This window comes from Pseudomonas pudica (assembly GCF_015680405.1).
GTDB lineage: Bacteria > Pseudomonadota > Gammaproteobacteria > Pseudomonadales > Pseudomonadaceae > Aquipseudomonas > Aquipseudomonas pudica.
Window position 1 is genome coordinate 1 of record NZ_JADLJS010000038.1, and the last position, 54923, is coordinate 54923.

Genomic DNA, 54923 nt, shown 5'->3' on the forward strand with positions numbered 1-54923 from the left:
TTGTGCGCCAGCTGGTTGCCACGGCGGTTGAGCTCGGCATAGCTCAGGGTCTGCTCGCCAAACACCAGCGCCGGGGCGTCCGGGGTGGCGAGTACCTGGGCTTCGATCAGCTGGTGAATGCTGCGCTCCTTCGGGTATGTCGCCTGGGTTGCGTTCCAGCCTTCGACCATCTGTTGCTGTTCTGGCAGTCCCAGCATTGGCAGCTCGCCAACCACCGCGTCAGCATTCTCCACCAGCGCCTGCAGCAGGTTGGCAAAGTAACCAGCCAGGCGGCCAATGTTCTCGTCACTCCACAACGCACGGTCGTGGCTGTACTGCATCGACAGCGTCGTGCCCAGCTCCACCACCAGGGTCAGTGGGTAGTTGGTCTGCTCCTGCACGGCCACGTCGCCGAAGCGCAGGCCACCGGGCGCGCCCTGTTGCAGCGCATCGGCCACCGGGTAGTTCTCGAACACCAGGATGCTGTCGAACAAGGCGTCACCGCCCTGCCCCGCCCAGCGCTGCACGTCGTACAGCGGGGTGTGCTCGAACTCGCGCACGGCCAGGTTGCCGGCCTGCACCTGGCCGACCCACTCGGCCACGGTCTGCTCGGCGCGCGGGGCGCCAATCACCGGCAAGGTGTTGATGAACAGGCCGATTTGCTCCTCTATGCCCGGCAGGTCTGCCGGGCGGCCGGCGACCGTGGCGCCGAAGCAGACGCTGGCCTGACCGGTGCAGCGCTGCAACAGCAGCAGCCAGGCCGATTGCACCAGGGTGTTGACCGTGACCCGGTTGGCCCGGGCGAAGGCTTCGATGCGCGCGGTCTGCTCAGGGTCGAAGGCCAGGCGGTGGTCGCCATGACCGCTACCGCTCGCGCCTGCGCTGCCGGCGATGGCCTGGGCCAGTCGGGTCGGCTCGTCCAGGGCCGCAAGCTGAGCTTTCCAGAAGGCTTCGGCAACTGCCGCGTCCTGGCCCTGCAGCCAGGCGATGTAGTCGCGGTAGTGCGTGGCCTGTGCCTGCGGCGCCAGGCCGGCATAGCGCTGCAGCACCTCGCCCAACAGGCGCGAGGTGCTCCAGCCGTCCATGAGGATGTGGTGGTTGGTGTAGATCAGGTGATGGCGGGTATCGCCCGTGCGCACCAGTAACAGGCGCAGCAGCGGCGCGGCAGACAGGTCGAAGCCGCGCTGGCGCTCACCCTCGGCCAGGGCTTGCAATGCCTGCTCCAGCGCCGGCTGGCCACGCCAGTCGTACTCGCTGCACGGCAGTTCGACGGCCTTGCGTACCACCTGCACGGCCTGCTCCAGTTCGCCCTGCAGGATGAAACCGCTGCGCAGGATGTCGTGGGCATCGAGCGTGGCCTGCCAAGCCTGCTGGAAACGCTGCACATCCAGCCCATCCACATCCACGCGCAGCTGGTTGATGTAGTTGCCGGCCTGCTGGTCGTAAAGGGTGTGGAACAACATGCCCTGCTGCATGGGTGACAGCGGGTACACATCGGCGATCTGCCTGGGCTCCAGCGGCAAGCTGTCCAGTTGCGCCTGGGTCAGCGCGGCCAGTGGGAAGTCCGACGGCGTCACGCCCTGGTGCCGGGCATCGCAGCAGTGCTCGACCAGCTCTGCCAACGCCTGCCCGTAGGCCTGGGCCAGCTTCTCGATGGTGGCCGGGTGATGAACGTCGGCGCTGTAGGTCCACTCCAGGAACAGCTCGCCGCCGTACACCTGGCCGGTGATGCTCAGCCAGTTGCCCAGTTGTGCGCCGGCACATTGGGTACGGCCTGCGCTTTCCCCGCTCGGGGTGAACAGGGCGCCGGCCTCGGCATCGAAGCTGGCATCGAACTGGCCCAGGTAGTTGAAGGTGACACGGGCCTGGGTGGCACGCTCGAGCTGGTCACGCACTTCAGCATCGCCGAGGTAACGCAACAGGCCGTAGCCGAGGCCTTTGTCCGGCACGCTGTGCAGTTGCTCCTTGATCGCCTTGATCGACTGGCCAAGGTCCTGGCCGGGTGTGAGGCGCACCGGGAACAGGCTGGTGAACCAGCCCACGGTGCGGCTGAGGTCGAGGTCGTCGAACAGGTCTTCGCGGCCATGGCCCTCCAGCAGTACCTGCACGTTATCCCCTGCGCTCCACCGGCACAGGGTACGCGCCAGCGCGGTCAGCAGCAGGTCGTTGATCTGCGTGCGGTAGGCCGCCGGGGCCTGTTTCAGCAGCTTGGCGGTGCGCTCGGCGTCCAGCCGCGTGGCGGCGGTGCGGGCATGGGTGTTGGCCAGGCTGCCCTGCGGGTTGTCACGCGGCAGTTCGCCGTTATCGCCGGCCAGGGCCTGCAGCCAGTAGTCCCGCTGTGCTTGCAGCGCCGGGCTGCCGGCATGGCTGACCAGGCGCTCGGCCCAGGTTTTTACCGAGGTGGTCTTGGCGGGCAGGCTCACGGCCTGGCCGTTCAGCAGTTGCCGGTAGGCCGCTTGCAGGTCTTCGAGCAATACCCGCCACGACACGCCGTCGACCACCAGGTGATGGACCACCAGCAACAGACGCTGCTGGCCATCGGCGAAATCGAACAGTTCGGCACGCAGCAGCGGCCCGTGCTCCAGGTTCAGGCTGGCCTGTACCTGGTTGCCGGCGGCGTCCAGTTCACTCAGTGCGGCCAGGTTGCGCTGGCGCAGCAGTGGTGCATTGTCCAACGGCTGGAAGCGCGCCTGCCACTGGCTTTCGCCACGATTGAAGCGCAGGCGCAGGGCATCGTGCTGTTCGACCACGGCGCGCAGGGCTGCCTCCAGATGTTGCACCTGCACCGGGCTGGCCGGCTTGAGCAGCACCGACTGGTTCCAGTGCGCCGGCTGGGCGATCTCCATCTCGAAGAACCGCGCCTGGGCCGGCAGCAATGCCACCTCACCGCTGGTGGCGGTGTCCACGGCTGCGGCCGCAACCGCTTGCTTGGCCTCGATGCGATTGGCTACCTGGGCCAGCTGGGCGATGGTCTGTTGTTCGAACAACTGCTTGGGGGTAATCCTGATGCCCTGGCGTTTGGCCCGGGCGATGATCTGCAGGCTGAGGATCGAGTCGCCGCCCAGTTCGAAGAAGTTGTCGGTGCTGCCGACCTGCTCCAGCTTGAGCACATCGGCCCACACGGCGGCCAGCTTTTCCTCGATATCACCTTGCGGCGCCACGTAGCCACGGCTGACCGCGCCCGGTGCCGGCAAGGCGCGCTTGTCGAGCTTGCCGTTGGCAGTCAGTGGCAGGCGCTCCAGCAAAAGTATCTGCGCCGGCACCATGTAGTCCGGCAGGCGCGCCTGCAATTGCGCCTGCAGTTGCTGCACGGTCACGCCTGCGTCGGCCACCCCGTAGCCCACCAGCTGCAAGCGCTCGGCGTCACCCTCCAATGGCAAGGCCAGTACCACGGCCTCGCTGACACCGGGCAGACCGGCCAGTACCCGGCCGACTTCACCCGGCTCCACGCGATAGCCACGGATCTTCACCTGATCGTCGGCACGGCCGATGAACTCGACCAGGCCGTCGGCAGTCAGCCTCGCGCGGTCGCCGGTGCGGTACAGGCGTGTACCACCCTCGCTCGGCACGAAGCGTTCGGCGGTCAACGCTGGCTGGCCCAGGTAGCCCTGGGCGACGCCTTGCCCGCCCAGGTAAAGCTCACCGGGCACCTGCGCCGCCATCGGGTTGAGGTAGCCATCCAGCACCTGGGCGCAGGCGTTGCCCAGCGGGCGCCCGACCGGCACCGTGCGGCAACCTGGCAGCGGCTGCCCCGGCTCGAAGGTGAGCACGCCGACTGTGGTTTCCGTCGGGCCGTAGTGGTTGATGACCCGGCAGGTCGGGCGCAGCTCGCGGATTTTTTCCAACAGGCCCCAGCTGCATGCCTCACCCCCCAGGATCAGCGCCTCGGCGGGCAGCACATCGGTGGCGCGGGCCGCTTGCAGCAAGCCTTGCAGGTGGCTCGGCACCAGCTTCAGCACGCCGACCTGGTGCTGCGCCATGTAGCTGGCGAAGCCATCCGGGTCGAATGCCAGTTCCTGTGGCAGCAGGTGCAGCAGGCGGCCCGAGGCCAAGGCACCGAACAGCACGGTGTGGCCCAGGTCGGCTGCGGTGGTGGAGACCATCGCCATGCTGGCCTCGGCCGGCAGTTGCAAGCGTTCCAGCACCGCCTGGGTGTAGCTGGCAAGTGCGCCGTGGCTGACCAGCACGCCTTTCGGCTGGCCGGTCGAGCCCGAGGTGTAGATCAGATAGGCTGGTTGTTCGGCGGCGATGGCTACCTCGACCGGGCTGTCGCTGCAGGTTGCCCAGGCGGTGTGATCGCAGGCAATCAGCTGCACGCCGTCCAGGCCGGCGAAGCGCTGGTCGCCCGGCTCATGCAGAAGTACGGCGGCGCCACTGTCGGCAACCAGTTGTAGCAGGCGCTCCTGCGGCTGCTGGGTGTCAAGCGGCAGGTAGGCGGCGCCGGTCTTGAGCACCGCCAGCAAGGCGCCGACCCACTCGATGGAGCGCGGCAGGCTCAGGGCGACGATGCTGCCGACACCGACGCCGCGCTGGCGCAGGTAGTCGGCCAGGCGGTTGGACGCCGCCTCCAGCCCGGCCTGGGTCATGAACCGGTCACCGGCACGCACACCGCCGTGGGCCTGGCCTTGCGCCATTGCCTGGCGCCACAAAGCGAGGAAGTCGCCGTGCGGGTAGGCCTGCGTGGCTGCTGGCAGCAGCGTCGCCATTTGCGGGCTGTCGACGATCGCCTGCTGCGGGTCGCGGGCCAGCGCATCCAGCACCTGGCGCAGCGAAGCGGCCATGCGTTCGATGGTGGCCTGCTCGAACAGGTCGGTGGCGTAGGTGAAGTAGCCTTCGATGCCGTCGGCCTTGTCGGAGAAGTCGAACGCCAGGTCGAAGCGGGCGTCGCCGCCGTCACGGGCAAAGCCTTCCACCTCCAGCGCGCCCAGGCGCTTGCGCCCTGCATCGCTGGCGGCCACGTGCTGGTTGATCTTGAACTGGAACAGCGGGTTGTGGGCCAGGTTGCGCTCGGGCAGCAAGGCATCGACCAGGTGCTCGAACGGCAGTTCCTGGTGCGACTGGGCGCCGCCTATCACGTCTTTGACCTGCTCCAGCAACGTGGCGAAGGTGGCGCGCTCGTCCACCTGCACACGCAAAACCTGGGTATTGATGAAGAAGCCGATCAGGCCTTCCAGCTCCTTGCGGTTGCGCCCGGCATTCGGGGCACCGATGCGGATATCGGCCTGGCCGCTGTAACGCGACAACACAACCGCCATTGCGGCCAGTACCAGCACGAACAACGTGTGGCCACCCTTGCGCGCCTGGCTGCGCAGGGCCTCGGCCTGCTCGGCGCCTATGTCCACGCGCACCACCGCGCCACGCTGGCTGGGCGTGGCCGGGCGCTCGAAGTCCAGCGGCAGGCTCAGCACCGGCTGCTCGTCGCCCAACTGGGCCTGCCAGTAGGCCAGCTGGCGCTGCGCTTCACCGGCCTCGAGCCAGGCGCGCTGCCAGATGGCGTAATCTGCGTACTGGATCGGCAACGCCGGCAAATCGGCCTGCCGGCCTTCGGCCAGGGCGGTGTAAAGCTGGATGAATTCCTGCACCAGCACATCGCTGGACCAGCCGTCGGAGATGATGTGGTGCATGCTCAGCGCCAGCACGTGGTGATCGGCGGCCACGCTCAGCAGGGTCACCCGCAGCAGCGGGCCGGCCAGCAGGTCGAAGGGCTGCTTGAGGGCGGCGTCCACTGCCATGCTCAGCGCTGCCTCGTCGGCGGCACCGTCGAACATCACCCGTTCCAGCGCCAGCGGGCAGTGCTCGAGGATTTCCTGGTAGAACTCGCCCTCCTCCGAGGCAAAGCGCGTGCGCAGCGATTCGTGGCGTTGCACCAGTGCATCCAGTGCCTGTTGCAGCACCGCCTGGTCCAGCTCGCCCTTCAGGCGTACCGCCATGGGCACGTTGTAGGCCGGGCTGTCGGGCTCCAGCTGCCAGAGAAACAGCAGGCGTTGCTGGGCGTACGACAGCGGAATGCGCGCAAGGCCCTGGCGCGCGGGCACGATGGGCAGCAGGCGGAAGCTCTGCCCGGTGGCCTGCATCTTTTCCAGGATCTGCTGGCGTTGCTCCACGGGGAGGCCAACGAAACGTTGGGCGATGCGTTGTGCGGCAGTAAGTTCCATGTCAGGCCTCTGTGAATGCATTCATCATTTGTTCGATATCGCTCAGGCCATCGTCGGAGAGCGACAGGCCCTGCTCGTCCAGTGCCTGGGCGAACGCGCGTAGTTCCGGGTGGCTGAAGATCAGCCGCAGGGGGATGTCCAGCCCCAGCTCGACGTTGATCCGCGACACGGCCTGGGCTGCCAGCAAGGAGTGGCCGCCCAGCTCGAAGAAGTTGTCGTTCAGGCCGACCCGGGCAACGTTGAGCAACTGCGCCCAGATGCTCGCCAGCTGCTGCTGCCGCTCGCTCTGCGGCGCCTGGTAGTCATGCTGCGGCTGGTTCGGGTCGGGCAGCGGCAGGGCCTTGCGGTCGAGTTTGCCGCTGGGGGTCAGCGGCATGCTCGGCAGGGTCACCAGGTAGGCCGGGATCATGTAGTCCGGCAGGCTGGCCTTGAGGTACTGCTTCAGGGCCTGGCGCAGATCGCCACGGTAGCCTTCGGCCGGCACCGCATAGGCGCACAGCTGCTTGCCACTGGGCAGGTCGATGGCCAGCACTGTGGCTTCGCGAACGTCCGGGTGCGCCCGCAGGTACTGCTCGATCTCGCCCAGCTCGATACGGAAGCCGCGCACCTTCACCTGGTGGTCGACCCGGCCGCGATAGGCCAGCTGGCCGTTTTCGTCGTAGCAGCCGAGGTCGCCAGTGCGGTACAGGCGGCCACCGCCAACCGGGTCGAACGGGTCGGGGATGAAACGCTCGGCGGTGAGTGACGGCCGCTGGTGATAGCCGCGCGCCAGGCACCCTGCCCCGCCGATGAACAGCTCGCCGGGCACGCCCACCGGTGTCGGCGCCAGGCCATCGTCCAGGGCATGCAGGGTACGCCCCGGCAAGGCACGGCCGATCGGTACGCCGCCCTGGCTGACCTGCTCCACGGTCATCTGCGAGCAGTCGTAGGTGGTGGCGACCACGGTGGCTTCGGTCGGGCCGTAGGTATTCAGCAGGCGCACCGCTGGCGGGCCGTCGGCCAGCCAGGCGCGCAGGGCATCTTCCGGTACCGCCTCCCCCCCCACGTGAATCTGCTTCAGCCGGCCATAGGCCTCGGGGGCTCGGCGCTCCAGCGCCAGCAGCCGCCAGTAGGCCGCCGGCAGGTCGGCCACGGTCACGCCGTGGCGGTTGATTTCCTCCAGCAGGGTGGCGGTGTCCCACAGCCGCAGGTCGCGCAGCACCACACAGGCGCCCTTGGCCAGCGGCGGGAAGAACTGCTCGATGAAGCCATCGAAGCTGATGGTGGCGAACTGCAGCACGCGATCGCCCGGGCTGAGGCGCGAATAGTCGCCGGCCACCTGGCAGAACAGCGACAGGGCCTGGTGGTCGATGGCCACGCCCTTGGGCATGCCAGTGGAGCCGGAGGTGTAGATGACGTAGGCGAGGTTGTGCGGTGCCGCCAGGTTGGCCAGCGGTTCGGCGGGCCAGGCGTGCAGCCACTCGGTGCCCGGCTCCAGTACCACGCAGGGCAGTTGCTTGCCCAGTTGCAGGCGCTCACGCGAAGGAGCATCGGCCAGCAGCAGGCCGATATTGCTGTCCTCGACCATGTAGGCCAGACGTTCTTGCGGGTAGTCCGGGTCCAGCGGCACATAGGCGCCACCCGCCTTGTGAATGGCGATCAGCGCCAGGGCCATGCCCAGGCCACGCTCGACAGCCACGCCGACCAGGCAGTCCGGCCCCACGCCCAGCGCCCGCAGGCGTTGGGCCAACCGGTTGCTGCTGCGGTCCAGTTCGGCGTAGGTCATCTGCTGGTCATCGAAGACCAGCGCCAGTGCATCCGGCCGCTCACGCGCCTGGCGCTCCAGCAACTGGTGTGCGCACAAGCCGCTGCCAGCCTGGGATGCCGGGTTCCAGCCGTAGGTCAGCTGCTGGCGTTCGGCACTGCCAAGGAAGTCCAGCTCGGCAATGCAGCGCTGCGGTTCGGCGCAGATGGCGTGCAGCAGTGCCTGCCAATGCCCGGCCATGCGCTCGATACGTGCGGCATCGAACAGGTCGGTGGAATAGTTGAACGAGGCGGTTACGCCATCGGTGCGTTCCAGGGTGTTGAGCGAGATGTCGTACTGCGCGCCCGGCTCCAGCAGGTCCACTTCCTTGACCTGCAGGCCGTGCAGGGCATCGCTGGACACCTGCTCGCCAAGGTCGCGCAGGTGGTTGTACAGCACCTGGAAGAACGGGTTCACACCTTGGGCACGATCGGGGTACAGGGCCTCGGCTACTTCGAGGAACGGCACATCCTTGTTGGCCTGGGCCTGCAAGGTGGTTTCCTTGATCGCCGCCAGCAACTGCGGGAAAGGCTGGCTGCCATCGACACTGATACGGGCCACCACCACGTTGATGAAGAAGCCGATCAGCCCTTCCAGTTCCAGACGGTTGCGGTTGGTGACCGGCACGCCGATGTTGAGCGTGTCCTTGCGGCTGTAGCGTGACAGCACGATCGCATAGGCCGCCAGGAACACATGGAACAGCGTGGCGTTGGATGCCACCGCCAGGGCTCGCAGGCGCTCGGTGAGGGCCTGTGGCAGGCGCACGTCGAAGCGGCTGCCCTGGTAGCTTCTGACCTGCGGGCGAATGCGGTCGGCAGGCAGTTCCAGCACTTCGAAGTCGTCTTCCAGGCGGGCCTTCCAGTAGTCGATCTGCGCCTGCATCTGCCCCTCGGCCAACCACTTGCGCTGCCAGGCGGCGAAGTCGACGTACTGCACCGGCAATGGTTCGATGGTTTGCGTCTGGCCCGTGGCGGCGGCGTTGTAGGCGGCGGCGAACTCGCGCACCAGCAGGCTCATCGACCAGCCATCGGAGACGATATGGTGCAACGTCAGCGACAACAGGTGCTCCTGCTCATGCACCTTGAACAGCCGCGCGCGCAGCAGGGGGCCGTGCTCCAGGTCGAACGGGACGAAGGCTTCTGCTTCCAGCTTGCGCATCTGCGCGGCGTGGCCCTGGCCGCTGAGGTCTTCGAAACCGATCGCTACCGTGGTGGCCGGCAGGATGCGCTGCCAGGGAACGCCGTCGGCCTCGACGAACACCGTGCGCAACGACTCGTGGCGAGTTACCAAGGCATCCAGTGCAGCCTGCACTGCACAGTGGTCGAGGTGGCCCTGCATGCGCACGGCCATCGGCGTGTTGTAGGCCAGGCTTTCGGGGTTGAGCTTCCAGAACAGCCACTGGCGGTTTTGCGAGCGGGACACCGGCAGCGGTTGCTGGCGGTCGAGGATCTCGATGTCCAGGCCGGCGCCCTGCTCGCCTTCAGCCACTGCCTGGGCAAAGGCCTGCAGGTCGACGGTGTCGAACAGGCTGCGCAGCGGGATATCCAGGCCCAGTTGCTTGCGTATCCGCGATACCGCCTGGGTGGCCAGCAGCGAATGGCCGCCAAGGGCAAAGAAGTTGTCGCCCAGGCCTACCTGCGGCACTTGCAGGACTTGCGCCCAGATCTGTGCCAATTGCGTTTGCAGTGGGGTCTGCGGCGCCTGATAGGCCACCTGGGTGGCGACGGGCTCCGGCAGCGCCTTGACATCGACCTTGCCGTTGACCGTGACCGGCAGGTGCTCCAGCACCATCAGGTGGGTCGGCACCATGTGCTCGGGCAGCAGGCTCTTGAGGCTGGCGCGGATCGATTCCTGCCAGGCCAGCCTGTCGACCGGCATCTGGCTCGGCACCAGCCAGGCAGCCAGTTGCAGTTGCGGCGCCTGGCCATGCACGCGGACCAGGGCGTTGGTGACACCGCCCAGGGCACGCAGCTGGTTTTCGATTTCGGCCAGTTCCACGCGATAGCCACGGATCTTCACCTGGCCATCCATGCGCCCGGCGAACTGCAGGTCGCTGCCTTGGCGTACCCAGTCACCGCTGCGGTACAGGCGCTGGCCGTGGCTGCCATTCGGGTCGGGGACGAAGCGCTCGGCGGTAAGTGCCGGGCGGTTCAGGTAGCCACGGGCCAGGCCGGCGCCACCGATGTACAGCTCGCCTTTCGCTTTGGCCGGCAGGGGTTGCAGGCAGCGGTCGAGCACCGCGACGCGGGTGTTGGCCAGTGGCTGGCCGAGGCTGGCCTGCTCGTTCAGTTCGGCGACCAGCACACCGACGGTGGTCTCGGTCGGGCCGTAGTGGTTGAACACCTTCAGCGCCGGGGCCAGGTTGCGGACCTTGCCCAGCAGGCTCGGGCTGATGGCCTCGCCACCGAGCACCAGGCACTGCGCCGGCAACGCCGAGCGGCCAGCCACCAACATGGCTTCCAGGTGCGACGGTACGATCTTCAGCGCGTCTACCTGGTGCTCGGCCAGGTAGGCGGCGAAGCCTTCGGCATCCAGCACCTGCTCGCGTAGCAGCAAATGCAGCGTGTGGCCGCCGCACAGGGCGCCGAACAGCATGGTGTGGCCAAGGTCGGCAGCCGGGGTCGAGACTTGAGCCATGCTGCCGATACGCTCGACCGGCAGGCGCGCGGCTATGGCTTCGACGTAGTTGGCGAGGGCGCCGTGGCTGATCGCCACGCCCTTGGGCTGGCCGGTGGTGCCGGAGGTGTAGATCACGTAGGCCAGGTTGGCCGGCGCCGGGGCGATGCGGGCGGCGCTACCGTTGCCGGTTTGCGCCCAGTCCAGGCACTGCACGCCCTCGGGCAGTTCGGCCTGCCAGTTAGCGGGCGCCAGTACCAGGCGCGTGCCGCTGTCGGCAAGCATGTAGGCCAGGCGTTCGGCCGGCTGCTCGGGCTCCAGCGGCAGGTAGGCGCCACCGGCCTTGAGTACGCCGAGGATGCTGGCGAGCATGCCCACACTGCGGTCGGCCAGCACGCCGACCAGTGTGTCCGGCCCTGCTCCGGCCTCCGCCAACCAACCTGCAATGGCCTCGGCGCGGGCATCGAGCTCGGCGAAGCTGGCCTGCTCGCCCGCAGCAATCACGGCCGTGCGTTCGGGGTGGCGGCTGGCGGCCGAGGCAAAACGCTGGTGAACCAGCAGCGTTGCGTCAGCCTGCGCAGGCGCGCCAATGGCAGTAGCCAGGCCTGGTAATGGCAGCTCGCCGACTGCGCCACCCGCCTCGTCGGCCAACGCCTGCACCAGGGCCAGCCACTGCTCGCCAAGGGCTTCGACGGTGGCCGCATCGAACACGTCGGTCGCATAGGTGAACGCTGCGTGCAACTGCCCCGCTCGCTCATGAGTATCCAGCGCCAGGTCGAAGCGGGCGCTGTGCTTTGCCAGCACGACCGGCGCCAGGCTCAGGCCGGAGCGGGTCTCGATGGCTTGCACGTCCGCCACCTGCGCCTGGTGGTTGAACAGCACACGGAACAGCGGGCTCTCGCTGCTGCGCGGCAGGTCCAGGGCTTCGACCAGTTGCTCGAACGGCAGGTCCTGATGGCTTTGCGCGCCTACGGCGGTTTCGCGCACGCGCTGGAGCAGGCCGGTGATGTCCAGCAGCGGGTCGATTTCGGTGTGCAGTACCTGGGTATTGATGAAGCAGCCGATCAGCCCTTGGCTTTCGGCGCGGTTGCGGTTGGCGATGGGCACGCCGACACGGATCGCCGACTGGCCGCTGTAGCGCTGCAGCAGCAGCTTGAAGGCTGCCAGCAGGACCATGAACAGGGTGACGTTATGCTTGCGTGCCAGGCCGCGCAGGCGTTCGGCAACATCTGCAGCGATGGGGAACTCGTGACGTGCGCCGCGATAGCTGGGGCGGCCCTGGCGGCTGCGGTCCAGTGGCAGTTCCAGCGGCGAATGATCGTCGCCCAGGCGCGCCTGCCAGTAGGCCAGCTGGCGCTCCTGCTCACCGGCCTGGAGCCAGCTGCGCTGCCACAGGGCGTAGTCGCGGTACTGGATCGGCAGCGGTTCCAGGCGGGCTTCGCTACCGGCCACGGCAGCGTCGTACAGGTGCAGGAATTCGTCGATCAGCACGTTCATCGACCAGCCGTCGGCGACGATGTGGTGCAGGGTGAGCAGCAGGATGTGCTCCTGTGCCGCCAGTTGCAGCAGGCGCACACGCAGCAGCGGGCCGCTGGCCAGGTCGAAGGGGGCCAGGGCTTCGGCTTCGGCAATGGTTTCGATGGCGGCCTGACGGGCGCCTTCGTCCAGGCCAGCCAGGGCATCCTGGTGCAGCTGCAACGGGGCAGCGCTGGCATCGACCTGCTGGCGCACGTCATCGCCGTCGGCGACGAAGCGGGTGCGCAGGGTTTCGTGGCGGGCCACCAGGGCATCGAAGGCGTGCTGCAGGGCGGCCAGGTCCAGCGGGCCCGTCAGGCGCACGGCCATGGGCAGGTTGTACGCTGCACCTTGCGGGTCGAGTTGCCAGAGGAACCACATGCGCCGCTGGGCGTACGACAGCTGATCACGCTCGGCCACCTCCACCCCGGGCGCAATCGGCAGCACGGAAAAATCCATGCCCTCGCCCTGCAGCGCCTTGAGGAACAGGCGGCGCTTGTCGGGGCTGAGTTCGATGAAGCGGCGGGCGAGCTTGAGCGTTTGGTCGGCATTCATGTCGAGCGGTGTCCTGGCAGTCGAGCGGTAACTGTCAGACGAAGGTGTGGGGGGCTGATTTAGTGGAGGATTCCTGGGCTTGGGGAGTCGCCTTGTCGGGCCTCTTCGCGGGAAAACCCGCTCTCACAGGGTCATCACCGACCTCAGTGTCAGTACAGTACCTGTGGGAGCGGGTTTACCCGCGAAGCAGGCAGCGCGATGGATGGCACGGGCTTCGCCCGTGTTCGCGGGCACGCCCGCTCCCACTGGAGTTGTGCATACCCTGCGGCATTCTGCTTAACCTGAGGCATGCACAATCCCTGTAGGAGCGGCTTTAGCCGCGAAAGGGCCAGCCCAACCAATACAAGGATCAGCGCAGCAAACCCAACTCGGCATCATCCAGCAGCGCCTTGGCCATGGCTGCGAAGTAATGCGAAGCCCAGAGCATCTGCTGATCGCCGTCCATCAAACCGGTCAGTGACAAGTCGCGTGCATAGCCCATCAGTTCCGAGGCTTGCTCCCGGGCGCTGCGGCAGGGGATGCCCTCAGCGATACGGAACAGCGGATGGGTTTGGCCTTCGCCTTGGTAGAAGTAGGTGACACCGGGGGTGGTTTTGGTTTCGTCGGTCATTGGTTTTCCTGAATGCTCGGTGACCGCCTCTTCCGTTTCCACAGGAAGGGTGGCGGCTGTACACGGGGTGGAAACCCGAGTGCATTCAAGGAAAACTCGGTAGGCACGAGGCCTCCCGGGTACAGCCGCCATGAACGACATAACCTGAAATGCTTGCTGCAGGTTTCCACACCCGATCGCTGAACCGTCAGCGACGGGCAAAGCCTAGAGTGCGGGATTTGCAGGAACAATCAGACGCGTGTCGACAGAGGTTGTAGGGTATTTCGCAGGGGGTGGAGTTGCCAGTCCCGAGGCGTAGGAAGAGTCTGGGATTGTTGTAGGTTGCTGGGGGCATGTCTTGAGAATGCGTCAGGGCTGACAGGTGTTCGCCATGACAGGTTCAGCGCCTATGAGATCGAGCGCCGCCCGCGCGGCGCATCGCGACGCAAGGCCGCTCCCACATCTGTTTCGGGCCAGTCACTCCTGCTTGCTCCGCACTCGCACCCGGGGTGCATGCCTGGGGATTGCAGAAAAGCAGTGGCGACACTTTCAATATCGAATGGGACAGACAAGGCGGACAGAGGTGACTTAACAGGCTGGACTGGCCCGAAACAGATGTGGGAGCGCAGTACCTTGAGATCTGTCAGCGCAACAACTCGGAATGCCCCTGCGCCATCGCCACCACCACCTTGCGCTTGCCGGTAAACGGCGACCGCGCATGCGCCGCAAGCATGTTATCCAGCATCAGCACATCGTTCTCCAGCCAAGGGAAGCTGATGGTGCATTCATCCAACACCCCGCGCACTTCATCGAGCAGCGAATCCTCGATGGTCGTACCGTCGCCGTAGTACACGTTACGCGGCAGGTCCTCCTCCTCGACGATGTCCATCAACGACTCGCGAACCTCTGGCTGCAGGTTCGACACATGGAACAGATGCGCCTGGTTGAACCACACATCCTGCCCGGTCACCGGGTGGCGCGCCACCACCTGGCAGCGCTGGCGGGTGCGCAATTCGCCGTCATCCTTCCAGATGCACTCGATGGCATGCGCCCGGCAATAGGCCTCGACCTGGCGCGGGTCTTCGGTGTTGAACACCTGCGACCATTCCACATCAAGGCCGTTGCCGTAGTTGCGCACATACATCAGCCCCTTCTCCACCAGCCGCTCACGAATGCGCGCCGGCATGCGCCGGTAAACCTCGCGGCTGTCGGCAATCGGCGTCTCGCCACCGGTCTCGGCGGGGATCACGCTGTAGAACCAGATCTTCATCGGCCATTCCAGGGTATAGGCCTGCTCGTTGTGCAGAGGGATGCTCTGGTGCGCTGGGTATTCGGTGGATGTGTACACGCCCTTGGTCACGTTGCTGCGCGGGGTGGAGCCAAACTCGTAGTTGAGCAGCGGGTGGCCGAAGGAAGCGGCGAACTGGCGGAAAGCCTCTGCGCCACCCACCTCGAACCCGCGAAACAGAATGCCGCCGGCCTGCAGCAAGTGCTGGTCCACCAGCGGCTGCAACTCGGCAAAGGCTTCCAGCAGGTCGATACCCGGCTCCGGCGCGCGCACCAGCAGCGGCAGGTTGCCGCGCGCGGCGTCCAGCGGTTCGATCGCAAAGCTCAGCAGTTCACTCATGTCCGGTCACCTCAAGCCAGGGCCGCATAGGCGGCGAAATCGGGATGTGCGCCATGTCGGCGCCTGACTAGATGAACGAGCGGGCCATGGGGAAATTCACCAGGGCCACACACACAGGTAAAGCTGGCACGCGCCGGTTCGTCTGAACGATGTGCACCCTTCTATCGCCCAGGAACCGTACATGACTCGCCAGCTCCTGCTCCTCGCCCTGCTCGCCGTGGCCCCTGCCGCGTGGTCGGCAGAGCCATGCGCCGTGGAAATCCATGGCACCGACCAGATGACCTTCGACAAGGCCACCATCACCGTGCCCAAGGCCTGCGCCGTGTTCACCGTCACGCTCACCCACCCTGGCGCCATGCCGAAGAACGTGATGGGCCACAACTGGGTGCTGAGTACCCAGGCCGACATGCAAGGCGTGCTGGACGACGGCCAGAAAGCCGGCGAAGCGCTGGACTACGTTAAGCCCGGCGACACCAGGGTGATCGCTCACACCCGCCTGATCGGCGGCGGTGAAACAGACAGCGTCAGCCTCGACACCCGATCGCTGAAGGCAGGTACCGCGTACAGCTTCTACTGCTCGTTCCCTTTCCACAGCACCTTGATGAAAGGCTCCCTGACCCTCGGCAGCTGACCCGCCCCTACCTCACCAGCGAGATCACGCTTCATGAAAACCTCCTCCCCCGGGGCCATCCGCGAATTGCTGGGCCTGCTGAAACCCTACCGCCCGGCGGTAATCGTCTCGGTGCTGCTGGGCATGCTCGGCGGCCTGGCCGTGACCGCCCTGCTGGCCACCGTCAACCAGGGCCTGCATGCCGCCGGCGGCATGAGCCAGGGCGTGATCCTGGCCTTCGCCGGCCTGTGCGTGCTGGCCCTGGTCAGCAGCGTGGCAGCCGACAGCGGCACCAACTACGTTGGGCAGAAAGTCATCGCCAGGCTGCGCAAGGACCTCGGCGCCAAGGTGCTGTCGGCGCCGATCGAGCAGATCGAGCGCTACCGCACCCACCGCCTGATCCCGGTGCTGACCCGCGACGTCGACACCATCAGCGACTTTGCCTTCGCTTTCGCCCCGCTGGCCATCTCGCTCACCACCGTGACTGGCTGCATGGCCTACCTGGCCTGGCTGTCGTGGCCGATCTTCCTCATCACCCTGGCGGCCATCGGCATCGGCAGTGGCATTCAGTACGTGGCCAGGCAGAAAGGCGTGGCCGGCTTCAACGCTGCCCGCGATGCCGAAGACAACCTGCAGAAGCACTACTCGGCCATCGCCGAGGGCGCCAAGGAGCTGCGCATCGACCGTCGTCGCCGCCATGCCATGCTGACCCGCAACATCCAGGGCACCGCCGACTTCATCGCCAACACCCATATCCGCGCCATCAACATCTTCGTCGCGGCCAAGAGCCTGGGGTCGATGCTGTTCTTCGTGGTCATCGGCCTGACCCTGGCCCTGCAATCGCTATGGCCGAGCAACGACCCGGCGGTGATGAGCGGCTTCGTGCTGGTGCTGCTGTACATGAAAGGCCCGCTGGAAACCTTGATCGGCAACCTGCCGATCCTCGGCCGCGCCCAGGTGGCGTTCCGCCGCATTGCCGACCTGTCCGAGCGCTTCTCCTCGCCCGAGCCGCACCTGCTGCTGGAGCCGCCGGTCAAGCGCGCCGCCCCGGCCAGCGCGCACCTGGAGCTGCACAACGTCGAGTACGCCTACCCGCCGGTGGACGGCAACGAGCCGTTCCGCGTCGGGCCGGTGAACCTGAGCATCGAGCCGGGCGAGATCCTGTTCATCGTTGGCGAGAACGGCTGCGGCAAGACTTCGCTGATCAAGCTGCTGCTGGGCCTGTACACCCCGCAACGCGGCGAAGTGCGCCTGAACGGCAAGGCCGTCGGCCCGGAGGGGCTGGATGACTATCGCCAGCTGTTCACCACGGTGTTCGCCGACTACTACCTGTTCGACGACTTGCCCGAGCACGAACAGAGCCTGCCCAGCGATGCCACGCGCTACCTGGAACGGCTGGAGATTGCCCACAAAGTGAGCGTGCGCGATGGCGCCTTTACCACCACCGACCTGTCGACCGGGCAGCGCAAGCGCCTGGCGCTCGTCAATGCCTGGCTGGACGGGCGGCCGGTGCTGGTATTCGACGAATGGGCGGCAGACCAGGACCCGACCTTCCGCCGGGTGTTCTACACCGAGCTGCTGCCGGACCTGAAGCGTTTGGGCAAGACCATCATCGTGATTTCGCATGATGACCGGTATTTCGATACGGCGGACAAGGTGGTGCACCTTAGCCGGGGGAAAGTGGTGGAGGCGTTGGAGCCGGCTTGAGATAGCAAAGGGGCTGCTTGGCAGCCCCAACAGGCAGAAATCAGAACAACCAGCGATACAGCAGATACGCCACCACCACCGCCAGCACCGGCCGCAGCACGCGGTAGGCCTTTGGGTTGGCGCGCTTGAACTGCTTCACCTGACCACTGATCCGGTTACTGAAGCGCTTGCTCCAGGCATACGCCTGGTTGATCCCGCCAACACGCTCGTCATCGGTATTCTGCGGCGCGGTGGCACGCCCGAGGAAGGCGCTGACCTGGCGGTTGATGCGAGTCATCAGCGGGCTGCTCAGCGGGCGTTCGATGTCGCAGAACAGGATCACCCGGGTAACGTCGGTCTCGTTCTTGACCCAGTGCACGTAGGTTTCATCGAACATCACGTCCTCACCGTCACGCCAGGCATATTCCTCGCCATCAACGTAGATGCGGCAAGCATCGGAGTTGGGGGTGGACAGGCCAAGGTGGTAGCGCAGGGAACCGGCGAACGGGTCGCGGTGCGGGTTCAGGTGGCTGCCGCCAGGCAGCAGGGCGAACATCGCACCCTTGACATTGGGGATGCTGCTGACCAGCTCGACGGTACGCGGGCACAGGGCCTCGGCAGAAGGCAACGGTTTGTCGTACCACTTCAGGTAAAAGCGCTTCCAGCCTTTCTTGAAGAACGAACCGAAGCCGGCGTCGTTATCCTTCTCGGCGGCGCGGATGTAGCCCTCGTCGAACAGGCGCATGGCCTCCTCGCGGATTTCCTGCCAGTTTTCCTTCAGCACGTCCAGCTCGGGAAAGCGCTGGCGGTCCAGGTATGGCTTGGACGGTACGCCGGAGAACAGGTACATCAGGCTGTTATAAGGGGCGAACAGCGCAGAATGGTTGACGAACTGGCGCAACACCGGCAAGCGAGCCTTGCCGCGCAGGTGCACGAACAGCACGCTGCCAAAAAACACCAGCAAGACACCCGCCTTGGCTGCAAAGGAAAAGGTCATGCTTTCACTCCTTGAGGAAGAAACAAGGCTGCGCGCCCTGCACTCCGATAAATCATCCTGCCATCATAAACTGATGCTGCCAGGGTAAAAACAGCCCGGGCAGCAACTCAATCATGAAGATTTTGCAATAAACCAAGCCGCCGAACGTTGCGCGGGATCAGCGGCAAGGCCATTACTGCTGGTTTTCCTGCTCGCTGAACATGTCGCTGAACAGCATGCTCGACAAGTAGCGCTCGCCGGAATCCGGCAGAATCACGACGATGGTCTTGCCCTGCATTTCCGGCTTTTCGGCCAGGCGCACGGCCGCCGCCATCGCCGCACCACAGGAAATGCCACAGAGAATGCCCTCTTCCTGCATCAAGCGGATGGCCATGGCCTTGGCCTCTTCGTCGGTCACAGTTTCCACCTGGTCGACAATCGACAGGTCGAGGTTCTTCGGCACGAAGCCGGCGCCGATGCCCTGGATCTTGTGCGGGCTAGGCTTGAGCTCTTCGCCGGCCAGGGTCTGGCTGATCAGCGGCGATGCCACGGGTTCCACCGCCACCGACAGGATCGCCTTGCCCTGCGTATGCTTGATGTAACGCGAAACACCAGTGATGGTGCCGCCGGTGCCGACGCCAGCCACCAGCACGTCGACCGCGCCGTCTGTGTCGTTCCAGATTTCCGGGCCGGTGGTTTTTTCGTGGATCGCCGGGTTGGCCGGGTTTTCGAACTGGCCCGGCAGGAAGTACTGGGCCGGGTCGGAGGCGACGATTTCGTTGGCCTTCTCGATGGCGCCCTTCATGCCCTTGGCCGGGTCGGTCAGCACCAACTCGGCACCCAACGCCTTCAGCACCTTCCGGCGCTCCAGGCTCATGGAGGCGGGCATGGTCAGCATCAGCTTGTAGCCACGGGCGGCGGCGACGAACGCCAGGCCGATGCCGGTGTTGCCCGAGGTCGGTTCGACGATGGTCATGCCCGGCTTGAGCTTGCCGCTGCTTTCGGCGTCCCAGACCATGTTCGCGCCGATGCGGCATTTGACCGAATAGCCCGGGTTGCGCCCTTCGATCTTGGCCAGGATGGTCACGCCGCGCGGGGCGATGCGGTTGATCTGCACCAGCGGCGTGTTACCGATGGAGTGGGCGTTGTCTGCAAAGATGCGGCTCATGGCAGGAGTCCTTGGCATGAAAAAAAGCAGGGAAAGACCTCAAGGGTAAGCCCGGGCCGAGGGCCCGTAAAGCCTGTTCGAACTCAGCCAGACACCTTGCGGTCAACCGCATATCCCGCCTTGGAGACACGTCGATGAGACCCCGTTATCGCTGGCCGCTGATCGGCCTGGCCAGCCTGATCGTGCTGTTGGTGGCGCTGCACCTGGCCCTGCTCTATCTGGTGCGCGACTACCTCAACGACAAACTGGCCGACATGGGCGACTACCGTGGCCAGGTGGCCGATGTGGACCTGGCCTGGTGGCGCGGCGCTTACCAGATCAATGGGCTGAAGATCGTCAAGACCACCGGCAAGGTGCCGGTGCCGTTTCTCGACGCGCCGCTGATCGACCTGTCGGTGAGCTGGCACGCCTTGTGGTACGACCGCGCAGTGGTTGCCGAAGTGGTGTTCGACCGGCCGGAGCTCAACTTCGTCGATGGCGGCAACAAACAGAACTCGCAGACCGGCCAGGGCACCGACTGGCGCCAGCAACTGGAAAAACTGCTGCCGATCACCCTCAACGAGGTTCGCATCGACAAAGGCGTGCTGACTTTCCGCAACTTCAACTCCAAGCCACCCGTCAACCTAAAGGCCACTCAGCTCGATGCCAGTATTCGCAACCTCACCAACATCCGTGACGAAAAGGGCCGACGTGATGCCAGCTTTGATGGCACGGCGCTGATCGTAGGCGATGCCAAGGTGGAAAGTCGCGCCACCTTCGACCCGTTCAGCGATTTCGACGACTTCGAGTTCCGCCTGCGCGCCACGGGTATCGAGTTGCGCAAGCTCAACGACTTCGCCAGCGCATACGGCAAGTTCGACTTCAATGCCGGGCACGGGGATGTAGTGATAGAGGCCGAGGCGACCAACGGCCGATTGAATGGGTACATCAAGCCACTGTTGCGGGATGTGGATGTGTTCGACTGGCAGCAGGATGTGCAGGAAAAGGACAAAGGCTTCTTCCGCTCAGTCTGGGAAGCGCTGGTGGGCGCGACCGAGACGGTATTGAAGAACCAGCCAAAGAACCAGTTCGCGACCCGGGTAGAGCTCAGCGGTAGCGTGCACAAGCAGGATATCAGCGCCTTCGAGGCGTTTCTGCAGATCCTGCGCAACGGGTTCATTCAGGCGTTCAATGCGCGGTATGAGCGTGACGCGCCGGATTGAGACCAAAATGCCGTGACGGGGCATTCAGGGACTGAATACCTGGTCTGCGTTTCCAGTCGACGAACCCCGCGTTATAGTCGGTGACAAATCGAAAACAGGTGTTGGACCTCTTCGCGGGCACGCCCGCTCCCACAGGTACTCCACAGATCCATAGTTTGTGCAATTCCTGTGGGAGCGGGCGTGCCCGCGAAGAGGCCCTGACAGGCATACGGCAGAGGACAGACCCATGAAGTTCGAAGGCACCCGCGACTACGTCGCCACAGACGACCTGAAACTGGCGGTAAACGCGGCCATCACCCTCGAACGCCCCTTGCTGGTCAAGGGCGAACCCGGCACCGGCAAGACCATGCTCGCCGAGCAGCTGGCAGCTTCGTTCGGTGCACGCCTGATCACCTGGCACATCAAGTCCACCACCAAGGCCCACCAGGGCCTCTACGAGTACGACGCGGTCAGCCGCCTGCGTGACTCGCAGCTGGGCGTGGACAAGGTCCATGATGTGCGCAACTACCTGAAGAAGGGCAAGCTGTGGGAGGCCTTCGAGGCCGAGGAACGGGTCATCCTGCTGATCGACGAAATCGACAAGGCCGACATCGAGTTCCCCAACGACCTGCTGCAGGAACTCGACAAGATGGAGTTCTACGTCTACGAAATCGACGAGACCATCAAGGCCAGACAGCGCCCGATCATCATCATCACCTCCAACAACGAAAAGGAGCTGCCGGACGCCTTCCTGCGCCGCTGCTTCTTCCACTACATCGCCTTCCCCGACCGCACTACCCTGCAGCAGATCGTCGACGTGCACTACCCGAACATCAGCCAGTCGCTGGTCAGCGAGGCGTTGGACGTGTTCTTCGACGTGCGCAAGGTACCAGGCCTGAAGAAAAAGCCGTCCACCTCCGAACTGGTCGATTGGCTCAAGCTGCTGATGGCCGACAACATCGGTGAAGCGGTGCTGCGCGAACGCGACCCGACCAAGGCCATTCCACCGCTGGCCGGCGCGCTGGTGAAGAACGAGCAGGACGTACAACTGCTCGAGCGCCTGGCCTTCATGAGCCGGCGCGGCAACCGCTGACAGGAGCCGGGCCATGCTGCTCAACCTGTTCAATGAAATGCGCGCGGCCAAGGTGCCGGTGTCGGTACGCGAACTGCTCGACCTGCACCAGGCCCTGCAAAAGCGCGTGGTGTTCGCCGACATGGACGAGTTCTACTACCTCGCCCGCGCCATCCTGGTGAAGGACGAGCGCCATTTCGACAAGTTCGACCGCGCCTTCGCCGCTTACTTCAAGGGCCTGGAAAACCTCGACCGGCATATCGAGGCATTGATCCCCGAAGACTGGCTGCGCAAGGAGTTCGAGCGCTCGCTGACCGACGAGGAGCGCGCGCAGATCCAGTCGCTGGGTGGCCTGGACAAGCTGATCGAGGAGTTCAAGAAGCGCCTCGAAGAGCAGAAGGAGCGTCACGCCGGCGGCAACAAGTGGATCGGCACTGGCGGCACCAGCCCGTTCGGCTCGGGCGGCTTCAACCCCGAGGGCATCCGCGTGGGCGAGGCCGGCAAACGCCAGGGCAAGGCGGTGAAGGTATGGGACCAGCGCGAATACAAGAACCTGGACGACCAGGTGGAGCTGGGCACCCGCAACATCAAGCTGGCTTTGCGCCGGTTGCGCAAGTTCGCCCGTGAAGGCGCCGCCGAAGAGCTGGACATCGATGGCACCATCGACCACACCGCGCGGGATGCCGGGCTGCTGAACATCCAGATGCGCCCCGAGCGGCGCAATACGGTGAAGCTGCTGTTGCTGTTCGACATCGGTGGGTCGATGGACGCCCACGTCAAGGTCTGCGAAGAGCTGTTTTCGGCGTGCAAGACCGAGTTCAAACACCTGGAGTACTACTACTTCCACAACTTCGTGTACGAGTCGGTCTGGAAGAACAACCTGCGCCGCACCTCGGAGCGCTATTCCACCTTCGACCTGCTGCACAAGTACGGCGATGACTACAAGGTTGTGTTCGTCGGCGATGCGGCCATGGCGCCCTACGAGATTACCCAGCCGGGGGGCAGCGTGGAGCACTGGAACGAAGAGGCCGGCTATGTGTGGATGCAGCGTTTCAAGGAGAAATTCAGGAAGATCATCTGGATCAACCCGTACCCGAAGCAGGCCTGGGACTACACCGCATCGACCCACCTGGTGCGGGACTTGATCGAGGACAAGATGTACCCGCTGACCTTGCAGGGGTTGGAGGAAGGGATGCGTTACCTGTCCAAGTGATTTTGCCGGTACCGGCCCTTTCGCGGGTGAACCCGCCCCCACAGGTATTGCGCAAGCCTTGAGGCCTGTGGGGTACCTGTGGGAGCGGGTTCACCCGCGAAGAGGCCGCCAGCCTCAACGCCAACGGTCCAGGTATACCTGCTGCTCCCGCCACGCCTCATCCTGCACCACCGCCCGGAACCGCACCACAGCCCCCGGCATGCACTGCGCCAGTTGCGCCAGCGCCAACGGCGTCAATGCCCCCAGCCGCGGATAACCGCCAATGGTCTGCCGGTCATTGAGCAACACGATCGGCTGCCCATCCGGCGGCACCTGCACCGCCCCCAGCGGAATCCCCTCGGAAATCATCGGCGCGCCCTGGTAGACCAGCTGCGGCCCCAGCAGGCGGATGCCCATGCGGTCGGCACGGCTGTCCAGCGTCCACTCGCGGTTGAACGCCTCGAACAGGCTGGTACCGCTGAAGTCACCGATCTGTGCGCCCATCACCAGGTCAAGCACAGGCTTTTGTGCGTACTGTGGCCGCAGCGCTTCCGGTACCTCACGCAGGTTCGCCGACGTGCCTGAAAATGCCAGCGCCTGGCCTTTGCCGAGCGCAGAGCCGTGGCCATCGATACCGCCCAGTTCTTCGCGCACGACCGTGGCACGACTGCCCAGCACATCCTCGCCAAGAAAACCGCCAGGTGCTGCCAGATACGCCCGCACGCCCTGCTTCGGCTGTTTCAGGCTCAACCGCTGCCCCTTGGCCAAGGCAAAGCTGCGCCAGGGCGCCAGCGGCTGGTCATCGACCCGCGCATCAAGGTCGGCACCGGCCAGGGCCAGCACACAATCCTGTTCAGCGACCACACAGAAACCGCCCAGCGCCACCTCCACCACCGGTGCCGCCAACGGGTTGCCCAGCAGCCAGTTGGCCCAGTGCATCGCCACCCAGTCCAGCGCCCCGCCCTGGGTCACGCCCAAGTGGCGTACGCCAAAGCGCCCGGCATCCTGCAACTGGCACAGCGGTGTACTGGCCTCGATCTTCAACTGCTTCATGCCTGCGCCTCCACATCACCGCCCAACGCCACGAACTCGCTGCGCGAAACCGGCACGAAGCGCACCCGGTCACCGGGTTGCAACAGGCTGTAGCCCTCGCGTTCACGGTCGAACAGGCGCACCGGGGTACGCCCGATCAGGTTCCAGCCACCCGGCGATACCGCCGGATAGGCCGCCGTCTGGCGCTCGGCAATACCGACACTGCCGGCCGCCACGCGCTTGCGCGGGGTGCTCAGGCGCGGGCTGGCCAGGCGTTCGTCCACCAGCCCCATGAAGCCGAAACCGGGGGCAAAACCCAGCGCGAACACCGGGTACTCGCGCTCGCTGTGCAAGCGGATCACCTCTGCTTCACTCAAGCCACTGCGGGCCGCCAACACCGGCAGCTCCGGGCCGACGCTGGCGTCGTACCACACCGGGATCTCATGGCGGCGGCCACCGCTGCCCGTGTCTGGCTGCAAGCTCTCCAGCGCACGGATGATCAATGCCCTCGCCTCACCCGGTGGCAGGTCGAACTGCACCATCAGCGTGGTGTAGGACGGCACCAGGTCCAGCAAGTGCTCGCCGAACGCCGCGTGCAGGCGCTGGCTGGCGGCAAGCATCCACGGCATGTTGCCCTCGTCGATGGAATCGAACAGGCGCACCATCAGGCTGTCGATGGCCACAACTTCAATACGCGGCTTCATCGCGACTCCAGGGCATCGAGGGCCTGGCGAATCTGCCGCACCGCCGCTACCGAACTGTCATTGTCGCCGTGCACGCACAGGGTGCTGGCTGCAAGCGTCAGTGCACTGCCATCGTCCGCCACCAGCGTGTCGCCACGAGCCAGGCGCACGGCCTGCTCCACCACCAGCGCCGGGTCGTGGTGCACCGCACCGGGCAGGCGCCGCGACACCAGGTGCCCGCTGGCGGTGTAGGCGCGGTCGGCGAATGCTTCGAACCACAGCGGCACGCCGATTTCATCGCCCAGGGCCTGGGCGGCGCGGTTGTCGGCGGTGGCCATCAGCATCAACGGCAGGCCGCCGCCATAGGCCGCCACAGCCTCCAGTACGGTACGCAGCTTGAGCGGGTCGGCCATCATGTCGTTGTACAGCGCGCCATGGGGTTTCACGTAGGCCACGCGGCCGCCCAACACTTTGCAGATGCCTTCCAGCGCACCGATCTGATAGTGCAACAGGTCGCGGATTTCCTCCGGGCTGCAGGCCATGGAACGGCGGCCGAAGCCGACCAGGTCAGGGTAGGCCGGGTGCGCACCGATGGTCACGCCGTGCTCCAGCGCCAGGGCCACGGTACGGCGCATGATGCCGGGGTCGCCGGCGTGGTAGCCGCAGGCGATGTTGGCGCAATCGATGTAGGGCATGACTTCGGCATCCAGGCCCATGCGCCAGCTGCCGAAACTCTCGCCCATGTCGCAATTGAGTAGCAGGCGTTCCACCGCACGGCCTCCGTTGTCGTTGTTCATATGCCTACCTTAACGCGCCTGCAGCTGTTTGCCGCGGGTTTCCGGCAGGCTCAGCGCGGCCACGATCACCACCCCATAGGACACGGCAGAGAACACGCCGATACCCAGGCCCAGCGGCACCTTCTGGCCGAGCACGCCGATCAGCAGCGGGAACAGTGCCGCGATAACCTTGCCGATGTTGTAGCAGAAGCCCTGCCCCGAACCGCGGATACGCGTGGGGAACAGTTCGGTGAGGAACGCGCCCATGCCGCTGAAGATGCCCGAGGCGAAGAAGCCCAGCGGGAAGCCCAGCCACAGCATCACGCCGTCACTGACCTGCATTTGCGTGTACAGCAGCACGATGACGAACGAGCCCACGGCGAACAGGATGAAGTTCTTCTTGCGCCCCAGCAGGTCGGACAGGTACGCACTGACCACATAGCCGACGTAGGAGCCGACGATCACCATGGCCAGGTAGCCACCGGTACCCAGCACGCTCAGGCCGCGCTCGTTCTTGAGGAAGGTCGGCAGCCACGAAGTAATGGCGTAGTAGCCGCCCAGTGCGCCAGTGGTCAGCAGGGACGCACGCACGGTGGTCCAGAGCATGCCCGGGGCGAAGATTTCATAGAACTGCGCAGGCGCCTCGGCGTTTTCCACCGCCTTGGCCTCGCGGTATACCTCGGGGTCCTTGACCAGGCGGCGGACGAAGATCACGAAGATCGCCGGTACCAGGCCCAGCAGGAACAGCGCGCGCCAGGCCTGCTCTGCCGGAAGCCAGGAGAACAACAGCGCATAGAGGATGGCGGTAAGGCCCCAGCCAAGGGCCCAGCCGGACTGCACCATGCCCACCGCCTTGCCACGGTCCTGGGCGCGGATCACCTCGCCGATCAGGACCGCGCCGGCGGTCCACTCACCGCCAAAGCCGAAGCCCATCAGGGTACGGGCGATCAGCAGCTGTTCGTAGTTCTGGGCGAACCCGCAGAGGAAGGTGAAGAAGGCAAACCACAACACCGTCAGTTGCAGGGTGCGCACGCGGCCAATGCGGTCGGAGAGAATGCCGGCCACCCAGCCACCCACGGCCGAGGCGATCAAGGTGCTGGTGTGGATCAACCCGGCTTCGGTGGTGGTGATGCCCCACAGCATGATCAGCGTCGGAATGACGAAGCTGAGCATCTGCGTGTCCATGCCGTCCAGGCCGTAGCCGATCTTGCAGCTCCAGAACGTCCGGCGCTGCTGTGAGTCGATGTCGCGATACCAGGCGAAGGGCCCGGACGAAGATGGGGAGCTGACCTGCTGCTGCACGCCGGTGGGGTTCATGCTTGCCTCGGCTTGTTGGTATTGTTTTATGGGCGACAATGAGTCGCGGCCTGGCTGCCATTGTTCAGAGACCGCGCCGTTTGCGTCCAACGAGAAAAACCGCCGGTCTGGAACAAGAAAAACTGATCATGAACCTTCGCTTCCTCGAAACCTTCGTCTGGGTCGCCCGGCTAAAGAGTTTCCGCCTGACCGCGGAAAAGCTGTTCACCACCCAGGCCTCGGTGTCCAGCCGCATTGCCGCGCTGGAGGCCGACCTGGGCGTGAAGCTGCTGCTGCGCGATTCACGCGGCGTCAGCCTGACCCCGGAAGGCGGCAAGGTACTGGAATATGCCGAGCGCATGCTGGAAACCGCCAAGGCCATGAAACAGTCGCTGGACAGCGACCGGGCCAAGGTCGGACGCATCCGTATCGGGGTGATGGACACGGTGATCCACACCTGGATGAGCGCGCTGGTGGCGGAGCTGACCGAGCGGTACCCGCAGGTGGAGATCGAACTGGTGGCCGACACTGCACTGAACCTTCGCGAGCAATTGCAGAAGGGCTTTCTCGACGTGATCTTGCAGACCGACCTGCTGCGCGAGCAGTCGATCCGCAGCCTGGACCTGGCGCGCTACCCGATGGGTTGGGTGGTGGCCGCCGGCTCGCACCAGCACCGCGACTACGCTTCACTGGCCGAGCTTGGGCGGGAACGCATCATCACCTTCTCGAAGAACTCGCGGCCGCACCAGGAAGTGCTGAGCCTGCTGTTGAGTGCCGGGGCCGAAACGCCGCGGCTGAACTGCGTGAACTCGGTGGCGGCGATTACCCGGCTGTTGCGCGACGGGTTTGGCATTGGGGCGTTGCCGCCGGCGCTGGTGGATGCCGAGTTGAGCCGGGGTGAGCTGGTGTTGCTGCAGGGGCTGCAACCGCCGCCGAGCCTGGAGTTGGTGGTGGCCTGGCAGACCGGGGTGGCGTTGGTGGATGAAGTGGTCGGGGTATGCCGGCAGGTGCTGGAGAGGTATGCGCGGGATGTGGGTGGGCAACGGATTGTGTTGGTCTGACAGATTTTCTTTGCCTTTGCCGGCCTCTTCGCGGGTGAACCCGCTCCCACATCTTGAGGGCTGCGCAGTACCTGTGGGAGCGGGTTCACCCGCGAAAAGGCCGCCACAGGCACAGCAAAGATCAGCGCCAGCTCTCTTTCACCGCCCCGCGCCGCCCGCCCAGGATCACCCAGCCAATCCCCAGCAACAGGCTTTCGACCACGAAGGCCAGCACAAAACCTGCACCAAGCCCCCAGGCAACCGCCTCGGGCGCCAGCAGGATCTGGTAGCTGTAGCCATTGAGGGTTTCTTCGCGCAACTGCGGGTCGGCCTGCATCAGCACGTGCCAGGTACGCTGCGCCCATGGCGCTTGCAGCGCCTGCCATTCGTTTTCCAGCAGTTCGTTGCGGATCATCAGGCTTTCGATGCTGTTGGCATCACTGTTGAACACCGGGTCGTCGCTGCTGCGGTAATGCCGCAGCAGCGCCTGCAGGTCGCCATTGAAGAAGCGTTCGGCGGTCTGCCGGAAGCCGTCGAGCGCTTCGCGTGACTCGAACAGGTGCGCCTCGACCCGCTGGCTGTAGTCCTTCACCAGCCCCGGGACCTGGATACCGGCCAGCAGGCCGAAGGTGAACAGCAGCAACCGCAGGTAACTTCTGAACATGCCGCGTCCTTAGCTCTGGCCGTGCGCCACGCACTCGCCGTGCCGCCACAGGGCCCACTGACCCGGCTCGTAGCGCTGCCAGGTCTCGTTCTCGGTCAAGGCCTCGGTGGCGATCACCGTGACCACGTCGTTGGGGGTAGTTTCGGTGTGAAAATCGACGATCAGGTCGACATCCTTCAAGCGCGCCGCACCAAAGGGTGCCCGGCGGGTAATGTGCACCAGCTTGGTCGAACAGAAGCAGAACAGCCAGTCGCCGTCGCTGAGCATGCAGTTGAACACGCCCTGGCCACGGTAGCCGGCACAGGCTTCGACCAGCACCGGCAGCAGCTGTTCCACGGGCACAGGCTCTGGGAAGGCGCTGCGGATGCGGTTGAGCAGGTCACAGAAGGCCGCCTCGCTGTCGGTGTCGCCCACCGGCCGGTAGAAACTGGCCTGGCCCTTGAAGTCGCCCAGCTGGCCGTTGTGCGCGAAGCACCAGTTGCGGCCCCACATTTCCCGCACGAAGGGGTGGGTGTTGGACAGGCATACCTTGCCGACGTTGGCCTGGCGGATATGGCCGATGACCACTTCACTCTTGATCGGGTAGCGCTGCACCAGGTTGGCCACTTCCGACTCGCTGCTCGCGGCCGGGTCCTGGAACAGGCGCAGGCCACGGCCTTCGTAGAAGCCGATGCCCCAGCCGTCACGGTGCGGGCCGGTGCGGCCACCGCGCTGCATCAGGCCGGTGAAGCTGAAGACGATGTCGGTAGGGACGTTGGCACTCATGCCCAGCAGTTCGCACATAGATGTCTCCGCTTACAGACGGGGCTCGACCCGGCCGCCGCCACGGAGGGTGGCAGAGGCGGCTGGAGGTGGCGCGTCACGGTAACGGTCGCGGCGCTCGGCGGCCAAGGGTGCCTGGGCGCCGAGTTGGTCATCTTCGGCAGCCTGGCGCTGGGCAGCGGCCTCCGCCCGCGCGCGGCGCTCGCGGGCGCGCTTTTCCAGCGGCAAGCGCACCAGTACGAAAAGGAAATACAGGGAAAAGGCCCCCATGCCGTACATGGCGAAGTCGGACACTGCGCGCCAGGCGTTGTTGCCAACCTTGAAGGCGACATCAAGGGCGGTGATGGCAATGGCCGGGGCGAAACTGTCCTTGACCGGGTCGACGATGGTCGGGGTCAGCAACAGCACTGCCAGCACCACTCGCAGCGGTTCGCGCAGCCAGCGCCACATCCAGCCGGTGAGCTTGAAGCCCACCATCAGGCAGCCCAGGGCGGCAACGGCATATAGGCCCCAGGCGAGGGTGTAGTCGTTCTCGGTCATGGTGTTCGTGCAAGCCAGGCAAAGAGATGCCTATGATAAACACTTTTCCGGGCGCAGACAGTGTTTGCCTGTACCGGCCTCTTAGCGGGTTTACCCGCGAAGAGGCCGGCACGGCAACCCCAATCAAGAGATCCTCAATGCCAACCAAGCCCCAACCCCCGATTGCCCACCAGGCCCAGGCCAGCGACCCGTACGCCTGGCTGCAACAGCGTGACACCCCCGAGGTGCTTGCCTACCTGCAAGCCGAGAACGCCTACCAGGAAGCCTGCCTGGCCAACCAGGCGCCACTGCGCGAACAACTGTTCGAAGAGATCAAGGGCCGCATCCTGGAAACCGACCTGTCGCTGCCGACGCCCTGGGGCCCCTACCTGTACTACACCCGTACCACCGCGGGCGACGAGTACCCGCGCCACTACCGCTGCCCGCGCCCGGCCGACGACTCCAACACGGTCGATGAAAGCCAGGAGCAACTGCTGCTCGACCCCAACGCCCTGGCCAATGGCGGTTTCCTGTCCCTCGGCGCGTTCAACGTCAGCCCCGACCACCGCCTGCTGGCCTATAGCCTGGACACCAGCGGCGACGAAATCTTCACCCTGTATGTGAAGGACCTGGCCAGTGGCAGCGTCACTACCCTGCCCTTCGACGATTGTGATGGCAGCCTGACCTGGGCCAACGACAGCCAGACCCTGTTCTTCGCCGAACTGGACGACACCCATCGCCCATGGCGCCTGCGTCGCCACACCCTGGGCAACGAAGGCGCGCAGACCGTGTTCGAGGAGCCCGACGGGCGCTTCTTCCTGCACTGCTACCGCACCAGTTCCGAACGCCAGCTGGTGCTGCTGCTCAACAGCAAGACCACCAGCGAAGCCTGGGTGCTGGACGCGGAAACCCCGCAGGCTCCGTTCACCTGCCTGGCGCCACGCGTCGAAGGTCACGAATATTTCCCCGACCACGGCCAGCTCGACGGCCAGTGGCGCTGGTTCATTCGCACCAACCAGGACGGCATCAACTTCGCCCTGTACCACGCCCCGGTCGCACCAGTGCCCAGCCGGGAGCAATGGCAGGTGCTGGTAGCGCACCGCGACGCGATCATGCTCGAAGGCCTGAGCCTGAATGCCGGCGCGCTGACCCTGAGCCTGCGCGAAGGCGGCCTGCCGATCATCGAGGTGCGCCCACAGGGCCTGGCGGCCTACCGCGTCGAACTGCCCGACGCGGCCTACAGCCTTTACGTGCAGGACAGCCTGGAGTTCGCCAGCCCATGCCTGCGCCTGCGCTACGAAGCACTCAACCGCCCGGCCCAGGTACGCCAGCTGGAGCTGGCCAGTGGTGCCCAGGCGGTGCTCAAGCAAACCCCGGTGCTGGGGCCGTTCGATGCAGATGACTATGTCAGCGAGCGCCTTTGGGCCACGGCAGCGGACGGCACCCGGGTGCCGATCAGCCTGGTGCGCCGCCGCCAGGACCTGGGCCAGACCGTGCCGCTTTACCTGTATGGCTACGGCGCCTATGGCGAAAGCCTCGACCCGTGGTTCTCGCACGCGCGCCTGAGCCTGCTAGAGCGCGGCGTGGCCTTTGCCATCGCTCATGTGCGTGGCGGCGGCGAACTGGGCGAAGCCTGGTACCGCGCCGGCAAGCAGGAGCACAAGCACAACACTTTCAGCGATTTCATCGCCTGTGCCGAGCACCTGATCGCCGAGGGTGTAACGGCTGCCGACCGCCTGGCCATCAGTGGCGGCAGCGCCGGTGGCCTGCTGATCGGCACGGTGCTCAACCTTCGCCCCGAGCTGTTCCGCTGTGCGATTGCCGAAGTGCCGTTCGTAGATGTGCTCAACACCATGCTCGACCCCGAGCTGCCGCTGACCGTGACCGAGTACGACGAATGGGGCAACCCTGAGGAGCCGGAGGTGTATGAGCGGATCAAGGCCTACGCACCGTACGAGAACGTGAAGGCACAGGCCTACCCGGCGATGCTTGTGGTGGCGGGCTACAACGACAGCCGCGTGCAGTACTGGGAAGCGGCCAAATGGGTGGCGCGGCTGCGCACGCGCAAGACCGACGACAACCTGCTGCTGCTCAAGACCGAGATGGGGGCTGGGCATGGCGGAATGAGCGGGCGGTATCAGGGGCTCAAGGATGTGGCTTTGGAATACGCGTTCGTGTTCGGCGAGCTAGGTATCGTTTGAGAAAACTGGGGGCGCTTTGCGCCCCTTTCGCGACACAAGGCCGCTCCTACAGGTACCGCGCATGCCCTGAATCCTGCGCGCTCCCACAGAAAACCGGGGCAGGCCGGCTGAATTCAATCATCCTGCACCGGCTGCTTCGGCGGGTCCTGGCGCAACCCCGGCAATGGCTGGTCCTTCGGCGGTCCGGGCACTGGCATCGGTGGCAGCAACGGCGCCCCCGGCTGGCTGTCATAGGCCTTGGGCGGTGTACTCGGGGTAATCTGCGGATATGGCGTAGGCGTCGGCGTACCCGGTGCACCGGGCACCGGCGTGCTCAGCCGGGGTGGCGTGCTGGCAGCTTCGGCCATGGGCAGGCCGGCCAACAACAGCGCAGCGAGGATCGCGCGAAACATCAGCAACCTCCTGTCGGGAACCTTCCTACAGGCTACGCCTAAATCACAGCTTTCGCCTGTCCGCCTGCCCCGCAAGCGCGCTAGACTCAGTGGCATAACCGTCATTTGCCAGATCAGAACAAAGGAAACACCATGAGCTCCACCTCTTCCGCCGCCGCTACCGCGCGCCTGGACCGCATCCTGGCCGATGCCAAGCGCGACAAGGAAATGGGCTACCGCGACAAGGCCCTGAAAATGTATCCGCACGTCTGCGGCCGCTGCGCCCGCGAGTTCTCTGGCAAGCGCCTGAGCGAGCTGACCGTGCACCACCGCGACCACAACCACGACAACAACCCGCAGGACGGCTCAAACTGGGAGTTGCTGTGCCTGTACTGCCACGACAACGAGCACTCGCGCTACACCGACCAGCAGTACTTCAGCGAAGGCTCCACCAGCACCCCGAGCATTGCCAAGGCCACCCACAACCCGTTCGCCGGGCTGGCGGGCATGCTGAAGAAAGACTGACCATCGATTCGCCCCCCGCTGCTACCGGGCAGCCCGTATAATCGCGCTTTTTTCGCGAAGGGCCCCGGTACGTGGCAAACAAACGATACAGCTGCATCGGTCTGTTCAACCCCAAGTCGGCAGAAAATGTCGGCTCGGTGATGCGCGCCGCGGGTTGCTACGGCGTCAATTCGGTGTTCTACACCGGCAAACGCTACGAGCGTGCCCGTGACTTCGTCACCGACACCAAGCGCGTGCACTACGACATCCCACTGATCGGCATCGACGACCTGCAGCGCATCATCCCGCTTGGCTGCACGCCGGTGGCAGTGGAGTTGGTGGAAGGTGCGCGGCCATTACCGGAGTACACCCACCCGGACCGGGCCATCTATATCTTCGGGCCGGAAGACGGCAGCCTCGGTGCCGATGTGCGGGCGTGGTGCGAAGAGACCATCTACATTCCGACCGAGGGCTGCATGAACCTGGCAGCGACGGTGAATGTGGTGCTGTATGACCGTATGGCCAAGGGGCTGAATACCCGTTCGGGGCCCAAGTTCAAATAGCCGACTGAACGATGACGGTGGCCAACAGGTCACCTGCATACACTTCAGACGGAGACCTTGCCATGCTTGATATCCATTCGGCTGCGACATCGCAGGACAAGAACGTTCATGGCCTGGAGCGCGCCAGTTCGCTGGCTGGCGGCGCGCTGATGGTCAGCAAGGGGCTGCGCCACGGCGGCCTGGTCGGGTTGTTGCAGATCGCAGTGGGCGGCCTGGCACTGGCTCGAGGCTTCAGCGGGCACTGTGCAACCAAGGCCTGGTGGCAGCGGCATCGGCAGGAATATCACCGCTTGCGTTCGGACATCGAGCGCAGCGCGGCGGAGCTGGAGGCATTGAAGGCGAGTGCCGACGCAGCGACGCGGGGGGTGACGGTGACCGGGAAGGATCCATTGGCCAATTGATTTTGCACTGCCTGTGCCGGCCCTTTCGCGGGTAAACCCGCTCCCACAGGGACGGCACCGTCTTGAGGGCAGTACATTACCTGTAGGAGCAGCCTTGTGCTGCGAAAGGGCCAGTATGATCAAAGAGGGCAACAATAAACCTGTGGGAGCGGGTTCACCCGCGAAGAGGCCGGTACGGGCGAAAGAGGTGCTCAGCGCAACGCCTTGCTCTGCAACACCTCGGAGCGCCGTCCCAGTACGTTTTCACTGATCTGTATGAAGTCTTCGGTGCTGACGCTGGGCAGACGCATCAGCCCGCGGGCAACATCGTCCAGCGAGCGTTTGGCCTGGGTGTGGATGCGGATTTCCTTGTCCAGCGCCTGCAGCAGCATCACCCCGCGCGCCACCTGCGCCGGGGTGGCATGCTCGCCTTTGAGGCGGGTGACCTTGGCGCCCTGCTTGCTCAGGCGCGCCTGCCAGGCCTGGTAACGGTCATCACTCACCCCGCCCGAACGGCGCAGCAACTCGCTGGCGTAGTAGTCAGTCAGGCTTTCCACCAGCCAGTCACTGCCATCACGCCCATGGATCTGCGCAAACAGTTGCACCACTTCGCGCAGCAGTGGGCTGCTGCCATTCTCGCTGACCATCGGCCGGGCACTGTGCAGGTACAACGAGCCCTGCGCGGCCATCGCCCCGCGCCACATGCCGTCGCGGGCACCGACCAACAGCAGCTTCGGCGGGTTGCGCGGGAATACCGCCTGCAATTGCGGCCAGACAAAAGTCAGCATGGTCAGGTTGTCCATGCGCCGCATACCCTGCCCAACCGGTGCGGCCACGGTCACCTCGGTTTCGCCAAGGCGGGCGCGGCGGCTGCCCAGGTCGCCGGCGAGCATCCAGCCGGTGGGACGGTCGAACAGACGCGAAACGTTGTCGATGCGGAACTTGTCCTTGCCGATGCGCGGCCAGGAGGTCTCGATGCTCCTCCAGCCCTCGGGCAGGTCGAACGCCAGACGCGCCACCAGCTCGGTGCCATCCTGCTGGTCGAGCCGTGCAGGCGGTACCAGCTGGTCGCCGAGGAACAGCGCCCAATGCGGGGTGATGCGCGACGAATAGGCGCCGCTGGCGCGTTTCTGGTCCAGCTGCACGCGGTAGCTGAGGCTGGTCTTGCCGGCCGCCGGTTGCCACACGCCGCGCTGGCCCTGCAGTTGCCATTGGCCATCAGCCTGGAAGCCGCTGTAGGCCCCGGCCTTGCCCAGGTCGAAGTCCAGGCTGCGCACGGCACTGCCTTCGGCCAAGGTGAGGCGGACCTCCGCCTGGCCACTGGCTGGCAACAGGCGCACCTGGTAGTCGAGGTCGACCTTTTTCGCCCAGGCGGGCGAGCTGGCCATCAGGCCTAACAGCAACAACAGCTGGCAACGCATACAGAAACTCCTTGTTTCCCCATGGCAGCGGGCCGCGCCGGTCAGCTGGCGCGGAAGATCAGGTGGTCTTCCCAGTCGTCTTCGTGCACTTCATGTTCACTGAGCATGCGCCCCGACTGGGAAATGCGCTGTTCATGGACCTGTTGGCGATCGCCGCAGACCAAATGGTGCCAGGCCGGCAGGTCCTTGCCCTCGCTGACCAGGCGGTAGCCGCAGGTGCTCGGCAGCCACTTGAACTGGTCGGCCTTGCCCGGGGTGAGCTGGATGCAGTCAGGTACCTGAGCGAAGCGGTTTGGGTAATCGCTGCACTGGCAGGTGTGCAGATCCAGCAGTTTGCAGGCGATGCGCGTGTAATAAACGCTGTTGTCGTCCTCGTCCTCGAGCTTTTGCAGGCAGCACAGGCCGCAGCCGTCACACAGCGACTCCCATTCTTGCGGGCTGAGTTGCTCAAGGGTCTTGCGCCGCCAGAACGGCGCGTTTTCAGCGATCATGACACGGTTTCCTGCATTCATCTTGGGGCCACGGCGCGCGGCGGCGCCAGTCTAGAGCCTGGCCTTCGGCAAAGCCAGACCGCTTGTCAGTCGCGAAGCGACGCAGTAGCGTGCGCGTTTCCCGTCCTTTTGCAGGAGCCGCCATGAGCGCCACCCCTCGCATTGCCGATTACGCCATCAACGAGCAGTTCATCAACCGCTGGTCGCCACGCGCCTTCACCGCCGAGCCGATCAGCGAAGAAACCCTGCTGAGCTTCCTCGAAGCTGCACGCTGGGCGCCGTCGGCGAACAACTCGCAACCTTGGCGCTTCCTCTATGCCCGCCGTGACACGCCGAACTGGGAGCGCTATCTGAACCTGCTGGTGCCGGCCAACCGCAGCTGGGCGCAACAAGCTTCGGCGCTGGTAGTGGTGATTTCCAAGACAACCTACGCCGCTCCGGGCGCCACGGAAGAAAGACCGGCACTGTGGCACACCTTCGACACCGGCTCCGCCTGGGGGCACCTGGCCCTGCAAGCCAGCATCAGCGGCTGGCATACCCATGGCATGGCCGGTTTCGACCAGGAACTGGCGCGTCAGGAGTTGAAGGTTCCTGAGGGTTACGTGCTGCATGCCATGGTGGCGATTGGCAAGCTGGGCGACAAGTCCAGCCTGAACGAAGCCCTGCAGGCGCGTGAAGTACCGAGCCCGCGCAAGCCACTGAGCGAGCTGGCTGCCGAGGGTGATTTCAGCCTGTGAGCCCTCATTGGCTGTAACGGCCTTTTCGCAGCACAAGGCTGCTGCCACAGCGTAGTGAAAGACCGCACACACCTGTAGGAGCAGCCTTGCGCTGCGAAGAGACCGGCACAAGCGCTACACAAATGGAATCTTTGGCATATTTCACCAGTCCTTACTTACAAGAGGCCAGCAGTCCGAGGCCCTTGACCCTCAACCACGCAAGGACTCCGTCATGACCACGATCCTCATCATCATCCTGATCCTTCTGCTGATTGGTGGCTTACCGGTCTTCCCGCACTCGCGCAGCTGGGGCTATGGCCCGTCCGGCATCATCGGCGTGGTGCTGGTGATCCTGTTGGTGCTGTTGTTATTGGGCATGATATGAACTGCCAACCGCCCGGCTACAGGCTTGCATCGAACACCACTGTCACGGCACCCGTATAAACCTGCCCAGGCTTCATTCGCTCGGCGCCCGACATGCCTTGTGGGAGCACATGGAAGTGCAGCAGGCCCCGGCAGAGTCCCGGCCCGTCGGCAGGCAGGTCGAATGCCAGCGCATGCTGCTCCCCTCCCAGCGACAGTGTCCGCCTGTTGACCGCGCTGCCACGATGCAAGGCTCCCGACAGGCTCACCGCCAGGTACAGTGGGGTTCGGTCACCATTGGCGGCCTGCAAGGGGCAGCCGACATTGGCCGATGATGAACAGGTCGCCCAGACTTTGAATGGGCCGCTGCTGGTCAGGGTGAAGGGAATGTCTTTTTCCAGCTTGCCCGGCAGGCCATGGCGCCCTGCGTACCGTTCCCAGCCTGGCCGCGGCTCCAGCACCACACGTTGTGCATCAGCGCCAAAGCGCACATCCAGGTCATGCAACACCTCCAGTTCGACATGAAAGGCCACCGAATCGGTATCCAGGGCTGTCACCGTCCTGTTCGAACCCAATCCGATATCCCTGTCAGGGCCCAGTGAATACTGGATTCGCCCGCGATACCTGCCGGCGGCAAGGCTTGCCGGATTGGGCATTTTCAAGCGATAGCCCAGTAGCAGATTTCTGACCCGGTAACGGCCAACATCGCCTGGCGGCAAGCCCACCCTGCAACCATTGGCGGGTACCGCCCAAAGTAATGGGTGCCCTGCCCCGGCGTTCAGCACTGCCTGACAACCGCTGCTCTGCAGGCCCGGCTGCAAGGGAAGCGACGGCCCGTCGCCCATTCGCGTCACCACCCCGCCAATGTGGGTGATCTCGATTTCCACGCGGGCCTGCTCTGCCGACCCTTCGCGGGTCAGATACAGAATACCCGGCTGGCTCGGTCGTGCGAAATGGAAGCCGTCAGCCTGTTCGCCATCAACCTGCTTTTCAAAGCTGGCCTCCAGTTGCACCAAGCCTTGCAACGGCTTGTCGCACAATGCAGCAACGCGGGCGCAGGCCGAGGAGGCCCGAGACGTCAGGTTCTCGAACTGCCGGGTTTCACCGCGGTAGCGAAGTGCAAGCGTGACATCGGCAGCCTGTGCGGCCTGGGCCGCGAGCAGGCCGAACGTGACCCACAAGGTCACTAGGGTTCGCTTCATCGCCTGCGCCTCTCAGGGGGCCTTGAACGTCAGGGCTTTGTGCGTTGCCCCCTCATGCAGGTCAAAGCGGTACTCCCACCCTGGCTGCTCGGCAAACTCACGCACGACCCCAGGGCGCAGGTGGTGCTTGACCGGCTCGCTGCAGCCCTGCCCGCCAGCCTGGCAATGGCGGAAGTTGTCGAGCAACACGGTCGCATTGCCTTCATTGCCCACCCTCAGTTGCCCGCCAGCCTGGCGCAGGGATGTCTGGTAGCGGGTATCGTTCGGTCGGGTGAACAGCAACGTGCCGTAGCCCGCCAGAAACTGCACGCCCGCACTGAGGGTTTCGCGGTACTGCTCGATCTGCGTTTCACTGAGTGCGAAACGGTCGTCCTTGTCCGGCAGCACAGGGATGAAGCGCAGGCGGAAATAGCGCTCCCTGTCGCGCTCGCCGCGGTACAGCAAGCGCACCGACTGCATTCCCTGCGCCGGAATGATCAACCGCGCCGGGCTGGCCACCACGCCGCGCTGTTCGAGCGGAAGGTGCTCGATTTCCACTTCCCTTGGCTTGCCCTGGCCGTCATACACCAGTTCCAGCACGCTGACCTTGACGAAGGCCGTGCTGTCACCGCGGTTGTAGATACGTTTGGCCAACGTGGTCTTGCCCGCTTCGAGGTAGTCGTAAAGCCCACCCACATTCAGCTGCGGCCCGGCCTGGGCCGTCAGCGGCAGCAGCGCCAATATCGTCAGCAACCTGAATAACTGCATTCTCAACCTCGTTCATCTATGGATTCAAACCGTGCATCTTCGGCCCGGCCTGCCTGGGGAGGCATGCAACGCTGGTCGCCCACCATCAGCACATCGTCTTCTCGCACGTGCTGTTCGGGGGACAGGTTCAACAAGCACGCCAAAGCGCCGGCCAGCTGTACTTCCAGGGTTGGCCGGGACTCGTTCATTTCCACCGTGAAATAGCCATCGGCCTCACTCACCGAGCGGCCGGCATCATTGATGACCCGTGCGCCACGAATCGCCTGGCCGTGGCCGTCGACCAGGCGGCCTAGTACGGTGACCGTCCGCAACACTTTCAACTGGCGGTATTCGACGCCGCCACGGTTGAGGTGGTAATCCATGCTCGTCGGCTGGATTTGCGCTGCGGGTGCCTGCCGGGCATCGAAATCGAACGTCACATGGCCTTCCTTGAATGCGCTCACCGGGATGACATTGCGCCCGGCATGCAGCTCGCTGCTGCTACCATGCTCGTCACTGGCGACCAGGGCCACGCCTTCAAGGTCGGTGTCGACATCGATGATCAACCCGGCTTGCTCAACCATGCCCTGCCCGCTCAACGTCAGCTGGCCGCCACCCATAGCGAGGGTGCTCTGGAGGTTCAGCCCGCCGCTGGCCTTGTTGTCGTAGGTGGAGGTCTGCGCAAACAGGTCGCCATCGAAGGCCTGGCCTTGCAGCCGGCCGTTGGCTGAAAAGCCGGTGCCGTAGCGGTCGACCATGGCTCCGCCGCCCAGGCTGTGCACGGGGCCAAGCTCTACGTCCTGTTGGTACCAGAGCGAGGCGTGCCGGTCAGTACCTTCGCCGTCGCGCCCTGCGCGGCTGCCAACATCGATGCCCGCCTGCCGGTCGGCAAGGGCCAGGCTCATGCTCACGCTCAGGTTGACCCCACGGCTACGCCGCCCTCTGTAGCGGCCGGCTTCAGGGCGGTCGAACAGCGACAGCCGGAAATTGCTGTCGCTGCCCAGCAGCTTGCCGTGGAACACCCAGCCAAGGTCGACGCCCAGGCCGCCGGACGCGCCGGCGGCATGCTCCAGGCGCAGGGTGGCGGAACTGCGTGAGGTAACCCGGTGGTTGAGCGAGACGCTGCTCTGGCTGCTCGTTTCCAGGCGCGACGCTTCGCCCCTGGCATAGGGGCGGCTTTCGAGCCACAGCTGGTGATGGCTGAGCAAGAGCGAGCCACGTGCGTAGGTGTGGGTCACCTGCAGGTCGTAGCCGCTGCCCCGCCCGTCGGTATGGTTGAGGTTGCCGTAAAGCCTCAGTTGCTCGGATGCATCCCAGTCCAGCGAGGTGCCATATTGGCGGGTGCCTTCCACCTGTTGGGCCGACAACCCAAGCACCGCGCTGGGGTGCAACAAATAGTTGCTCATGACACCGGCCGCCAGGCCGTCGGCCTGTGGCTCATCCCGGTTATCGAGCACGCTGGCCTGCCGGCCCAGGTACAGGTTGTAGCGCCAACGGCTATCGAGGTTCTGCCACTGGGCCGGCTTGTATATGAACGCTTCACTGCGGGAGGTTTCGCGGCCATCTTCGATCAGCCGTACCTGCACTTCGTAGATACCCCCCGGCAGCACCCGGGTATCCAGCGTCTGCAACCCAGGTTGCACCTGCTGGCTGTTGATCAACGAGCCGTTGCGGTAAATCTCCACCAGACCCGGTCGGTTGGGAGTTACATGGATGGGCACGGCACTGGCCTGGCCGTTATCCACCAACAGGCTATCGCTGCTGCCGAACATCACCCCAAGGGTGGTACGGGGGGCGTTACCCAGCATTGTGGGTTGGCGCACCAGCCCTTGGGCCTCTGGCATCACATACCCAAGCCGCCAGAAGTGCTCGTCCTGCAGGCGCTCGGCGTACAGCTGCGCCACACGGTGCGCATCCCTGCCCTGCCGCCCGTCGCTACGGTCAACCTGGGCATCTGCCAGCCCGGTCCAGCTACCCAGGCTGCCCTGCCCCATCAGGTTGATGCGCCCGCTGGTGCTGTTGCCATCGTTCACCACATTGAGCTGATTGCGCAGCAGAAGGCCCGCGCTGCCCTGCTCGGGTACGCGGTGATAACGGGACGCTTGCGCGGTTTTTTCGGCATTGCGGGTCAGCAACGACAGCTGAGAGTTGGCCAAGCTGTAATGCATGGTCTTGAGGCCGCCAGGGCAGTCATGTCGGCAATCGCCGAGCGCGCGCCCGGGTGCCAGGTACCCCTGCCACAGGCTACGCAGGTGCGCAGGCTCATGGCTATCCTGGGTATCGGTGAATTCCAGCAGTTGCACGCGGTTATCGCGGGTCAGGATCACCATGGCATCGCCCAGGTAGCGCCCATCCAGCTCTACGCGCACGGCCAGCGGCACATCAAAAAAATGGGCTTCGAATTCGGCTGGCAACCCTTCGACAGCGCTCAGGACAATAGCCGCATCGCTGTCACCCGCCCAGCTGTAGAACGGTGACAGGCAGGCGCAGAAGACCAGCCGACGACACACCTGTCGGCCGACTGCAAGCAAATTGAACATGATTCAAACCAGGGACCGGCCCCGGCTCCCTCGGTTAACCGAAGGGCCGAGGCGGTTGCGTGCTACGTGTCAGCGCGCACTGGGTGCGGCAGTTTCGAACAGGATGCTTACGGTGCCGCTGTAGGTACCGGCCACATAACCGTCATTCGGCTTGATGGCATCGATGGAAATGGGCAGCTCTTTGCCTTCTTTGGCGTCTGCGTCGCTCATGACCTCCACCGGGGTGAGTTGCAGCGATTTGTTGCCCACCTTTACATCCAGCGCAATAGTTTCACTCTCACTGCTGATAATGGCGGCTTGTTGCAACTTGGCTTCGATTGCGCCTACGGAGCTTTTGGCGTGAAACTTGTTGCTGAACGGTACGAATGCCTCTTTGTCAACTTGATAGTCCAGCTTTACGGGTTTATTCGCCCAACTGGCATCGGGCTCGACGGTAAACTCTACTGCCGGAACAACCGCCTCGACCGTAATATCTTTCCTGATAGGCTCGATTGCCAATGCCGAACTTGCGACAAATGCCAGGAACGGCACTGCCATGAAACGTGCTTTCATCTTGATAACTCCTATTTTACGTTGCAATACACCTGGCCCGCTGCAAAACTGCATCAGGGCGCTAAAACTTCAAACAGCAAGTTGAGGTCCGCGCTGTAACTCCCGGGTGTCAATCGCTGTCCGGTCGGTATGGCTCTTTCGGTCCACAATGCAACATTGAAGTCAGCCCAGCCTGATTCCTCCATCAACACCAGCGGCGTGCCGTCATCCGGCACCAGCCCACCTTCTCCACGCGGCCCGGAAACGGCCACGAACATATCCAGTTCTTCATTGACCTGATTGTTTTCGTCAACGAGTCTGAAGTTGCCCGTTTGCCTGACCTGGACGCCCCCCACCGTGCTCCTGATATCCAGATCACGGGAGTACTCACGGAAGTCGTCGGCTTCCGGCATGTAGGTCAGGCGTGTTCTTTCCGGCCAGTGGCCAATCGGGTCTACCCGAAATTCGGCGGCCGTCACGGTGGCCGAGACCTTCACATCGTGGTTGACAGCGCTCATTGCGAACGCTGGCGTCAATGTCATCGCCCACAGCGGCGCAACGAGCTTGAACATCTTCATGGCCAAGGTCTCCCGACTCATAGTGGTGGTTCGGTTTCAAAAACCAGCTCTACCTGTGCGGTATAAGTACCCGGTCGGGCGACCCAGTTAATCAGTGTCATGGGCCTGAAGTAGAAGTCCACTTCCTTGCCAACCGCGGCCTCTGCCGCAGGCAGTACCTGAACAGATGAGCCGTCGTCCGGAAGTTTTTTGCCATTTATCGACATGATGTAGCGCAGGCCAACCGACTTGCCGTTGTCATCCAGGAACTCTGGGGTTTTGCCTGCGTATTTGACGGTAACTGCCCCATTCGGGCTTTTGAGGAAGGCAGTATGTTTAACCGGAGGAAAGTGTTGGGAATCTTTCTTGAATTGCAGCTTTACCGGTGAATTTCCCCACTCGCCGATTGGCTTGTATTCGAACGCCGGCGCAGCCACTACGGCATTGACCGCAATATCTAAATGCTTGGGCTCCAACGCGATGGCGTAACTGCTGGCAACTGTCAGCGCAGACGCCAGCAAAACTCGTATGTTCACGCAGTCCTCCTGAAAACCGGAAAGCCGCCACGGATTCGGTAGCGGTAGGGTTTATTCTTTAATTCGGAGGAATTATTTGCGCCAATGCGGGGTGGTTGATGTAGGGGTTTACTGAATGAAACTGGGCAATTTCGCTAGACGATTGCCCGCCCTGCAAGGGGGCGCCCCCCCCTAAAAAAAAACACCCCGCCAAGGCGAGGTGTTTTCATGCAAGGCAGTTTGCGCTGCCTGAATATCGCTTAGTGAGACACGGCCCCACTGGCACCCAGGCCAGTCTGCGAACGCACGAACTGCGGGAAGAACAGCGCACGTTCGTCTTCGGCAGCCTTGGACTTGTCGGTGACCGAGAAGAACCAGATACCGACGAAAGCGATCAGCATCGAGAACAGCGCTGGGTACTCGTACGGGTAGATCGGCTTCTCGTGGCCGAGGATCTGCACCCAGATGGTCGGGCCGAGGATCATCAGTGTCACCGCACTCACCAGGCCCAGCCAGCCGCCGATCATGGCACCGCGAGTGGTCAGCTTCTTCCAGTACATCGAGAGCAGCAGTACCGGGAAGTTGCAGCTGGCCGCGATGGAGAACGCCAGGCCGACCATGAAGGCGATGTTCTGCTTCTCGAACAGGATGCCCAGGCCGATCGCCAGTACGCCCAGGGCAACGGTGGTGATCTTCGACACGCGGATCTCGTCCTTGTCGTTGGCCTTGCCCTTGCGCCATACACTGGCGTACAGGTCGTGGGACACCGCTGAGGCACCAGCCAGGGTCAGGCCGGCAACCACCGCCAGGATGGTGGCGAAGGCAACAGCCGAGATGAAGCCGAGGAACACGCTGCCACCCACGGCGTTGGCCAGGTGTACTGCTGCCATGTTGTTGCCACCCAGCAGGGCGCCAGCGGCGTCCTTGAAGTCCGGGTTGGTGCTGACCAGCAGGATGGCGCCAAAGCCGATGATGAAGGTGAGGATGTAGAAGTAGCCGATGAAGCCGGTGGCATACAGCACGCTCTTGCGCGCTTCCTTGGCGTCACTGACGGTGAAGAAGCGCATCAGGATGTGCGGCAGGCCGGCGGTACCGAACATCAGCGCCAGGCCCAGCGAGAACGCCGAGATCGGGTCCTTGACCAGGCCGCCCGGGCTCATGATCGCCTCGCCCTTGGCGTGCACCTTGATCGCTTCGGAGAACAGGGTGTTGAAGTCGAAGCCCACGTGCTTCATCACCATCAGCGCCATGAAGCTGGCACCGGACAGCAGCAGCACGGCCTTGATGATCTGTACCCAGGTGGTGGCCAGCATGCCGCCGAACAGCACGTACAGGCACATCAGGATACCCACCAGGATCACGGCCACGTGGTAGTCCAGGCCGAACAGCAGCTCGATCAGCTTGCCGGCACCGACCATCTGCGCGATCAGGTAGAACGCCACCACCACCAGCGAACCGGAGGCCGACAGGGTGCGGATTTCCTTCTGCCCGAGGCGGTACGAGGCCACGTCGGCGAAGGTGTACTTGCCCAGGTTGCGCAGACGTTCGGCGATCAGGAAAAGGATGATCGGCCAGCCGACCAGGAAGCCGATCGAGTAGATCAGGCCGTCGTAGCCAGAGGTGAACACGAGTGCGGAAATACCCAGGAACGAGGCGGCCGACATGTAGTCACCGGCAATTGCCAGGCCGTTCTGGAAGCCGGTGATCTTGCCACCGGCGGCGTAGTAGTCCGACGCCGACTTGTTGCGCTTGGAGGCCCAGTAGGTGATGCCGAGGGTGAAAGCGACGAAGGCCACGAACATGGCGATCGCGGAAACGTTCAGCGGTTGCTTCTGCACCTCGCCGGTCAGGGCATCGGCGGCCCACACGGCGGGTGCGAAGGCTCCGCAGGCCAGTACGGCCAGGGCTTTGGCGTGGCGAATCATTGTTGCGCCTCCTTCAGGATGGCCTTGTTCAGCTCATCGAATTCGCCGTTGGCGCGGCGGACGTAGATGGCGGTCAGGACGAATGCCGAGACGATCAGACCGACGCCCAGGGGAATGCCCCAGGTAATCGATGACTCAGGGCTGAGCTTGGTGCCCAGGATCTGAGGACCGTAGGCGATCAGGAGGATGAAGGCGCAGTACAGGCCGAGCATGATCGCCGAGAGAATCCAGGCGAACCGTTCGCGTTTGGTGACCAGCTCCTTGAAGCGGGGGCTGTTTTGTATCGAGAGGTAAATGCTGTCGTTCATTGTTTTTGTCCTAGCAGCACAGATAGGGGTGGAACCCACGACCCTTACTTTATGCGGCTATCGGACGCCAACCAGACGACCTTAGTCTTAGATGCAACGGTGTTTTACCGATTGCGTAACAAAGTGATGGCCCATTCGCGGGCACGCCCGCTCCCACAGGAACTGCACCAGCTTCAAGGGCAGCGAAAATCCTGTGGGAGCGGGCGTGCCCGCGAAACAGCAAAACTGGCCCTGACAGGTTGTTACTTGCCAGTCCACTCCTTCACGCGGTCAGGGTGCTTGGCCACCCAGTCCTTGGCCGCCGCTTCAGGCTTGGCGCCTTCCTGGATAGCCAGCATCACTTCGCCAATCTCGTCCTTCGACTGCCAGCTGAACTTCTTCAGGAACTCCGCCACTTCCGGGGCCTTGGTCGCCAGTTCCTTGCTGCCGATGCTGTTAACGGTTTCCGCAGCGCCATACACGCCTTTCGGGTCTTCGAGGAACTTCAGTTTCCACTTGGCGAACATCCAGTGCGGTACCCAGCCGGTCACCGCGATCGACTGCTGCTTGGCATAGGCACGGCCCAGTTCCGCAGTCATCGCCGCGCCAGAGCTGGCCTGCAGCTTGTAACCGGTCAGGTCGTAGTCCTTGATGGCCTGGTCGGTCTTGAGCATCACGCCGGAGCCGGCGTCGATGCCGACGATTTTCTGCTTGAAGGTGTCGTCGGTCTTGAGGTCGGCGATGCTCACTGCCTTGACGTACTCGGGGACGATGAGGCCGATCTTGGCGTCCTTGAAGTTCGGGCCGTAGTCGACCACGTTATCCTTGTTCTTGGCCCAGTACTCGCCATGGGTCACCGGCAACCAGGCCGACAACATGGCATCGAGCTTGCCGGTTGCCACGCCCTGCCACATGATCCCGGTGGCCACGGCCTGCAACTTCACGTCGTAGCCGAGCTTCTGCTTGATCACTTCGGCGGCCACGTTGGTGGTCGCAACGCTGTCAGCCCAACCGTCCACGTAGCCAATGCTGACTTCTTTGGCCATTGCCTGTGCCGCACTCATGGCCAGTACCATGGCGGTGCCCACACCCAGGAAACGTCGCATTCTTGTAATAGCAGCCATCAAAGCATCCCCTCGTCAGGTCTCGGAATTTGCATCATCGTCCTGCAACAATAGTCGACCTGCTCCAGCTACGACCTGTAGCCGCCCCATATGCGACAGCACTATGCCATTAGCGCCATCAGCCTGCGCCGACCTGCGCGATCCTTGCATGCCAAAGGTTTGGCGCCGGGCTACTATCTACCCTTTTGCGCCTGACGATGGACCGCCCGATGCCCAGTTCTACCCGCCTGCTGCTGCCGTTGTACCTGCTTGCATGCCTGCTCTCCATACTCGGGCTCGGAGGCCTGTGGTACGGGCTTGGCAAGCCGGTGCACCTGCCCGACGCGGCCAGCCCGACGCACAAGCTGCAATGCGCCTCGTACACCCCGTTCGACAAGGACCAATCGCCCTACGACCAGCCGTTGCGCCTGCGTCCGGCCCGCATGGACGCCGACCTGGCATTGCTGGCCGAGCGTTTCCAGTGCATCCGTACCTATTCCCAGACCGGTCTTGAGGCAATCCCGGCGCTGGCGCGCAAGCATGGCCTGAAGGTGATGCTGGGTGCCTGGGTCAACGCCCACCCGGCCGACACAGAGAAAGAAATCGAGCTGCTGATCGCCACCGCCAATGCCAACCCCGACGTGGTCAGCGCGGTGATCGTCGGCAACGAGACGCTGCTGCGCAAGGAAGTGACCGGCGCGCACCTGGCCACGCTGATCGCCCGGGTGAAAAACCAGGTCAAGGTGCCGGTGACCTACGCCGATGTGTGGGAATTCTGGTTGCAGCACCCGCAAGTGGCGCCTGCGGTGGATTTTCTGACTATCCACCTGCTGCCTTACTGGGAAGACGACCCGCGTGGCATCGACGAAGCCCTGGCCCACGTTGCCGATGTGCGCCGGGTGTTCGGCACGCGCTTCGCGCCGAAGGACGTCCTTATCGGCGAAACCGGCTGGCCCAGCGAAGGCCGACAGCGCGAAACCGCGGAGCCCAGCCGGGTCAATGAGGCGCGCTTCATTCGCGGGTTCGTGGCCATGGCCGAAAGCAACGGTTGGCACTACAACCTGATCGAGGCGTTCGACCAGCCATGGAAGCGCGCCAATGAGGGGGCGGTCGGCGGTTACTGGGGGCTATACGATGCCGACCGGCAGGACAAGGGCGTGCTCGAAGGGCCGGTGAGCAACCTGCCTTACTGGCCGCAGTGGTTGTTGGCCAGCGCCATGCTGATGGTGCTGATGCTGATGCTTGCCGGGCGCCCCGCCACCGCGACGGCGGCCATGCTGCTGCCGTTGCTGGCGGCGTTTGGGGCAGGCTGTCTGGGGCTTTGGGGCGAGCTGATGCGTACCCATGCGCGCTTTGCCGGGGAATGGCTGTGGGCGGTGCTGCTGGCGGGGCTGAACCTTCTTGTGCTGGCCCATGCCGTGCTGGCCCTGGCACGGCGCACGGGCTGGCGCGAGCGCCTGTACGCCTGGCTGCAGGCGCGAGCCGGTTGGCTGTTGCTGGCGGCGGGTTTTGCCGCGGCGGTGAGCATGCTGGCGATGGTGTTCGACCCACGCTATCGCAGCTTCCCCAGCGCAGCGTTGGCGTTGCCGGCGCTGGTGTTTGCACTGTGGCCGGTGCGTGCACGGCGGGCGGAGGTGGCGTTGCTGGCGTTCATCGTCGGTGCCGGGGTGGCGCCGCAGTTGTTTGTGGAGGGGCTGGAGAACCAGCAGGCCTGGGGGTGGGCAGTAGTCAGTGTGCTGATGACCGCGGCCTTGTGGCGGAGCTTGCGCCTGCGCCCGGCCTGATATCCTTGGGACCGCTTCGCGCTCCATCGCAGGCAAGCCAGCTCCCACAGGAGTTATGCTGCCTATGAAATCGGCGCGGTCCCTGTGGGAGCTGGCTTGCCTGCGATGGGCCGCAAAGCGGCCCCTTTCAGCCTTACTCCGGCGACCTGACCAACCGCAACCCCGCCAGCACCAGCGCGAACACGGCAATGCTGGCGGTATACAGCACCAGTGCCGGCACCGCGAACACCAACGCAACCACTGCCAGCCACCAGCCGCCACGCCCGGCAACCAACTGCGCCAGCAGCGCCAGCCCCAGCCCGCCCCAGGCCATCACCTGATGATGAATGCCCAGTCCCAGCAACGACCGTACCTCACACTGCCAGTACCTCGCCGGCGCCGTGCACAGCCCCACCCACTGCCCGTCCTCCATCAGCCCGTAGCGCACGCCATAACTGGCAGCAAGCCAAAGCCCCAGAAACAGCACAAGCAGCGCAGCCGGCAGCGAACGAGACATCCAGTTCTCCAATAGCGGAAATCGAAAGCATCCATGATCGCTTATGCACAGTTGTAAGGCAAAATCACAGCCCTGCAGCTATGTTGCAGATAACAAGCACACCAAAGACCACCGCGCCTGGCAACTTTGCCCGTCCCGTTGTGGTCCTAGCCTGCACACCGCTCGACCTTGCGTTCTTTTGGGGGATTACATGCTTCGATCTTTGCGCCTCGCTGCTTTGCTCGGCGGCCTGCTCATGGCTGTGGCCGCTTCGGCGCGGGATATCGACGCCGCAAGTTATGGCTACCCCTTGACCAACCCGTTCGAGGCAACCATTGCCACCACTCCGCCGGACCAGCGCCCCACGCTGCCCGACGACGACGAAATCAGCCAGTCCGATTACAGCCTCAACCTGCGCCCGGACCGTGAGTTCACCCTGCCCGACAACTTCTGGGCAGTGAAGAAGCTCAAGTACCGCCTGGCTCGCCAGGACCACGAGGCGCCGCTGATCTTCATCATCGCCGGCACCGGTGCGCCCTACACCAGCAGCATCAACGAATACCTGAAAAAGCTGTTCTACCAGGCCGGCTTCCACGTGGTGCAGCTGTCCTCGCCCACCAGCTACGACTTCATGAGCGCCGCTTCGCGCTTTGCCACCCCTGGCGTCAGCCAGGAGGATGCCGAAGACATGTACCGGGTAATGCAGGCCGTACGCGCCCAGCACCCACGCCTGCCTATCAGCGAGTTCTACCTCACCGGCTACAGTCTGGGCGCACTCGACGCTGCCTTTGTCAGCCACCTGGACGAAACCCGCCGCAGCTTCAACTTCAAGCGCGTGCTGCTGCTGAACCCTCCGGTCAACCTGTACACCTCGATCAACAACCTGGACAAGCTGGTGCAGACCCAGGTCAAGGGCATTGACCGCAGCACCACCTTCTACGAGTTGATGCTGGCCAAGCTGACTCGCTACTTCCAGGAAAAGGGCTACATCGACCTCAATGAAGCCCTGCTGTACGACTTCCAGCAGTCGCGCCAGCACCTGTCCAACGAGCAGATGGCCATGCTGATCGGCACCTCGTTCCGCTTCTCGGCGGCCGACATTGCCTTTACCTCCGACCTGATCAACCGCCGCGGCCTGATCATTCCGCCGAAGTTCCCTATCACCGAGGGCAGCAGCCTCACGCCGTTCTTCAAGCGTGCCTTGCAGTGCGACTTCGACTGCTACATGACCGAGCAGGTCATCCCCATGTGGCGTGCCCGCACCGACGGCAACAGCATCCTGCAACTGGTCAACCAGGTCAGCCTGTATGCGCTGGAGGACTACCTGAGCAGCAGCGACAAGATCGCCGTGATGCACAACGCCGACGACGTCATCCTCGGCCCTGGCGACATCGGCTTCCTGCGCAAGGTGTTCGGTGAGCGCCTGACCCTTTACCCCCATGGCGGCCATTGCGGCAACCTCAATTACCGCGTCAACAGTGACGCCATGCTGGAGTTCTTCCGTGGTTAACAAACTCCTCTTCGCCACTGCCCTGTTCGCCGCCGGCCAGGCCCTGGCCGCCGAAACCGCCCCTCGGGCCAGCGTGATCGAAGCCGACCCGCAAGTCACCGAAGCACCACTGGCACCCGAGGCCGATGGTTTCGTCGATCCGCTGCGAGAGCTGAAATTCAACCCGGGGCTGGACCAGCGCGAGTTCGAGCGCTCCACACTGCAAGCGCTGAACGTGTACGACCCGCTGGAGTCGATCAACCGGCGCGTCTATCACTTCAACTACCGCCTGGACCAATGGGTGCTGCTGCCGATGGTAAGCGGCTACCAGTACGTCACCCCGCGCTTCGTGCGCACCGGGGTGACCAACTTCTTCAACAACCTGGGCGACGTGCCGAACCTGTTCAACAGCGTGTTGCAGTTGAAGGCCAAGCGTTCGGCGGAGATCACCGCGCGGCTGATGTTCAACACCATCATCGGCGTGGGTGGGCTGTGGGACCCGGCGACCAAGATGGGCCTGCCGCGGCAAAGTGAAGACTTTGGCCAGACCTTGGGCTTCTATGGCGTACCGGACGGGCCATACCTGATGCTGCCGGTGCTGGGGCCGTCGAACCTGCGCGATACCACCGGGCTGGTGGTGGATTATGCAGGCGAACAGGCGATCAACTACCTGAACGTGGCCGAAGCCAGCAGCGACCACCCGGAAATTTCCGTACTTCGCGTGGTGGACAAGCGCTACAGCACCAAATTCCGCTATGGCCAGCTCAACTCGCCGTTCGAGTACGAGAAGGTGCGGTACGTGTATACCCAGGCGCGCAAGTTGCAGATAGCCGAGTAAGCCGATCCGGCCCTATCGCCGGCAAGCCAGCTCCCACAGGTCCTCCCAATGCCCGGGCTTTCGGTGGTCCTGTGGGAGCTGGCTTGCCGGCGATAGGGCCATGACAGGCAACCTCAAATCCCCAGGAACTGGCAAAGCTCCCGCTTCTTGGCCAAGGCATCCTTTCGCCCCAGCTCGATCAGCTCGCTGCAATAACTGGCCTCGAACAGCAAATAGCTCAACACCCCCGCCCCGCTGGTACGTGTCGCCCCCGGCCCGCGCAGGAACATGCGCAAGGCCGCCGGCAACTCGCGCCGATGCCGCGCGGCAATCTCGTCCAGCGGCTGACTGGGCGCCACCACCAGCACGTCGATTGGCGCCAGGCCCAGGCGCCGGGCATCCAGGTGTGCTGGCAACAGGTGGCTCAGGTGGTTGAGGCGCTGCAGTAGCTCGATGTCGTCTTCGAGGCTGTCAATGAACGTGCTGTTGAGCATGTGCCCGCCGATCTGCGCCAGGCTCGGCTGCTGCCCGCTGAACACCCGCTGGGTCGGCAATGGTGGCGCCGGCCGCTGAGGGTTGCCACTGACCCCGACTACCAGTACACGGCTGGCACCCAGGTGCAGGGCCGGGCTGATCGGTGCCGACTGGCGTACCGCGCCATCACCGAAATACTCGTCACCCAGCCGCACCGGAGCGAACAGCAGCGGGATGGCCGCGCTGGCCAGCAGGTGGTCGATGGTCAACGGCGTGGGCATGCCGATGCGGCGGTGGCGCAACCAGGCTTCGATGGTGCCGCGCCCCTGGTAGAAGGTCACCGCCTGGCCGGATTCGTAGCCAAAGGCGGTCACCGCGACGGCGCGCAGTTGCTCGGCGGCCAGGGAGCGGGCGATGCCGTCCAGGTTCAGGTGCGCCTGCAGCAAGCCGCGCAATGGGCTGCTGTCCAGCAGTGCCACTGGCGCCGGGCCGCCCACGCCCAGCAGGTTATGGGCGACGAAGCGGCTGGCCTGGCGGACCACACCCGGCCAGTCGCTACGGATGACCAGGTGGCTGCGGAAGTTCTGCCAGAAGGCGGTGAGCCGTTGTACGGCGTCGCTGAAATGGGTGGCGCCACTGGCCAGGGTGACAGCGTTGATGGCACCGGCGGAAGTGCCGACGATGACCGGGAACGGGTTGTGCGCGCCAGCGGGCAGCAGCTCGGCGATGCCGGCCAGCACGCCGACCTGGTAGGCAGCGCGGGCGCCGCCGCCAGAAAGGATAAGACCGGTTACCGCGGGTGGGGCCATAGGAGTCCTTCCTGGGGTTGGTGTGCTGTCAGTGCCGGCCTATTCGCGGTTAAACCCGCTCCCACAGGTACTGCACAGCCTTCAAGGCCGGTGGAGAACCTGTGGGAGCGGGTTCACCCGCGAATAGGCCGGCACAGACAAAATAAATCAGCGCTTCTTCTTGTCATACAACCGCGGCTCCCCTTCGGGCCGCGACTTGAACCGGCGGTGCGCCCAAAGGTACTGCTCGGGGCATTCGCGCAACACGCTTTCCACCCACTGGTTGATGCGCAGGCAGTCAGCCTCTTCGCTCTCCCCGGGGAAGTTTGCCAGCGGCGGGTGGATCACCAGGCGATAGCCGCTGCCATCCTCCAGGCGCTTCTGGGTGAACGGAATTACCTGCGCCTTGCCCAACCGGGCAAACTTGGTAGTGGCAGTCACCGTCGCCGCCGGGATGCCGAACAGCGGCACGAACAGGCTCTGCTTGGCGCCGTAGTCCTGGTCCGGTGCGTACCAGATCGCCCGGCCCGAACGCAGCAGCTTGAGCATGCCGCGCACGTCCTCGCGCTCCACCGCCAGCGAGTCGAGGTTATGCCGCTCGCGGCCGCTGCGCTGGATGAAGTCGAACAGCGGGTTGCCGTGCTCGCGGTACATGCCATCGATGGTGTGCTGCTGGCCCAGCAGCGCGGCGCCGATTTCCAGGGTGGTGAAGTGCACCGCCATCAGGATGGCCCCCTGCCCCGCCTGCTGGGCGGCCTGCAGGTGCTCCAGCCCCTCGACATGGGCCAGGCGCGCCAGCCGGGCCCTGGGCCACCACCAGCTCATGGCCATTTCGAAGAAGGCGATACCGGTGGAGGCAAAGTTGGCCTTGAGCAGGCGCTGCCGTTCGTCGACCGACAGCTCCGGGAAGCACAGCTCCAGGTTGCGCGCGGCGATGCGCCGCCGCTCACCGGCAAAGCGGTACATCACCGCTCCCAGCGCGGCACCGACTTTCAACAGGACCCGGTACGGCAACTGGACCACCAGCCACAGCAGGCCCAGGCCCAGCCACAGGCCCCAGAAACGTGGGTGAAGGAAATAGGGACGAAAACGCGGGCGTTCCATTGAAGCTTCCGGAAAGACAAAGGCCGCGCATTCTACAACGGATCAGCGCATGTTGCGGGCAACCGGTCTTATCGTTATAAGTCAGGGCACTTTTTTCGCAACAAGCCGTCTATGCAGACCATGAGCCCAAACCACACACCCGACACCGCCTCCGTGTTCCAGCTCAAGGGCAGCATGCTCGCCATTACAGTGCTGGAACTGGCGCGCAATGACCTTGAAGCCCTCGACCGCCAACTGGCGGCCAAAGTCGCCCAGGCACCGAACTTCTTCAGCAACACGCCGCTGGTGCTGGCGCTGGACAAGCTGCCGGCCGACGAGGGGGCAATCGACCTGCCCGGCTTGATGCGGATCTGCCGCCACCACGGCCTGCGTACCCTGGCCATCCGCGCCAACCGCATCGAGGACATCGCCGCCGCCATCGCCATCGACCTGCCGGTGCTGCCGCCATCGGGAGCGCGCGAACGGCCGCTGGAGCCCGAACCCGAGGTGAAGAAGCCCGAGCCGGCCCCTGTCCCGCCGCCAATCCTCGAACCCGAGGTGCGCCCGACCCGCATCATCACTTCGCCAGTACGTGGCGGCCAGCAGATCTACGCCCAGGGCGGCGATCTGGTGGTGACCGGTTCGGTCAGCCCGGGGGCGGAACTTCTGGCCGATGGCAACATCCATGTGTACGGCGCCATGCGCGGCCGCGCTTTGGCCGGCATCAAAGGCAATACCAAGGCACGTATCTTCTGCCAGCAGATGACCGCCGAAATGGTTTCCATCGCCGGCCAGTACAAGGTATGCGAAGACCTGCGCCGCGACCCGCTTTGGGGCACCGGCGTGCAAGTCAGCCTGTCTGGCGACGTGTTGAACATCACCCGTCTTTAACGGATACTTGCCAGCATTTTTAGTGCAACTTTTCCTACCGTTGCCATTTATTTGTATTTTTGCAGGGACTTGTGTCCCGATTATTTTAGGGGTGAAACACCTTGGCCAAGATTATCGTGGTTACTTCCGGCAAGGGGGGTGTGGGCAAGACCACCACCAGCGCCGCCATTGGTACCGGCCTCGCACTGCGTGGCCACAAGACCGTCATCGTCGACTTCGACGTGGGCCTGCGTAACCTCGACCTGATCATGGGCTGCGAACGCCGCGTGGTGTACGACTTCGTCAACGTGGTCAATGGCGAAGCCAACCTGCAACAGGCCCTGATCAAGGACAAGCGTCTCGAGAACTTGTACGTGCTGGCCGCCAGCCAGACCCGTGACAAGGACGCGCTGACCCAGGAAGGCGTGGAAAAGGTCCTGATGGAGCTGAAGAAAGACTTCGATTTCGTCATTTGCGACTCGCCAGCCGGTATCGAGAAAGGCGCACACCTGGCCATGTACTTTGCCGACGAAGCCGTCGTGGTCACCAACCCCGAGGTATCCTCGGTACGTGACTCCGACCGCATGCTGGGCATCCTGTCGAGCAAGTCGCGCCGCTCCGAGAACGGCGAAGAGCCGATCAAGGAACACCTGCTGATCACCCGCTACCACCCGGAGCGCGTGGAAAAGGGCGAAATGCTGAGCATCGCCGACGTCGAAGAGATCCTGGCGATCAAGCTCAAGGGCGTGATCCCCGAGAGCCAGGCAGTGCTCAAGGCTTCCAACCAGGGTATCCCGGTCATCCTCGACGACCAGAGCGATGCCGGCCAGGCCTATAGCGATACCGTCGACCGTCTGCTGGGCAAAGAAAAGCCCCTGCGGTTCATCGAAGTGCCGAAGCAAGGATTCTTCGCGCGCCTGTTTGGAGGCAAGTAAACCATGAACCTTTTTGACTTCTTTCGTGGCAGACAGAAAACTACCAGCGCGTCGGTAGCGAAAGAGCGTCTACAGATCATCGTGGCGCACGAGCGCGGCCAACGCAGCGAACCGGACTACCTGCCAGCGCTGCAGAAAGAACTGCTGGAAGTGATCCGCAAGTATGTGAACATCGGCAACGATGATGTGCATATCGAGCTGGAAAACCAGGGTAGCTGCTCGATTCTGGAGCTGAACATCACCTTGCCGGATCGCTGATTTCGCGACCAGGCCTGGATCATTGGGGCTGCTTTGCAGCCCATCGCCGGGGAGCCCCCCCCCCCCCGAGCCCCCCAA

General features: G+C 64.2%; 46 protein-coding genes. 18 read left to right on the forward strand and 28 right to left on the reverse strand.

Features of this window, described 5'->3' with window-relative positions:
- The 4 genes from IRZ77_RS21055 to IRZ77_RS21070 form a co-directional block, all read right to left on the reverse strand.
- Nucleotides 1-6134 (reverse strand): non-ribosomal peptide synthetase (locus IRZ77_RS21055; RefSeq protein WP_196174349.1); only part of this gene is annotated, 6134 nt, incomplete at its 3' end.
- A 1-nt stretch (nt 6135) separates the two neighbouring features.
- Nucleotides 6136-12603, reverse strand: a complete 6468-nt coding sequence (locus IRZ77_RS21060) for a non-ribosomal peptide synthetase (protein ID WP_196174351.1) — start codon at nt 12601-12603, stop codon at nt 6136-6138.
- 349 nt (nt 12604-12952) lie between these two features.
- Complete coding sequence (locus tag IRZ77_RS21065; protein WP_015271332.1) at nt 12953-13213, reverse strand: DUF3077 domain-containing protein; 261 nt, start codon at nt 13211-13213, stop codon at nt 12953-12955.
- 622 nt (nt 13214-13835) lie between these two features.
- Complete coding sequence (locus IRZ77_RS21070) at nt 13836-14819, reverse strand: TauD/TfdA family dioxygenase (RefSeq protein ID WP_196174353.1); 984 nt, start codon at nt 14817-14819, stop codon at nt 13836-13838.
- A 181-nt stretch (nt 14820-15000) separates the two neighbouring features.
- Here IRZ77_RS21070 and azu point away from each other — a divergent pair, with 181 nt between their 5' ends.
- Nucleotides 15001-15450 carry an azurin gene (gene azu, locus IRZ77_RS21075; protein WP_046616452.1) on the forward strand — a complete coding sequence of 150 codons (450 nt, stop codon included), beginning with the start codon at nt 15001-15003 and terminating at the stop codon, nt 15448-15450.
- A 33-nt stretch (nt 15451-15483) separates the two neighbouring features.
- Nucleotides 15484-17136, forward strand: coding sequence for a cyclic peptide export ABC transporter (locus tag IRZ77_RS21080; protein WP_108479948.1), 1653 nt, complete (start codon nt 15484-15486; stop codon nt 17134-17136).
- A 40-nt stretch (nt 17137-17176) separates the two neighbouring features.
- Here IRZ77_RS21080 and IRZ77_RS21085 read toward each other — a convergent pair whose 3' ends face one another.
- Nucleotides 17177-18112: an aspartyl/asparaginyl beta-hydroxylase domain-containing protein gene (locus IRZ77_RS21085; RefSeq protein ID WP_108479949.1), complete on the reverse strand. Its 936-nt coding sequence runs from the start codon at nt 18110-18112 to the stop codon at nt 17177-17179.
- 172 nt (nt 18113-18284) lie between these two features.
- A complete protein-coding gene (gene cysK, locus IRZ77_RS21090) occupies nt 18285-19259 on the reverse strand; it encodes a cysteine synthase A (protein ID WP_046616455.1) in 975 nt (324 codons plus the stop codon).
- Nucleotides 19260-19393: 134 nt separating this feature from the next.
- On the opposite strand from cysK, the gene IRZ77_RS21095 reads away from it, so the two are divergent.
- From IRZ77_RS21095 to IRZ77_RS21105, 3 genes are all read left to right on the forward strand, one after another.
- Nucleotides 19394-20461 carry a DUF748 domain-containing protein gene (locus tag IRZ77_RS21095; protein ID WP_108479950.1) on the forward strand — a complete coding sequence of 356 codons (1068 nt, stop codon included), beginning with the start codon at nt 19394-19396 and terminating at the stop codon, nt 20459-20461.
- Between the two features lie 226 nt (nt 20462-20687).
- The gene (locus tag IRZ77_RS21100; RefSeq protein ID WP_013973748.1) at nt 20688-21533 is read left to right on the forward strand and encodes an AAA family ATPase; all 846 of its coding nucleotides are present in this window, start codon (nt 20688-20690) and stop codon (nt 21531-21533) included.
- Between the two features lie 13 nt (nt 21534-21546).
- Nucleotides 21547-22725, forward strand: coding sequence for a vWA domain-containing protein (locus IRZ77_RS21105; RefSeq protein WP_196174355.1), 1179 nt, complete (start codon nt 21547-21549; stop codon nt 22723-22725).
- A 114-nt stretch (nt 22726-22839) separates the two neighbouring features.
- On the opposite strand, the gene IRZ77_RS21110 is transcribed toward IRZ77_RS21105, so the two are convergent.
- The 4 genes from IRZ77_RS21110 to IRZ77_RS21125 are packed head-to-tail and all read right to left on the reverse strand — an operon-like array spanning nt 22840 to nt 26512.
- Nucleotides 22840-23757 carry a 5-oxoprolinase subunit C family protein gene (locus tag IRZ77_RS21110; protein WP_135001729.1) on the reverse strand — a complete coding sequence of 306 codons (918 nt, stop codon included), beginning with the start codon at nt 23755-23757 and terminating at the stop codon, nt 22840-22842.
- Nucleotides 23754-24440, reverse strand: coding sequence for a 5-oxoprolinase subunit PxpB (gene pxpB, locus IRZ77_RS21115; RefSeq protein ID WP_046616458.1), 687 nt, complete (start codon nt 24438-24440; stop codon nt 23754-23756). The genes IRZ77_RS21110 and pxpB overlap by 4 nt, the downstream gene beginning before the upstream one ends.
- Nucleotides 24437-25216, reverse strand: a complete 780-nt coding sequence (locus IRZ77_RS21120) for a 5-oxoprolinase subunit PxpA (protein WP_046616459.1) — start codon at nt 25214-25216, stop codon at nt 24437-24439. Before IRZ77_RS21120 ends, pxpB begins: the two co-directional genes overlap by 4 nt.
- Before the next feature lie 9 nt (nt 25217-25225).
- The gene (locus tag IRZ77_RS21125; protein ID WP_013973753.1) at nt 25226-26512 is read right to left on the reverse strand and encodes an MFS transporter; all 1287 of its coding nucleotides are present in this window, start codon (nt 26510-26512) and stop codon (nt 25226-25228) included.
- Nucleotides 26513-26640: 128 nt separating this feature from the next.
- Here IRZ77_RS21125 and IRZ77_RS21130 point away from each other — a divergent pair, with 128 nt between their 5' ends.
- Nucleotides 26641-27552 carry a LysR family transcriptional regulator gene (locus tag IRZ77_RS21130; RefSeq protein ID WP_015271343.1) on the forward strand — a complete coding sequence of 304 codons (912 nt, stop codon included), beginning with the start codon at nt 26641-26643 and terminating at the stop codon, nt 27550-27552.
- A 121-nt stretch (nt 27553-27673) separates the two neighbouring features.
- On the opposite strand, the gene IRZ77_RS21135 is transcribed toward IRZ77_RS21130, so the two are convergent.
- Genes IRZ77_RS21135 through IRZ77_RS21145 form a run of 3 tightly spaced genes read right to left on the reverse strand, consistent with a single transcriptional unit; the run spans nt 27674 to nt 29497 of the window.
- The gene (locus IRZ77_RS21135; RefSeq protein ID WP_046616460.1) at nt 27674-28195 is read right to left on the reverse strand and encodes a DUF2937 family protein; all 522 of its coding nucleotides are present in this window, start codon (nt 28193-28195) and stop codon (nt 27674-27676) included.
- Between the two features lie 9 nt (nt 28196-28204).
- On the reverse strand, nt 28205-28978 hold the full coding sequence (locus tag IRZ77_RS21140; RefSeq protein ID WP_013973756.1) for a class II glutamine amidotransferase: 774 nt from the start codon (nt 28976-28978) through the stop codon (nt 28205-28207).
- Between the two features lie 12 nt (nt 28979-28990).
- Nucleotides 28991-29497 (reverse strand): MFS transporter, encoded by a 507-nt coding sequence (locus IRZ77_RS21145; RefSeq protein WP_108481473.1) that lies wholly within the window; start codon nt 29495-29497, stop codon nt 28991-28993.
- A gap of 137 nt (nt 29498-29634) precedes the next feature.
- Between IRZ77_RS21145 and IRZ77_RS21150 the strand changes: the two genes are divergently transcribed.
- Nucleotides 29635-31677: a S9 family peptidase gene (locus IRZ77_RS21150; RefSeq protein WP_196174357.1), complete on the forward strand. Its 2043-nt coding sequence runs from the start codon at nt 29635-29637 to the stop codon at nt 31675-31677.
- Nucleotides 31678-31790: 113 nt separating this feature from the next.
- Here IRZ77_RS21150 and IRZ77_RS21155 read toward each other — a convergent pair whose 3' ends face one another.
- Entirely contained in the window at nt 31791-32069 is a 279-nt protein-coding gene (locus IRZ77_RS21155; protein WP_046616463.1) for a hypothetical protein, read from the reverse strand.
- Nucleotides 32070-32201: 132 nt separating this feature from the next.
- Between IRZ77_RS21155 and IRZ77_RS21160 the strand changes: the two genes are divergently transcribed.
- From IRZ77_RS21160 to IRZ77_RS21170, 3 genes are all read left to right on the forward strand, one after another.
- Nucleotides 32202-32573 (forward strand): YajD family HNH nuclease, encoded by a 372-nt coding sequence (locus IRZ77_RS21160; protein ID WP_003259546.1) that lies wholly within the window; start codon nt 32202-32204, stop codon nt 32571-32573.
- Between the two features lie 71 nt (nt 32574-32644).
- On the forward strand, nt 32645-33115 hold the full coding sequence (locus IRZ77_RS21165; protein WP_046616464.1) for an RNA methyltransferase: 471 nt from the start codon (nt 32645-32647) through the stop codon (nt 33113-33115).
- A 62-nt stretch (nt 33116-33177) separates the two neighbouring features.
- The gene (locus IRZ77_RS21170) at nt 33178-33516 is read left to right on the forward strand and encodes a YgaP family membrane protein (RefSeq protein ID WP_046616465.1); all 339 of its coding nucleotides are present in this window, start codon (nt 33178-33180) and stop codon (nt 33514-33516) included.
- A gap of 191 nt (nt 33517-33707) precedes the next feature.
- On the opposite strand, the gene IRZ77_RS21175 is transcribed toward IRZ77_RS21170, so the two are convergent.
- Entirely contained in the window at nt 33708-34916 is a 1209-nt protein-coding gene (locus IRZ77_RS21175; RefSeq protein WP_085601780.1) for a hypothetical protein, read from the reverse strand.
- Between the two features lie 41 nt (nt 34917-34957).
- Nucleotides 34958-35407 carry a YcgN family cysteine cluster protein gene (locus tag IRZ77_RS21180; protein ID WP_085601781.1) on the reverse strand — a complete coding sequence of 150 codons (450 nt, stop codon included), beginning with the start codon at nt 35405-35407 and terminating at the stop codon, nt 34958-34960.
- A gap of 143 nt (nt 35408-35550) precedes the next feature.
- On the opposite strand from IRZ77_RS21180, the gene IRZ77_RS21185 reads away from it, so the two are divergent.
- Together IRZ77_RS21185 and IRZ77_RS21190 are read left to right on the forward strand one after the other, a co-directional pair.
- Entirely contained in the window at nt 35551-36144 is a 594-nt protein-coding gene (locus tag IRZ77_RS21185; RefSeq protein ID WP_085601782.1) for a nitroreductase family protein, read from the forward strand.
- A gap of 211 nt (nt 36145-36355) precedes the next feature.
- Nucleotides 36356-36508: a DUF3309 family protein gene (locus IRZ77_RS21190; protein WP_003252624.1), complete on the forward strand. Its 153-nt coding sequence runs from the start codon at nt 36356-36358 to the stop codon at nt 36506-36508.
- A gap of 16 nt (nt 36509-36524) precedes the next feature.
- Here IRZ77_RS21190 and IRZ77_RS21195 read toward each other — a convergent pair whose 3' ends face one another.
- The 9 genes from IRZ77_RS21195 to IRZ77_RS21235 form a co-directional block, all read right to left on the reverse strand.
- Complete coding sequence (locus IRZ77_RS21195; RefSeq protein WP_196174359.1) at nt 36525-37688, reverse strand: hypothetical protein; 1164 nt, start codon at nt 37686-37688, stop codon at nt 36525-36527.
- 12 nt (nt 37689-37700) lie between these two features.
- On the reverse strand, nt 37701-38435 hold the full coding sequence (locus IRZ77_RS21200) for a pilus assembly protein (protein WP_085601784.1): 735 nt from the start codon (nt 38433-38435) through the stop codon (nt 37701-37703).
- Nucleotides 38436-38437: 2 nt separating this feature from the next.
- On the reverse strand, nt 38438-40954 hold the full coding sequence (locus IRZ77_RS21205) for a TcfC E-set like domain-containing protein (RefSeq protein WP_108481470.1): 2517 nt from the start codon (nt 40952-40954) through the stop codon (nt 38438-38440).
- 69 nt (nt 40955-41023) lie between these two features.
- On the reverse strand, nt 41024-41506 hold the full coding sequence (locus tag IRZ77_RS21210; protein WP_181381650.1) for a CS1 type fimbrial major subunit: 483 nt from the start codon (nt 41504-41506) through the stop codon (nt 41024-41026).
- 53 nt (nt 41507-41559) lie between these two features.
- Nucleotides 41560-42063, reverse strand: coding sequence for a CS1 type fimbrial major subunit (locus IRZ77_RS21215; RefSeq protein ID WP_135001718.1), 504 nt, complete (start codon nt 42061-42063; stop codon nt 41560-41562).
- A 17-nt stretch (nt 42064-42080) separates the two neighbouring features.
- Nucleotides 42081-42578: a hypothetical protein gene (locus IRZ77_RS21220; RefSeq protein WP_085601788.1), complete on the reverse strand. Its 498-nt coding sequence runs from the start codon at nt 42576-42578 to the stop codon at nt 42081-42083.
- A gap of 239 nt (nt 42579-42817) precedes the next feature.
- Nucleotides 42818-44482 (reverse strand): cation acetate symporter, encoded by a 1665-nt coding sequence (locus tag IRZ77_RS21225; RefSeq protein ID WP_013971432.1) that lies wholly within the window; start codon nt 44480-44482, stop codon nt 42818-42820.
- The gene (locus tag IRZ77_RS21230; RefSeq protein ID WP_003260090.1) at nt 44479-44790 is read right to left on the reverse strand and encodes a DUF485 domain-containing protein; all 312 of its coding nucleotides are present in this window, start codon (nt 44788-44790) and stop codon (nt 44479-44481) included. Before IRZ77_RS21230 ends, IRZ77_RS21225 begins: the two co-directional genes overlap by 4 nt.
- Nucleotides 44791-45032: 242 nt before the next feature.
- Nucleotides 45033-45893, reverse strand: coding sequence for a glycine betaine ABC transporter substrate-binding protein (locus tag IRZ77_RS21235; RefSeq protein WP_046616715.1), 861 nt, complete (start codon nt 45891-45893; stop codon nt 45033-45035).
- Nucleotides 45894-46090: 197 nt separating this feature from the next.
- Here IRZ77_RS21235 and IRZ77_RS21240 point away from each other — a divergent pair, with 197 nt between their 5' ends.
- Complete coding sequence (locus tag IRZ77_RS21240; RefSeq protein WP_108481468.1) at nt 46091-47656, forward strand: glycoside hydrolase family 17 protein; 1566 nt, start codon at nt 46091-46093, stop codon at nt 47654-47656.
- Nucleotides 47657-47789: 133 nt separating this feature from the next.
- On the opposite strand, the gene IRZ77_RS21245 is transcribed toward IRZ77_RS21240, so the two are convergent.
- Nucleotides 47790-48152 (reverse strand): hypothetical protein, encoded by a 363-nt coding sequence (locus IRZ77_RS21245; protein WP_108481467.1) that lies wholly within the window; start codon nt 48150-48152, stop codon nt 47790-47792.
- 190 nt (nt 48153-48342) lie between these two features.
- Between IRZ77_RS21245 and IRZ77_RS21250 the strand changes: the two genes are divergently transcribed.
- A complete protein-coding gene (locus IRZ77_RS21250; protein ID WP_046616718.1) occupies nt 48343-49641 on the forward strand; it encodes a serine/threonine protein kinase in 1299 nt (432 codons plus the stop codon).
- Nucleotides 49634-50458 (forward strand): MlaA family lipoprotein, encoded by an 825-nt coding sequence (locus tag IRZ77_RS21255; protein ID WP_080958529.1) that lies wholly within the window; start codon nt 49634-49636, stop codon nt 50456-50458. The genes IRZ77_RS21250 and IRZ77_RS21255 overlap by 8 nt, the downstream gene beginning before the upstream one ends.
- A gap of 113 nt (nt 50459-50571) precedes the next feature.
- On the opposite strand, the gene IRZ77_RS21260 is transcribed toward IRZ77_RS21255, so the two are convergent.
- Together IRZ77_RS21260 and IRZ77_RS21265 are read right to left on the reverse strand one after the other, a co-directional pair.
- Nucleotides 50572-51720: a patatin-like phospholipase family protein gene (locus IRZ77_RS21260; RefSeq protein WP_085601789.1), complete on the reverse strand. Its 1149-nt coding sequence runs from the start codon at nt 51718-51720 to the stop codon at nt 50572-50574.
- Nucleotides 51721-51867: 147 nt separating this feature from the next.
- A complete protein-coding gene (locus IRZ77_RS21265; protein WP_046616720.1) occupies nt 51868-52803 on the reverse strand; it encodes a lipid A biosynthesis lauroyl acyltransferase in 936 nt (311 codons plus the stop codon).
- A 111-nt stretch (nt 52804-52914) separates the two neighbouring features.
- On the opposite strand from IRZ77_RS21265, the gene minC reads away from it, so the two are divergent.
- The 3 genes from minC (at nt 52915) to minE (ending at nt 54845) form a co-directional block, all read left to right on the forward strand.
- Nucleotides 52915-53673, forward strand: coding sequence for a septum site-determining protein MinC (minC, locus tag IRZ77_RS21270; RefSeq protein WP_025338069.1), 759 nt, complete (start codon nt 52915-52917; stop codon nt 53671-53673).
- Between the two features lie 101 nt (nt 53674-53774).
- Complete coding sequence (minD, locus tag IRZ77_RS21275) at nt 53775-54587, forward strand: septum site-determining protein MinD (protein ID WP_013971423.1); 813 nt, start codon at nt 53775-53777, stop codon at nt 54585-54587.
- Nucleotides 54588-54590: 3 nt separating this feature from the next.
- The gene (gene minE, locus IRZ77_RS21280) at nt 54591-54845 is read left to right on the forward strand and encodes a cell division topological specificity factor MinE (protein WP_025338068.1); all 255 of its coding nucleotides are present in this window, start codon (nt 54591-54593) and stop codon (nt 54843-54845) included.
- Nucleotides 54846-54923 lie beyond the last annotated feature (78 nt).

Bases quoted from the DNA above. Each gene is read 5' to 3' on its own strand.
- IRZ77_RS21060 (WP_196174351.1), bottom strand. From the start codon at position 12,603: ATGAATGCCGACCAAACGCTCAAGCTCGCCCGCCGCTTCATCGAACTC.
- IRZ77_RS21065 (WP_015271332.1), bottom strand. From the start codon at position 13,213: ATGACCGACGAAACCAAAACCACCCCCGGTGTCACCTACTTCTACCAA.
- IRZ77_RS21070 (WP_196174353.1), bottom strand. From the start codon at position 14,819: ATGAGTGAACTGCTGAGCTTTGCGATCGAACCGCTGGACGCCGCGCGC.
- azu (WP_046616452.1), top strand. From the start codon at position 15,001: ATGACTCGCCAGCTCCTGCTCCTCGCCCTGCTCGCCGTGGCCCCTGCC.
- IRZ77_RS21080 (WP_108479948.1), top strand. From the start codon at position 15,484: ATGAAAACCTCCTCCCCCGGGGCCATCCGCGAATTGCTGGGCCTGCTG.
- IRZ77_RS21085 (WP_108479949.1), bottom strand. From the start codon at position 18,112: ATGACCTTTTCCTTTGCAGCCAAGGCGGGTGTCTTGCTGGTGTTTTTT.
- cysK (WP_046616455.1), bottom strand. From the start codon at position 19,259: ATGAGCCGCATCTTTGCAGACAACGCCCACTCCATCGGTAACACGCCG.
- IRZ77_RS21095 (WP_108479950.1), top strand. From the start codon at position 19,394: ATGAGACCCCGTTATCGCTGGCCGCTGATCGGCCTGGCCAGCCTGATC.
- IRZ77_RS21100 (WP_013973748.1), top strand. From the start codon at position 20,688: ATGAAGTTCGAAGGCACCCGCGACTACGTCGCCACAGACGACCTGAAA.
- IRZ77_RS21105 (WP_196174355.1), top strand. From the start codon at position 21,547: ATGCTGCTCAACCTGTTCAATGAAATGCGCGCGGCCAAGGTGCCGGTG.
- IRZ77_RS21110 (WP_135001729.1), bottom strand. From the start codon at position 23,757: ATGAAGCAGTTGAAGATCGAGGCCAGTACACCGCTGTGCCAGTTGCAG.
- pxpB (WP_046616458.1), bottom strand. From the start codon at position 24,440: ATGAAGCCGCGTATTGAAGTTGTGGCCATCGACAGCCTGATGGTGCGC.
- IRZ77_RS21120 (WP_046616459.1), bottom strand. From the start codon at position 25,216: ATGAACAACGACAACGGAGGCCGTGCGGTGGAACGCCTGCTACTCAAT.
- IRZ77_RS21125 (WP_013973753.1), bottom strand. From the start codon at position 26,512: ATGAACCCCACCGGCGTGCAGCAGCAGGTCAGCTCCCCATCTTCGTCC.
- IRZ77_RS21130 (WP_015271343.1), top strand. From the start codon at position 26,641: ATGAACCTTCGCTTCCTCGAAACCTTCGTCTGGGTCGCCCGGCTAAAG.
- IRZ77_RS21135 (WP_046616460.1), bottom strand. From the start codon at position 28,195: ATGTTCAGAAGTTACCTGCGGTTGCTGCTGTTCACCTTCGGCCTGCTG.
- IRZ77_RS21140 (WP_013973756.1), bottom strand. From the start codon at position 28,978: ATGTGCGAACTGCTGGGCATGAGTGCCAACGTCCCTACCGACATCGTC.
- IRZ77_RS21145 (WP_108481473.1), bottom strand. From the start codon at position 29,497: ATGACCGAGAACGACTACACCCTCGCCTGGGGCCTATATGCCGTTGCC.
- IRZ77_RS21150 (WP_196174357.1), top strand. From the start codon at position 29,635: ATGCCAACCAAGCCCCAACCCCCGATTGCCCACCAGGCCCAGGCCAGC.
- IRZ77_RS21155 (WP_046616463.1), bottom strand. From the start codon at position 32,069: ATGTTTCGCGCGATCCTCGCTGCGCTGTTGTTGGCCGGCCTGCCCATG.
- IRZ77_RS21160 (WP_003259546.1), top strand. From the start codon at position 32,202: ATGAGCTCCACCTCTTCCGCCGCCGCTACCGCGCGCCTGGACCGCATC.
- IRZ77_RS21170 (WP_046616465.1), top strand. From the start codon at position 33,178: ATGCTTGATATCCATTCGGCTGCGACATCGCAGGACAAGAACGTTCAT.
- IRZ77_RS21175 (WP_085601780.1), bottom strand. From the start codon at position 34,916: ATGCGTTGCCAGCTGTTGTTGCTGTTAGGCCTGATGGCCAGCTCGCCC.
- IRZ77_RS21180 (WP_085601781.1), bottom strand. From the start codon at position 35,407: ATGATCGCTGAAAACGCGCCGTTCTGGCGGCGCAAGACCCTTGAGCAA.
- IRZ77_RS21185 (WP_085601782.1), top strand. From the start codon at position 35,551: ATGAGCGCCACCCCTCGCATTGCCGATTACGCCATCAACGAGCAGTTC.
- IRZ77_RS21190 (WP_003252624.1), top strand. From the start codon at position 36,356: ATGACCACGATCCTCATCATCATCCTGATCCTTCTGCTGATTGGTGGC.
- IRZ77_RS21195 (WP_196174359.1), bottom strand. From the start codon at position 37,688: ATGAAGCGAACCCTAGTGACCTTGTGGGTCACGTTCGGCCTGCTCGCG.
- IRZ77_RS21200 (WP_085601784.1), bottom strand. From the start codon at position 38,435: ATGCAGTTATTCAGGTTGCTGACGATATTGGCGCTGCTGCCGCTGACG.
- IRZ77_RS21205 (WP_108481470.1), bottom strand. From the start codon at position 40,954: ATGTTCAATTTGCTTGCAGTCGGCCGACAGGTGTGTCGTCGGCTGGTC.
- IRZ77_RS21210 (WP_181381650.1), bottom strand. From the start codon at position 41,506: ATGAAAGCACGTTTCATGGCAGTGCCGTTCCTGGCATTTGTCGCAAGT.
- IRZ77_RS21215 (WP_135001718.1), bottom strand. From the start codon at position 42,063: ATGAAGATGTTCAAGCTCGTTGCGCCGCTGTGGGCGATGACATTGACG.
- IRZ77_RS21225 (WP_013971432.1), bottom strand. From the start codon at position 44,482: ATGATTCGCCACGCCAAAGCCCTGGCCGTACTGGCCTGCGGAGCCTTC.
- IRZ77_RS21230 (WP_003260090.1), bottom strand. From the start codon at position 44,790: ATGAACGACAGCATTTACCTCTCGATACAAAACAGCCCCCGCTTCAAG.
- IRZ77_RS21235 (WP_046616715.1), bottom strand. From the start codon at position 45,893: ATGGCTGCTATTACAAGAATGCGACGTTTCCTGGGTGTGGGCACCGCC.
- IRZ77_RS21240 (WP_108481468.1), top strand. From the start codon at position 46,091: ATGGACCGCCCGATGCCCAGTTCTACCCGCCTGCTGCTGCCGTTGTAC.
- IRZ77_RS21245 (WP_108481467.1), bottom strand. From the start codon at position 48,152: ATGTCTCGTTCGCTGCCGGCTGCGCTGCTTGTGCTGTTTCTGGGGCTT.
- IRZ77_RS21250 (WP_046616718.1), top strand. From the start codon at position 48,343: ATGCTTCGATCTTTGCGCCTCGCTGCTTTGCTCGGCGGCCTGCTCATG.
- IRZ77_RS21260 (WP_085601789.1), bottom strand. From the start codon at position 51,720: ATGGCCCCACCCGCGGTAACCGGTCTTATCCTTTCTGGCGGCGGCGCC.
- IRZ77_RS21265 (WP_046616720.1), bottom strand. From the start codon at position 52,803: ATGGAACGCCCGCGTTTTCGTCCCTATTTCCTTCACCCACGTTTCTGG.
- minC (WP_025338069.1), top strand. From the start codon at position 52,915: ATGCAGACCATGAGCCCAAACCACACACCCGACACCGCCTCCGTGTTC.
- minE (WP_025338068.1), top strand. From the start codon at position 54,591: ATGAACCTTTTTGACTTCTTTCGTGGCAGACAGAAAACTACCAGCGCG.